Raw genomic sequence first — 56,654 nt, forward strand, 5'->3', positions numbered from 1 at the left:
ACTCTGGCGGCAAGACTGAGCGAGAACCGCGAGCACAAGGTGCTGCTGCTGGAAGGCGGCGCCAGCCACAAGGATCTGCTGGTGTCCATGCCCTCGGGCTGGGGCCAGATGATCAACAGCCCCAAGTATTCCTGGGGCCATGAGACAGAGCCCGAGCAGCACGCGGCCAATCGCCGCATCAGCCTGCCGCGCGGCAAGCGTCTGGGCGGATCTTCGTCCATCAACGGCATGATCTATGTGCGCGGCGACCGGGCGGATTTCGACAGCTGGGCTGCCCAGGGGGCGGCGGGCTGGAGCTATGAGCAGTTGCTGCCCTACTTTGTGCGCACCGAGGACCAGCAGCGCAGCGAGGCAGAGTTCACCCAGCCCTGGCATGGGCGGGGCGGGCCGCTGACCGCCAACAATCTGCACCATCCGCACCCGGTATCGCTGGCCATGGTGAGGGCCGCGATTCAGGCAGGCCTGCCCGCCTGCCGGGATTTCAACAACGGCCATCCGCAAGGCGCGGGGCTGTTTCAGGTCAATCTCAAGAACGGCCGGCGCTCGTCGGTGGCCCGCAATGCCATCGAGCCTGCCATGCAGCGGCGCAATCTGGATGTACGCATGCAGTTGCTGGTCACCGGCATCGGTCTGGACGGGCTGCGCGCCAGCACGGTGCACTGGAGGGACAGGGCGGGCGCAAGCCACGCTGCCCGCGCCCGCAAGGAAGTGCTGCTGTGTGCGGGCGCCCTGCAGTCGCCCCAGTTGCTGATGCTCTCGGGCATCGGCCCGGCCGCGCATCTGCAGGAGATGGGAATCGAGGTCAAGGTGGATCTGCCCGGAGTGGGCGCCAATCTGCAGGACCATGCGATTGTCCCCATGTCCTGGCGCATGAAGGCCGGCACGCCCAGCCTCAACCGCTCGCTGCGCGGCCTGGGCATTGGCGCTTCGCTGCTCCGCTACCTGCTGACCAGGCAGGGCGCCATGGCGATGCCGGCTTCGGAGTTTGCCGCCTGGTTCAGCAGCGATGCGCGTCTGCCCTACAACGACATCCAGATTCACGGCCTGCCCGTGACCGGCGATATCGAAGGCTATATGCAAAGCGGCAAGAACTACCGCTGCGAGGCCTTCCCCGGCATGACGATGGCGCCCTACCAGGTGCGACCTTACTCGCGCGGCCAGCTCCGGCTCAAGAGCCGCCATCCCGAGGAACTGGCCAGCATCCGCATGAACTTTCTGCACGACGAGCGTGACCGAAAGGCGCTGCTCCACGGTGTGCGCATGGCCCGCACGATTGCCTGTCAGCCCGCACTGGCCGGGCTGATCGAAACGCAGACCCGCCCGACGCCAGATCTGCAAAGCGATGACGAGCTGCTGGACTGGATCTCCATGTACCTGGGCTCGGGCCATCACGCCAGCGGCAGCTGCCGCATGGGCGATGCAGCCGACCCGCTGAGCGTGGTCACGCCCGACCTCAGGGTCAAGGGCGTGCAGGGTCTGCGCGTGATCGATGCCTCGGTCATGCCGCATCTGGTGTCGGGCAACACGAATGCGGCATCGGTGGTGATCGGCGACAAGGGGGCCGACCTGGTGCTGGGCCTGACGCCGCCTGCCGTCAGGGTATCGCATATGTCGGGCCCGGCGGCGGCTGCGCTGTCAGATGGCGCAAGAGCCGCCGCCGTGGCCTGAGCTTTGGAAGATTGGGTGGAGACAGAAGATGAACTTCGATTTCAGTGACGACCAGAATGCCTTGCGCAACGAAATACGAAAATTCCTGACCAGGGAATCGCCGCTGACGCAGGCGCGTGCATTGCTGGAGGGCGAGGGCGAGCATGCCCGGAGCGTTTGGAGCGGCATGGCCCAGCTGGGGGTGACCAGCCTGATGCTGCCCGAGGACTGCGGCGGCATAGGGCTTGGTGCCATGGAGATGTGCGTGGTGGCCGAGGAAGTGGGCCGCCAGCTCAGCCCCGTGCCCCTGGCTTCGACCATGTATCTGGCGGTGCAGGCCGTTTTGCTATCTACCCAGGAGCATTCCGCGCAGCGCCGGCAATGGCTGCTGCCGGTTTCAGGCGGAAGCATTGGCTGTCTGGCAGCGCCTGCGGACGGTCAGGGCCCTCCCTCCGGTTTGCCCCTGTTTGACGGCAAGACCCTGAAGGGCGACTGCCCGCTGGTGGCCGACGGCATGGCCGCGCAATGGGGCGTGGCGCTGGCGCGCAGCGCGACGGGGGCGCAGCTGCTGGTGGCCTTCAGGTTTGACGGCACGGTACGGCGCGAAAAGCTCAAGACGCTGGACCCCTCCAAACCCTATGCCTGCCTGAGTTTCGACAATACGCAGGCCGAGCTGCTGGACGGCAGCCGCAGCGCTGCCGAGGTCATGCGGCGAGTGCGCAATCGCGCGGCCGTGATGCTGGCCTTCGAGCAGCTGGGTGCGGCCGACGCCGCGCTGGAGATGGCCAGCAGCTATGCCAGGGAGCGCAAGGCCTTTGGCCGGCCCATCGGCTCCTACCAGGGCATCAAGCACAAGCTGGCCCATCTCTACACCGGCAACCAGCTGGCCCGTGCGCATTGCTACTACGGCGCCTGGGCCCTGACGGCGGACATGGCTGCGACCGAGGGCTCGCCCGAGCTGGCAGGCGCAGCTGCGGCAGCGCGTGTGAGCAGCACCCAGGCGCTGTCGGACGCTGCACAGGAAAACTTGCACACCCACGGCGGTATGGGCTATACCTGGGAGCTGGACTGCCATCTGTTCTATCGCCGCGCGCGTCAGCAGGCCGTGGAGCTGGGCAGTATCCATGCCTGGCGCGAGCAGGTCGCTGCCGAGTTGCAGCAGCGGCTGCTCGCTGCTGAACCCGAGGCGCCCGCAAAGAGCGCGAAGCAGGCCGACAGTCAGTCCATGGACTTCGAGGACACGCCCGAAGAGGCGGCCTTTCGCGCCGAATGCCGTGCCTGGCTGCAGGCCAATGCCGAGCCCAAGGCCAGCGCCGACGACTATTTCGGTCGCGACATGACGGCCGCGCAGCGCCTGGAGGCGGCCCGGGTCTGGCAAGGCCGCAAGGCGGCCGCCGGCTTTGGCGCCATCACCTGGCCCAAGGTGCTCGGCGGCCGTGGCGGCACCCCCATGCAGGAGCTGATCTGGCGTCAGGAGGAGGGCAAGGTCAAAGTGCCCACGGGCATGTTCAATGTGAGCCTGGGCATGGTGCTGCCATCGGTGATGGCACATGCCAGTCCCGAAGTGCTGGGCCAGCATGTGGCCCCGGCGCTGAGCGGCCAGAACCTCTGGTGCCAGCTGCTGAGCGAGCCAGGTGCGGGCTCCGACCTGGGCATGGTGCGCACACGTGCCGAGCGCGCGACCGATGGCCGCGAGGGCTGGATACTCAACGGCCAGAAGGTCTGGACCTCGCTCGCGCAGTTTGCCCAGTGGGGCCTGGTGCTGGTCCGTACCGATCCGCAGGCCAGCAAGTTTGAAGGGCTGAGCACCTTTTTTCTGGACATGCATTCGCCCGGCATTACCGTGCGCCCGATTCGCCAGGCCGGCGGCGAGTCCGAGTTCAACGAGGTCTTCTTCGAGGACGTGTTCGTGCCCGACCGCCAGCTGGTGGGGAAGCTCGGCGGAGGCTGGAAGGTCACGCTGACGGGACTGATGGCCGAGCGTCTGGCCATTGGCGGCGTGATGCCCGCCGAGCTGTGGCGCACCACGGCAGGCTTGCTGGCCGATCTTCGCTTCGAAGGCCGGCCCGCACTGGAGGACGGTCGACTGCGTGAGCGCTGGGCCGATCTCTATCTGAAGGAGCAGGCGCTATGGCTGCTGCAATGCCGTGCACTGACGGCGCTGAGCAAGGGGCGTCAGCCCGGCCCGGAAATGAGCGGCGCCAAGAACGTGGCCGCTGCCGCGCTGCAGTCCTTCAGCTACTTTGCGATCGACTTGCTGGGCCAGCGCGGCGTGCTGGTGGCCAGCGAACTGGCGGCCAGCGGATTGGGCGAGCGCTTTGCGATGGTGGAGCGTCTGTGGTTTGGCTCTGCCGGCATGCGCATTGCGGGTGGTACCGACGAGGTGGTGCTCAACAGCATTGGCGAACGCGTGCTGGGGCTGGCCGCCGAGCCGCGCAGCGACAGGGATGTTCCCTTCTGCGAACTGCTGGCCCGGTGATCCGGTGCGGCGCAGCACCATGTGCTGTGCCCTGGTGCCCAGCTCTTGCGGCGGGGAAGAAGCTTTCATTGACTCAACGTGGCGCAGATCACGTTCTTCAGGAGACAGGAAATGAGTGCATCTGCTGCGACCCGCGTGTCGCAAGCTGCTTCGGCCCATCGGCAACCGATTAGCAATGTGACGGGCTGGCGACGTCACTATCTGCTGCTGGTACTGCTGCTCGTCTATGGCGTGAGCATGATCGACCGCCAGATCATGGGGGTGCTGATTCAGCCCATCAAGCAGGAGATGGGCGTTTCGGACAGCGCCATGGGTTTGCTCACGGGTCTGGCCTTTGCGCTGTTCTACAGCATTCTGGCCGTGCCCTTCGGCCGGTTTGCCGACCGTTGCAACCGGCGCAACCTGATTGCCTGGTGCTGCGCCGGCTGGAGCATGGCCACGGGACTATGCGGCATGGCGGTGGGCTTCTGAAGCCTGACGGCCGCCCGTGTGGGCGTGGCGGTGGGAGAGGCGGGCAGCACGGCGGCATCGACCACCATGATCGCCGATGTCTATCCGCCCGAGCAGCGCAGCCGCGCCATGAGCGTGTTCAGCCTCGGGCCGCACCTGGGCTCACTGGTGGGGCTCGGCGTGGGCGCCTGGATTGCCCAGCACTACGGCTGGCGCTCGGCTTTCCTGTGGCTGGCCTTGCCTGGCGTGCTGGTGGCCCTGCTGCTGCGCCTGACCTGCCGTGAGCCCGTGCGGGGGGCTCAGGACGGGCGCCCGGCGGCACAGGTCGCCGCCGAGAAATTTGGCGATGTCATGGCCGCGCTGGCACGCAACAAGGCGTTTGTGGGCCTGGGTCTGGCCAGCATGCTGATGGCGTTCTCGGGCTATGCGATCGGCATGTGGAACACGGCGTTTCTGGTGCGATCGCACGGTCTGCAGCTCAAGGATGCTGGCGCCATCATGGGCTTCATCGGCGGGCCTGCAGCCATCGCTGGCGCTTTGCTCAGCGGCTGGCTGACGGACCTCATGGCCAGGCGCGACAAGCGCTGGCAGGTGGGCATGCCGATTCTGGGCACGCTGATCTCGGTGCCGCTGGGGCTGGCCTTCTATCTCAACACCTCGCCCCAGACCTGGCAGCTTGCGGGGCTGCAGATTCCCCAGGCCGTGGCCTTCTATGGCCTGTTTGCCATCTTCTCCAGCTTCTGGGCGGCGCCGGTGTTTGCGGCACTGACCAATGTGATCGCAGCGCATCGCCTGGCGACCTCGCTGTCCATCTACAACCTGCTGCTGACGGCTGTCGGCGGCGGTCTGGGGCCCTTGGCGGTGGGCCTGCTCAGCGACGCCTTCACTGCCGGTTACGGGCAGGAGTCGCTGCGCTGGGCGCTGGTCTGCATGCTGGCGTTCTATCTGCTGGCGGTGGGAATTTATGTCTGGGTCATCAGGCACTACGCGGCGCAGCTGGCCGCAGGAAAGCCGGCTTGAGCGGCATTGCAGGAAAGCGCAGGCAGCGCTTGCCTGCTGCCAGCCGGCAGGCGCACGCCCTAGGGTTGGCGCTCTTGGCAGCGCAGGCCGTTTGGTCCGAGCATTGGCGCGCCAGTGACCAAGGGTCTGTCCCAAGTTCAAGCGGACGATGAGTGCCGCAGGCCAGCCGCCGAGCATGAGAGCGATTGCAGACACAGTGAACTCAGAACAACTCAAGGACAGACGGAGACAGGAAGATGAAGCGGACCTTCAATTTGGCAGATATTTTTGAGCTGGTGGTACAGGCCGTGCCCGACCGCACGGCCTTCGGTTGCGGCGACCAGAAGCTCAGCTTCAAGCAGCTCGACGAGCGAGCCAATCAGCTGGGCAATGCGCTGCGCGCGCGTGGCATCGGGCGGGGCGACAACGTCGGCATCCAGCTCTACAACTGCGCCGAGTATCTGGAGGCCTTTTTTGCCTGCAGCAAGATCGGCGCCGTGCCGGTGAACGTGAACTACCGCTATGTGGCCGATGAGCTGCAGGGACTGTTCAACAGCCTGGATCTGCGAGCCCTGGTCTATGGCGCGGACTTCGATGCATCTGTGCTGGAAGTCATGCCCCGGGTGCCCACGCTGCGCCTGGCGCTGCGGGTTGGCACTGTGCGCGATGGCCTGCCCAGAAGCGTTCAGCCCTACGAGTCGGTGCTGGCCGAAGGCGCCCGGGAACTCACGGACGCCGAGCGCAGCGACGACGATATCTTCATGCTCTGCACCGGCGGCACCACGGGCTTGCCCAAGGGCGTGATGTGGCCGCACAAATCGCTGTTCATGGGGGCTCTGGGCGGTGGCGGCTATTACTTTCGCAGACCCCCCATCGAGACACCCGAGGAGCTGCTGCAACTGGTGCCCAACGGCCCGGCACTGGCCTATCTGGCGGCCGCTCCGCTCATGCATGGCGCGGCCATGTGGGCTACCCTGATCAGCCTGTTTTCCGGGCACCCCGTCTATGTGAACGAGCGCAAGAACTTCGACCCCGTGCATATGCTGGATCTGATCGAGCATCACCAGATCAATGTGATGGCCGTGGTGGGCGATGCCATGGCCCTGCCCATCATTCAGACACTGGAGAACAACCCCGGGCGCTGGCCTCTCAAGTCGCTGATGATTTTCGGCAACGGCGGTGCCGTGTTCTCGCGTCATCTGCAGGAACGGCTGCTGCTGCAGGTGCCGCATCTGGTGCTCAACAACGGCATGGCCAGCTCCGAATCCGGTGTTCTGGGCGGGGGAGAGAAGACGCCCGAGGGCGAAGGCTTCATGCGCATCGCGCCGCGTCCCGATCTCAGCGTGATCTCCGAGGACCTGCGCATTCTGAGGCAGCCCGGAGAGGAAGGCATTCTTTCGCGTCGTGGCCACATGCCCCTGGGCTATTACGGCGATCCCCAGAAAACGGCCGAGACCTTTGTCATGGTCGAGGGCAGCCGCTGGGTGTTGACGGGGGACAGGGCTCGCATCGACACCACGGGTGAATATGTGGTGCTGGGCCGCGGCTCGCAATGCATCAACACCGGGGGGGAGAAGGTCTACCCCGAGGAGGTGGAGGAAACCGCGCGCCGCTACCCGCCGGTTCAGGATGTGATGGTCGTAGGCCTTCCGGACGAGCGCTGGGGCAGCAAGGTGGTGGCCGTGGTGCAGGTGCAACCGGGTCACGAATTTGATCTGAAAGAGTTCGAGAAAGTCTGTCGCAGCAATCTGTCGGGCTACAAGCTGCCGCGCGCCGTGTATCTGGCCACTGAAGTCAGGCGCAGTCCGGCAGGCAAGGCAGATTACCGCTGGGCCAAGGCCTATGCGGCCGAGCATGAGCCGCTGACTGCCGTGACGGCCTGAGCGAGAAGAAGGAGTATTTGCACACGATAAAGGAATACCCTGTTCGTCGCGCCTGACGACGGGATTTAAAGGAGGCCCCGGCCTCCTTCTTTTTTTCTTCAGCGTGCCGCAGCGCAGATCCGGCGCGCCGTCTTCTCGGACTTCAGTGCCACAAAGGCCTTGGCCTGCGCGTCATAGCGGTGTGCAATCACATAGCGGCTGCAGCGATCCGAATAGCGCGCGCAGGTCTGCATGGCCACGCACAGATGAGGCCCGCTCCCCCAGACCTTGGCGGGCGGCCTGTCGTAGATGCCCTCATACAGTGTCTGCTCCTGCGCTCCACCGTCCTTCCATCTGGCTACGATTTCAGAAGAGAAATGGTCAAAGCCGGCGCTGCTGTAGCCGACCTCGTAATCAATCGTGCCCAGCCTGGTGATGGAAGTGCGGCCCGTGGCCTGCTTGTCCCAGGCGGCAGCCTCCTGCGCGCTGCAGGAGATCGCGAAACAGCTCAGCATGAGCGATGCTTGAAGCAGGACGGAGAGCTTGCGCAGGTACATGGCGTGTAGGCCCGGAAGTTGACGCAGCCACTATATCGCCGGACTCGGTCAGGAACGGCCAGGCGAGGACTGGCCGGCGACGGCTTAGCGATCCGGAATGCGAGATCGCCCGCAGATCGGTTGTTCGCCATGGCCGGCCATGGCCTTGCAGATGGCCCGGGATGCTGGCGGCTGCTCCGTTGCTCAGGTGCTTCAGGTATCTGGATGGCCTTGGACCCTGCGCACATAGTCGCGCAGCGAGAGCAGGTAGCAGAGCACGGCCAGCAGACAGCAGCCGACCATGGCCACCAGGCCATAGCGCAGGGCTTCCTTGCCGTAGCTGGCCGTCAGACCGTCGCTGATCAGGCCCACGACCAGGGGCCCCAGTCCTCCGCCCACGGCAGAGGCGCAGAGTCCGAAGATCGCCATCGCCGTGGCCATGCGTGTCGAGGCCACCACATTGGTCAGTGCCGCATAGGTGGGCGGAACCCAGAAGCTCATCAGCACGCCGAACACCAGATAGGCGGGAATGGCCCGCGGCACTTTCAGGCCCCAAAGCGGCCAGATGCCTTCGGCAGGCGCCAGGTAGAAATAGATGCCGAACGGGATGGAAAGCAGCACCCCGATGGCAGGCAGCCATAGCTGCCAGCGCGGATCGTGCCGGATCAGACGATCGGTCAGCCATGCGCTGAACAGGGCCCCGGTGACGGCGGCGCTGGCGCCCAGAACGCCAAAAATGGCACCCGCTTCCTTGAGGCTCAGGCCATAGGAGCGCACGAGAAAAGAGGTGTTCCAGATGCCGATGGCCTGACCGGCGAAGGTCAGTATCACGCCGGCTGTGGCAATGCCGACAAAGGCACGGTTGCGACGCAGCGACTGCAGGACCTGCAGAAATCCTTCCTGGGCTCGGGATATGTTGCCATCCGCAAGCGGCAAGGTCTTGCGCAGCGGCTCCATGCAGGTAAGACGCAGCAGCATGGCCACCACCATGCCGGGAATGGCCATCCAGATGAAGACATGGCGCCAGCCGTATTCCTGCGCAATCCAGGCGCCTGCGCCCAGGCCGAACAGCACGCCAAAATGCGCGCCCAGCATATAGATGCCCATGGCGCGGCTGCGCTGCTCTGGAGGGTAGGCATCGGCGATCATCGACACCGACGGCGCGCTGCCGCCCGCCTCGCCGATCGCCACCGCCACGCGGGCAACGGCCAGCGTCCAGAAGCCCACTGCCAGCCCGCACAGGGCCGTGGCAATGCTCCAGGCCAGACAGCACCAGGCAACCAGATTGCGTCGGTTGGAGCGGTCTGCATAGCGCCCGAACGGTATCGCCAGCACGCTGTAGAACAGCGCGAACGCGAGGCCGGTGAGCAGGCCCATGGCGCCGTCGGAGATATGGAACTCGGCCTGCACGGGCTGGATGAGAACGCCCATGATGTTGCGGTCGGCCATGGCCATGGTGTAGACGAAGAACAACACCAACAGCATGTAGTTGCGCTGCCTGTGGCTCAGGGAAGAGGGCTGCTCGTGAGCCGGGGGCGCGGTTCCGGAGGCGGATACGGGGATATGCAAGGAGTTCTCCTGTCGAATGAAAAGCGGGTGCGGGTCTCAGGCGCCGGACTGGCCTTGAGGCCGTGGATGCCCAGGCGCGCTCAGCCGGGCGTCAGCTCGCTGCGCTTGAGCAGGCGGCCCGGCAATGCCTCGGTGGCCCTGCCGTCGCGGTAGGTGATCTGGCCGGACTTGATGGTGTAGCGATAGCCCTGCGCGCCTTGTAGAAAGCGCTTGCCGCCGGCGGGAAGGTCTCTGGCGATATGCGGCGGCTCAATCTGGAGCGCCTGCAGATCGATGAGGTTGAGGTCCGCCAGCTTGCCCGGTTGCAGCACTCCCCGGTCGGCAAAGCCGTAGAGCGAGGCCGGCCGCTGCGTGAGCAGATGAATGGCCTGCTCGATGCCGAACAGGCCGCGCTCGCGCACCCATTCGGTGAGCAGAAACGTCGTGGCGCTGCCGTCGCAGATGGTGCCTACATGGGCGCCGCCATCGCCCAAGGCGGGTACGGTATGGGGATGTCCGAGCAGCTCGTGCAGAGCGCTGCAGTCATGGTCCGGATAGTTGGCCATGGGCAGATAGACCAGGGCCTGGCCTTCACGGCCCAGCATGAAGTCGTACATCCACTCCAGCGGCGGTACGCCGGCGGCATCGGCCAGCGCCTGAACCGAATCGCCGGCCTGCGGCAGATAGTTGGGCTCGTCGCCGCACCAGGGGTACATGCCCGCGAAGTTCTGGCCGAAATACTCCATGAACAGATGGGGATTGCGGTCCTTCTCGCCGAGGATGGCGCTGCGCGTGGCGGGCATTGCCAGCGCCCTGAGGCGTTCTGCTGGCTCGAGCGGCGCCAATGCTGCATAGCTGGGGCGGCAGGAGAAGGGGTTCAGGCTGCACTCGAACCCCATGAGCACGCCCACGGGGCGGTTCAGCACCTGGCCCATGATGCGCAGCCCGTCGGCGTTGGCTTTCTCGATCTGCTGCAGCAGTTCGCGGTGCAGCTGGGGGCGGTGCGGATACTGAAGCACGGTGAGGGTGGCGGCACGGCCCGTGCGCTGAGCGACGCGTGTGAGTATGCTGAACTCATCGCCGACGTGCTCGAAGTCCGAGATCATCTGGAACACGCTGTTCGGATAGCTCTTGAGCGCGAGTCCCAGCGCCAGCAGCTCCTCGCTCGCGGCCTGGTACATGGGGGTGAAGTCTCCCGACCTGGAGCGGTGGGCCATGGTGCGCGAGGTGGACAGTCCCATGGCACCGGCGGCCAGGCCTTGCCGGATCAGTTCCTGCATGGCTTTGATGTCTTCGGCGCTGGCCTGCTCGCGCCGTATGGCACGCTCGCCCATGGCGTGGACGCGCAGCGGCGCGTGAGGCAGCAGAGCGGCAATATCGATGTCGTAGCGCCGCGCTGCCAGGGCTTGCAGATATTCGGGGAAGCTTTCCCAGTTCCATGGCAGACCTTCATGCAGCGCGGTGTCGGGGATGTCCTCCACCCCCTCCATGAGCGCAATCAGCTGGTCCCTGTCTTCGGGCCGGCAGGGAGCAAAGCCCACGCCGCAGTTGCCCATTACCGCCGTGGTCACGCCCTGCTGCGAGCTGGGCCAAAGCCTCTCATCCCAGGTCGCCTGACCGTCGAAATGCGTGTGCACGTCCACAAAGCCCGGCGTCACCAGCAATCCGTCGGCATCGATCTGCTGCGCGGCGTCGCCCAGTTGCCGGCCGATGGCGGCGATGCGCCCGTTGCGCACTCCGAGGTCCGCGCGGTAAATCGGGGCCCCGGTGCCGTCCACGATGCGGCCGTTGCGGATCAGCAAGTCGAATTGCTGCATAGGTCGGTCTCCTTGAGGTTCTGGTGCGCGGCCGAGCCCGCAGCAGCATTCCATTAAGAGGCAATCCGCACGCAACGCCTATCAGGGTTAGGGAATCGTCCGTTGGGACGATGTGAGTGCGGCAGCTCATGCATCACGATGCTCAGGGCGGTGCTGCAGCCGGCGGCATATCGCCGCACCGCGAGGTGCGAGACGGGTCGAAAGACTGCCGCCGCGCCTGGCGTGCTGCGCACAGGGTGCGAGCAGCGGCCAGAGCTTCTGCGTGATGCCAAAAACCAAGAAAACAATGACCCAACCAAATCATCAGAACCCGTCGAGAGGGTACGTGCTGGCGCTGCTGACGGCCTTGTCCGCGCTGACCTTCATGGACCGGCAGATCCTGGCCGTGCTGCTGCAGCCCATCAAGCAGGAGTTCGGCTTCTCGGACCTGCAGATCGGCCTGATCACCGGACTCGGCTTTGCGCTGACCTTTGCTGCACTGGGCATACCTCTGGGGCGGCTGGCGGACCGCCATGAACGGCGCAGCCTGATTGCCTGGTGCCGTGGCATCGGCGGCGCGGTGGCGGCACTGGGCGCGCTGGCCACCGGTTCTGGCGGACTGACGGCATCGCGCGCCGGCGCTGCCCTGGGAGATGCCGGTGGCGGCGCGGCCTCCATGTCCATCCTGGCCGATCTCTACAAACCCCATGAGCGCTCGCGTGCAATGAGTGTCTTCGGCGTCGGCAATGCGATGGGCGCCCTGCTGGCCCTGCTGCTGGGGCCGCTGTTTGCCGAGCTGTGGGGCTGGCGCGTGACCATGGTCATCATCGGCGTGGCCATCATGCTCCTGTCCCTGGTGCTGCGCCTGAGTGTGCGCGAACCCGTTCGTACCGTCGGGCAGGCGGGTGCGGCTCCACAGGAAGGCCGGCAGCAGTCCCGCTCTGCGGTCGCCCTGATATGGCAGGAGCCCGTGACCCGCTATCTGATTCTGGGCGCAGCCTGCGTGCTGATCGCGGGAATCTCGATCGGCGCCTGGAATGTGGCCTTGCTGGCGCGTCGCTTCGATCTCAGCCTCAAGCAGGCGGGCTCGATTTCCGCAGGGGCTGCTGTTCTCTCGGTCTCTGGCAGTCTGTTCTCGGGCTGGTTGACGGACCGGCTGGCGCGCAGCGACGTGCGCTGGCAGATACGCATTCCCGTGATCGGCACCGCTTTAGCCATGGTGCTGGGTTTCGGCTATCTGCTGGTGGGCTCGGATCAATTCATGTTGTCCATGGCCTGCATGCTGGTCTATTCCTTCTTCACGGCCTGGTGGGCACCGGCCACCTATGCGGCCCTGAGCCTGGTCGTTGCTGCCGAGCGGCGCGCCACGGCCAGCGCCATGGTGCTGATGGCCGGGGCCTTGCTGGGCAATGGCGTGGGACCCATCGTGGCCGGCTGGCTCAGCGATGTGCTCAACAGCGTCGCACCCGGCGAAGGCCTGCGCTATGCCATGGCGATCATGATGTGCACGCTGGTGCCGGCGGTGTGGGCTTTCTACCGGGCCCTCCAGCATTACCCGGGGGCTTACCGCAGGGCCCACGCACCCGTGGCCGTTGCCGCATGAAGATGCAGGTGGCCAGCGAGCAGGGCGGCGCTGCCGTCTGGAAGATGATCTATCTGGCGCGGCGCACCCCCGCGCTGCGCCCGGAGGAGTTTGAACAGGCCTGGCGCGAGCATTCCGCGCTGGGCCGCCAATGCCGCAATGTGGGGCAGCGCGTCCAGGCCGTGGCGCAATGCGCGCGCATATTGAGCGTGCCGCCGTCGGCCGCAGCCCTGAGCCAGGACTATGACGGCGTCAATCTCATGGTGCTGGCCGAGCGCGAAGCGGGCTCGGTCATCTGGAACGACCCCGAGACCCTGGCCATCATGCGCCCCGATGAGCCTCGCGTGTTTGCCGACTATGTGCGCAATTTCTCGCTGCTGTGCCGCCAGCAGGTGCTGCGTGGCAGCGGGTCAGCAGATGTCCTGCCGCGCCAGGGGCAGCTCATCCTGATCGGTTTTGTGCAGCGCAGCGATGTGTGGCAGGGCGCTGCGGCTTTGCCGCAAGCCTGTCCGCCGCAGTGGCAAGGCGGTGCGCTGGCGCTGGCCAGCCGCATCGTCTGCAACACCGTCGACGCGCAGGCGCCAGACGGCTACGGCTATCGCCATGTGCTCGAGTGGTGGTTCGACACGCTGGAGCAGGCGCAGGCGGCAGCGGCTTCACTCGATGTCTCGCCTTCTGCGCAGCATGGCGAGTTCGGCTGGGGCGAGCATGTCTTCATGCTGACGCGGGTGACGCACGCCCGACCTTGAGAATGCAAAATAATAGCCTTTAGCGCCTTCTAAGGGGAGTTTTCAGCATGTTTTGTGTCTGATTTCTATGCCTGGAAGGCGCTGGAGGCTATGGTTTTTTGGTAAATGCCGTCACACGGTAAAAAGGCCCATGCAAGCGCATGGGCCTTTGGCCTTGGAGTCAATGGAGATCAGGCGGTCGCTTCCTCGGCTTCCTGGGTATAGGCCACCATGCCGCGTGGAATGTATCTGCCTTCGCACTGGTCCAGATATTCGGCAGTCTTGGTGCGCGGGTTGTAGAACTGCTTGTACCAGATGCGGGCCTTGAGGAAGGCACCGTCGCTGGGGATGAACAGCGGGTTCAGGCAGGGCGCCTTCTGCGACCAGACTTCGAAATCCTGGGCAAAGGCCAGGCGGCTGGCCTCCTGGTACTGTTTGGCGGCAATTTCGTCCGCCTTGGTGGGCAGGCCGCCATGCGCGGTCTTGACCAGCAGGTTGTGCCAGACCTTGATCCTGCCGTCCTCGATGGGGGTATGCATGATCATCATGAAGGAGTTGAACATGCCGCTGACCTTGGAGACCAGGATGGCTGGGCCGTGGTACCAGGTGTCGGTGTGCAGATCGGCGCTGGCACCGCCTTCGCCCACCAGGGTGCGGTGACCGCCGCACTGGCGCTGGATGGCGTTGTGGCCCTTGAACTCGTTCTCGAAGCGCGCCACGGTCGAGCCGTGGATGGGGCTCAGATGACCATAGTCGGCAATGTTGTCCACGACCTCCATGGGGTGCTGGTTCAGCTCGCCCAGGTAGTCCCATTGGCCGTTGACATAGGTCTCGTCATGCCAGTCGCCAAAAGTGGGCAGATCGTAGTCGGGCTCGCCGCCTTCGGGATCGAACCAGACCCAGATGGCGCCGTACTGCTCGACCACCTTCCAGCTCTTGACCGCGGCCGCAGCCGGAATGGCGCCGTCGTGATAGGGGATGTGGTTGCACTTGCCGTCCGCGCCGAAGCGCCAGCCGTGGTAGGGGCAGCGGATGCCGTCGCCTTCGACATTGCTGCCGCCACCGTCGATGACCACATAGCTGGTGGCGTTGGGCGCTGCCAGATGGGTCTTCATGTGGGGGCAGTATGCGTCCAGCAGCACGACCTTGCCGCTTTCGCGGCCACGGTACAGCGCGAAATCCTGGCCGAAGAAGCGCACGGCCACGGGCTTGTGGGTGTCGAGCGCACTGGCCTCGGAAATCATGAACCAGCCACGCGGGTAAGTAAATTCACCGAGGCGGTAGTCCTTCGTGGTTGCCATTGCAGAGGTCTCCGTATTTAGTTTTGGACGGATGCATCTTCTGGCAGGCGGCGCCGCCGCGCATACTCTGTTTGGACGAGTGCCGGGGCGCCTTTGATCTGGCGCAAACTGCCCAGGGTTTGCACTAGTCAGAGTGTGAGCGCCTGCTCAGCTGGTGATCGCAGCCGCTGCCACACGCTCCTGGTACAGAGGCTGCAGATCCAGCATGGTGTGGGACTTGGCCAGCGACAGGGCCTCGGGATCGGAGCCCAGCCAGAACAGGGCGGCCGCGATCTGTTCAGGCGTGGCCGCGCCATAGCGCTGGGCCAGCAAGCCGTCGTCGCCCAGCGTGGCCTTGACGGCCTCCGTCGTCACCACACCGGGGTTGACGCTGAAGGCGCGCACATTCTGCTGCTTGTACTCGGTGTTGATGCAGCCGGCCAGGCGCGCAATGGCGGCCTTGGAAGCCCCGTAGGCAAAGCCCCAGCCGCCTTGGTCGGCCGGCACGGGCGGGTTGTACTGACCGGCCGCCGAGCACACATTGATGATGCGGCCGCCGCCCTGTGCTGCCATGGAGGGAAGCAGGCGCTGGGCCAGATGGAACGGGGCGATGACATTGCCCAGGAGGCAGCGCTGCAGCGACCCTGCCGTGATTTCGGGGATCAGGTGGTTGATCTCGCGGTTCTGGTAGACGGCGTTGTTGATCAGCAGATCGACACGGCCAAAGCGCTGTAGCACGGCGTCGGCGGCCTTGTCCAGGCTGGTCAGATCCATCAGGTCCATGACATGGGCAAATACTTCGCCGCCTGCGGCCTCTATGGCCCGGGCGGTGGACTCCAGACTGCCGGACAGCAACTGGCCGTTGGGCAGACGCAGCTGGTTGTCCAGCTGCGCGCCTTCGGTCAGCGTGCGCGCGGTGATGGCCACGCGCCAGCCCCGCAGGGCAAAGAAGACGGCGGTTGCCGCGCCGATGCCGCGGCTGGCACCGGTGATGAGAACGACGGGCTGGCTCATGAGAGTCTCCGGTTTTTTGGGGGGATCAGGCGGCAGCCGTCTGCAGCTGCTGCAGGCGCTGACGGTAGGGGCGAATGGCCAGTGCGAAGAAGATCGAGGTGATGAGCAGCAGCGAGGTCACGCCCATCAGCGCCCAGCGCAGGCCTTCGGAGCCATGGGTTTGGGCAAAGTAGTCCGACAGGATGCCGGTGACCAGCGGGCCCAGGCCCACACCCAGCAAGGTCATGAACAGGTTGAGCAGGGCCGAGGCCACGCTGCGCTCGGCGGCCGTCACCATCTGGCTCACGGCGCTGTATGAGAGCGTGGCGAACCAGCTTGCGAAAAATCCGAACAACAGCGCAAAGGCCATGGCGTAGGGGACCTTGATACCGGCAACTGTCCAGAAGTCGGAGACGGGCCAGAAGAAAACGGCCACGCCGGCCGGCACGGCGCAGAGCGTGCCCATGGCGGCCAGACGCAGCTGCCAGCGCGCATCGCGCTGCGTCAGCCTGTCGCTGAGCCAGCCACAGAACATGGCGCCGAACACGGCCCCCAGGCCGCTGGCCAGGCCGAACACCAGGCCGGCGTGAGAGATGCTCATGCCGTGAATGCGCATGAAAAAGCTCGGTGCCCAGACGCCGTAGCCATAGCCCGCAATACCGGCCACGCCGCAGGCGATGCAGATATTGCGCAGCGGCGCCATACCCAGCAGACGCCTGAGCTGGCGGAACATGGATTCGCGCGGGGCACTGTCTGGCGCGGCGGCTCGGGCGGTTTCATAGGCGCCGCGTGCGGGTTCCCTGACAAAGAAATACACCAGCAGGGCCAGAATCACGCCCGGAATGCCGAAGGCCAGAAACACGGAGCGCCAACCGTAGTGCTGGGCCACCATGCCGCCGATGACCAGACCCAGCAGCGTGCCCAGGTTGGGGCCCATCATGAACAGGCTGATGGCAAACGAGCGCATCTTGGGTGGGTAGAGGTCAGAGACTATGGACACCGACGGCGCCATGCCGCCCGCTTCGCCCACGGCCACGCTCATGCGGGCCAGCAGCATATGCCAGTACTGGGTGGCGACGCCGCAGGCTGCGGTGGCCAGGCTCCAGATGCCGCAGCACAGGGCCACGATGTTGCGGCGGTTGCGGGTGTCGGCCAGACGCCCCACGGGCACACCCAGCATCGCATAGATCAGACCGAAGGCCAGCCCCGTGAGCAGACCCATCTCGGTGTCGGAGGCACCGAATTCCTGCTTGACGGGTTCCAGCAAAATAGACAGAACCTGCCGGTCAATGAAGGAGAAAATATAGACCAGCGCCAGCAGGGCGAGGCTGAGATGAGTGCGCCAGCTGACGGCGGGAGGCGGGTTTTGAGGGGTGTGCATGCGCAGCATCGTGCGAGGGGCTCAGGGTTATGCCATCGTCTTTTTGGACGACGACCGGGAAATCTTCAGGTCCGAGCATGTGCCTTCCCGTTCATGGCTTTCAAGAGAAATATTCAGGAGACAAAATGACCCAGACGAATTCGTCCATCGGCATCCGCCAGCTGCTGGACATGCAAAAGCAGGCCTTTATCGAAGAAGGTGCAGTCAGCGCCGAAGTGCGCATGCAGCGCCTGCAGCAGCTCATCGACATGCTGGTGGAGCACAAGAATGCCCTGTGCCAGGCCATGGGTGAAGACTTCGGCGGCCGCCCTGCGGTATTTTCGCTGGCCAACGACATCCTGGGCTCGCTGGCCTCGCTCAAGCATGCGCGCGACCATCTCAAGGACTGGCTGGGCGACTCGGCGCGTCCCAGCGTCAAACCCTTCGACATGTTCGGTGCCACGGCCTGGGTCAAGTACCAGCCCAAGGGCGTGATCGGCATCATCGGCACCTGGAATGCGCCGCTGTTCACCTTGCTGTCGCCGCTGGCCTGCGCGTTCGCGGCGGGCAACCGGGCCGTGCTGAAGCCTTCCGAAATCGCACCGCGCACGGCCCAGGTGCTGGCCGAGGCCGTGGCCAAGCGCTTTGATCCCCAGGTACTGGCCGTGGTGCAGGGCGGCCCCGAGGTGGCGGCAGCATTTGCCGAGCAGCCCTGGAACCACCTGGTCTTCACGGGCTCTACCAGCGTGGGCAAGCTCATCATGGCTGCCGCCGCGAGGAATCTGGTGCCCGTGACGCTGGAGCTGGGCGGCAAGTCTCCGGTGCTGGTCAGCGACACGGCCGATATCGCCCATGCGGCCGAACGCATTGCCGTGGGCAAGTCGCTGAACTCCGGCCAGCTGTGCGTGTCGCCTGACGAGGTCTGGGTCCATGAGTCGCGGCTGCAGGCGCTGGCCGAAGGGATTGCCGCGCAATACCAGTCGCTGTATCCCTCGGTGAGTGGCAATGCGGATATGACGCCCGTGATCAACGAGCGACACCATGTCCGTGTGAAAGCCTATGTGGACGATGCCAAGGCGCGTGGCCTGAGCGTGCTGGAAGTCGGTGCCGCGCAAGCCGGATCGGACCGTCGTTTGCCGCTGGCGCTGGTCATCAACCCGCCTGCCGACGCCGAGATCTCCCGGCATGAAATCTTCGGCCCGGCCATGGTGCTGCGCAGTTTCCACAACATCCGCGATGCGGTTGCGGCGATCAATGCCGGTGAGCGCCCGCTGGCGCTGTACTACTTCGGCAATGACGAGACGGAGCAGGGCTGGGTGCTGGACAACACGCTGTCCGGCGGTGTCTCCATCAACGACGTGGTCATGCATCCGGCGCTGGAAGACGCCCCGTTCGGCGGCGTGGGAGCTTCGGGCATGGGTCACTACCATGGCCGAGAGGGCTTTCTCGAGTTCAGTCATGCGCGCTCCGTCTACAAGGCCGGCAGCCACGACCCGCGTCGAGAGTGGGGCATGCTGCCGCCATATAACGAGCAGTTCGCACAGATGCTGCAGGCCGCAGTCACCCCCTGAGCCGAAGCGCGGCTTGCCCCTCTGTGCTTCGCGGAGGGGAACGACAGCTTCGCTGCGGGGCAGCGGAGCATCCTGGGTCCTTGCCCGCTGTCTCTGATCCGGAATCAGCCTGATTCGCGGCTCTGCCCCCGGTGCTGCGCTATCCATTTTTGGGGCTCATTTCTTGCGTGTTGACACAAGCTGCAGGGGCCGACCATGGGACTTGTCACATGGTCCGTTTGGCTGATGTTTCAAAAGCGTTTCGTGCAGAGCATGGCAGGGTTGGAACGCAATCAGAGGAAGAGACATGAACGAGATTTTTCGCCAGTTTTCGCTGGAGGGTCAGGTTGCTGTAGTGACCGGTGCGGGCAAGGGAATTGGCCGTGCTTGTGCGATCACGCTGGCCAGGGCGGGCGCCGATGTGGCGCTGTTTGCGCGAACCGAGGCGGATCTGCAGGCCGTCAAGGCCGAGATCGAAGTGCTGGGGCGCCGCGCCATCATCGTGCCTGGCGATGTGAACCGGGAAGAGGACCTGCAGGCCCTGATCGACCGCACCGTGGCCGAGCTGGGCAAGATCAATGTGCTCATCAACAATGTGGGCGGCGGCGGCCCCAACGACCCACGCAAGGTCACGGGCAAGGCCGTGGGCGACATGCTGGCCTTCAATGTGGTGCCTGCCTATACGCTGATCCAGAAGGTGGCCGCCGCCATGGACGCCGCAGGCGGCGGCGCGGTGGTCAATATCTCGTCCACGGCGGCGCGCTACTCGCAAAAGTACTTCAGCGCTTATGCGGCTTCCAAGGCCGCGCTCAACCAGCTCACGCGCTGCCTGGCGCAGGACTTTGGCCCGAGGGTGCGTATCAACGCCATCGAGCCCGGCACCATCATGACCGATGCGCTGGCACCGTTTCTCACGCCCGAGCGCAAGGAACGCATGGAAAAAACCACGCCCATGGCACGCATGGGCCAGCCCGAAGACATTGCCAACGCCGCGCTGTTTCTGGCCAGTCCCGCATCCAGCTGGGTGACCGGCAAGGTGCTGGGAGTGGACGGAGGCGTGGAAGCGCCGAACTTCTGAGTCTGAAGGCATCGCTCAGGCGGGGCCGACCGCTTCGCGCAGAAAAAGGGAGCTTGGGCTCCCTTTTTCCATGCACTCTTGATGATGTCGCTTGAGCCAGGTCATGGCTTGAATCGAGCCTTTGCGGTCCTGGTCAAGCGCAATGGCAACGTCTGCAAGCTGCAGCCCCGCGATGACGCGGCCGTTGTGCGATGGCGCTCTGGTGTGGCTTCAGCATGTCTTCGGCTGAGCCACTTGTCTGGCGCCTGATGGCCGGCCTTGGTCATGCCTTGGGCCGGATGTGCTCCTGCATCAGGTCCACAAAGGCTTTCACCTTTGCAGGCCGAAAGCGTGCCGTCGGGAACACGGCATGAATGCCCCCCGAGGGCAGCGACCATCTGGGCAGTACCTGTATCAGCGTGCCGTTCTTCAAATCATCGGCCACCGCGAAGTCGGGCAGTACCGACAGGCCCGCGCCCTGGCGCACGGCCTCGCGCACGCCCAGCGTCGCATCCAGCGAGATTATCGGATGCACGGTCACGCTCTGCTGCTCCAGCTCGCCGCGCGAGAAGCGCCAGCTGCAGGGGTCACGCAAGGCAGTGTTCGCCACGAAAGGCAGCTCGCCGATATGCTGCGGCTGCTTGAGCTGCCCCACTTGCCGGCGCATCGAGGGCGCAGCGACCAGCAGTTGCCGGAAGCTCCCGATCTGACGGGCCTGCACGTTGAGGTCGGAAAGCCAGCCCACGCGGATTGCCAGCTCCACCTGCCCCGACATCAGGTCGAGCGACTGGTCGCTGAACACGGCATCCACCTTGCATTGGGGGTAGCGCCGGGTGAACTCGGTGATGGCAGGCACCACCGCCGTGATGCCATAGTCCAGCGGAGCGGTCAGGCGCAGGATGCCCGAAGGCTCGGCCGCCACTTCCCCGAGCTCGTCGAAGGCATCGCCTGCCTCCTTGAGGATGGATGCACAGCGCTGGTAGAAGAGCCGGCCTGCGTCGGTGGGTACGACCTTGCGGGTAGTGCGGGTCAGCAGCGTGGTGCGGAACTCGCGTTCGAGTCTGGCGACCTGCTGGCTGACCACGGCCTTGGTGATTCCCAGCCGGTCTGCGGCGGCCGTGAAGCTGCCGGTCTCCACCACGGCCGCGAAGTAGGCCAGGCGCTTGAGATTGGCAAGCCTGCCGGCGATGGATTCTTCTGGATTGTTTGCCATTGACATACGGTTTATCTATTCGATCGGGGTTTTTCTGTCAATGCTTTGTTTCTACGATCACGGTATTCAAGCCATGGAGCCCTTTTGTGACCAAGACCCTGCATTACGTATTCGACCCTCTGTGCGGCTGGTGCTACGGTGCCGCCACCGCAGTGGCGGCTCTGGGCAAAGCGCCCGAGGTCGAGCTGCGCCTGTTGCCCAGCGGCCTCTTCGCCGGCTCCGGTGCACGTCCCATGGACGACGACTTTGCGGCCTATGCCTGGAGCAACGACCAGCGTATTGAGCGCCTGACGGGCCAGCGCTTCAGCGAGATCTACCGCAGCCAGGTGCTGTCGGACCGCCAGCAGCGGTTCGATAGCGGCCCCGCCACCCTGGCACTGAGCGCCGTCAGCCTGACCGCTCCCGAGCGAGAGTCAGAGGCCCTTGAAGCCATCCAGCATGCGCGATATGTCAACGGCGAGGACATCACCCGGTTGGAGCCGCTGGCGGCCGTGCTGCAGGCCCAGGGGCTGGAGCAGGCGGCTGCATGCCTGCTGCGGTCTGATGGCGAACTGCTGGCAGCCAATCGCGCCCGCATCGCCGCTGCGCAGGCCTTGCTGGGCCAGTTCGGCGCGCGTGGCGTTCCCTGCTTCATCCTGGAAACCCATGGCCAGCGTCAGTTGCTGAATTCCAGTGCCGCTTACGCCAATCCGCAGGCCTTTGCCGAGCAAATCGCCAAGGCCTGAGGCTTTCGCCTTTCAACCCGCCATCCCGAAATTCACCGGAGAACCATCATGCTGAATCGCCGAGACTTTGTTCAAACCGCCGCCGTCGCCGGAATCGCCACAGGCCTGGCAGGTTGCGCCGCTGCCGTGACCGGCCAATCCAGGCTGCAATGGCAGCACTTCCCTGCAGACGACAAAGGATTTTTCCGTGCGCCCGTGCTGCTTTCGGGCGACCAGGAGGCCGTTCTTATCGACGGCGGCTTTTCCCTGCCCGATGGCCGCGCCGTGGCCGAAGCCATCAAGGCTTCGGGCAAGCAGCTCAGCGCCATCTATATCAGCCAGAGCGACCCGGACTATTACTTCAGCCTGGGGCCGATCAAGGCCGCCTTTCCCGCTGCCAGGGTGATCGCAGCCTCCGACACCATTGCCGCCATCCGCGCCAATGTGCAAAAGAAGATTGATACCTGGGCGCCCCAGCTCAAGGAGAACGGTCCGCAGAAGCTCGCCGATATTGTCTTTCCCGAAGCCTATGACGGACCTGCGCTGACGCTGGAAGGCCACCGCATCGAAATCGTCAAGGCGCAGGGGCTGGAGAACCGCCGCTACCTGTGGGTTCCTTCGCTGAATGCGGTCTTCGGCGGCGTGCTGGTGTTCTCGGGCCTGCATGTGTGGACGGCCGATACCCCGACGCCAGCCTCTCGCGCCGCCTGGATCAGGAATCTGGAGGCCATCGCCGCACGCAAGCCGGCCGTGGTCGTGCCGGGCCACCTGGGCGCCCACGGCGCGCTGGACGTTTCGGCCGTGAACTACACCCGCGAATACCTGCTGGCCTTCGAGCAGGAGCTGGCCAAGGCCGCCAATGGCGATGCCTTGATCGCCGCCATGAACAAGCGCTATCCTGACGCCGGCCTGGCCGCCGCGCTGCAGATCGGCGCCAAGGTGGCCAAGGGCGAGATGAAATGGGGCTGAAGCCCGGGAGGCACACCATGACCACCAATCTGGACATCATCCGCTCGACCTACGAAGGTCTGCCCGAGGAGAACGGCAGGAATCTGCTGGCCGCACTGGCGCCCGACGCGCGGTGGACAGAGGCCGCCGGCTTTCCCTATGCCGGAACCTACGTCGGCCCGCAGCAAATCGTCGCGGGCGTGTTCCAGCGGCTGGCAACGGAGTGGGACGGCTACAGTGCCAAGGTCCACACCTACCTGGCCGACGGCGACCGCGTGGCCGCCTTCGGCGTCTACTCGGGCACCTATCGCAAGACGGGCAAGGCGATGACGGCTGGCTTCGCCCATCTGTACCGGCTCAACGAGGGCAGGATCACGAGCATGGAGCAATATGTGGACAGCCACCTCGTGCAGCAGGCGCTGCTGGCCTGAGCACAAGCGCGCCCTGTCATGAGCGATGTCAACGCACAGTTGGAAGCCATCGTGCTGCAGATGCGGGCTGGGCAATGGAATGCCGCGCACGATGCCGTGCAGCAGCATGAAGGCCTGCTCGCAGCCTGGCTGCATGGGCTGCTGCATCTGCAGGAGGGCGATCTCGAGGACGCAGAGAACTGGTACGAGCGCGCCGGCCAGCGTTTCAGGCAGCGCGGCACGCTGCAGCAGGAGCTGGACCGGTTCGAGGCCGCGCTGCGCTCTCGGCACGGTGCGTGAGCTTCAGGCCGGCTCGCTGTCCGGTATCCGGCGGGGGCTGGCCGGTATTGACCGCCCTCTCTGCGAGCAGGCTCTTCAGGTCCGCGCAGAGCCGAGCCGGGCCAGGGCCCGTCCTAGCTCAGTCCTCGCTGAAACGCGGGTAGCCTGCGTCTGCCCAGCGCTGCGCGGAGGCGCGGTTGAGACCATGGTCGGGCCGGACTCGTACCTTGGCCAGCTCGCTGCCATCGGCCGCGGTGGCCGTGAGAGTCGCCGTGGGGTTGTCCTCATCGGGCTCGATATCGAGCGCCACCGTCACGCGCGTTCCGCGAACGTCGATCTGTATGGCTTTGTGCAACAGCGCCGCCTGGTGCTGCTCATGCCGGCGTATGACTTCGCTGGCGGTCTTCACCAGGGTGTTGAAGGCCGATACATCCAGAGGCTTGGGGTTCTTCTTGTCGCGCCCCATGGTCCATGGGCCGACCAGAGCGGGCTCCGCCTGGCCGTCCCGGGTCATGGAGATGGCCCAGCCATCGTCGTCTTCATTCTTGATGACGCGGGCTTCCCAGCCCTTGTGATGCCAAAGGCGGTCTTCGAAGATGGAGAGGTCTTCTTGTTCGAGTTCTACTGACATGTCTGGACCTTGGTCGGGGAGCTATCAAGTCCAAAGTCTACTGTTTCTTTATACAGTTTGCGGGATTGGGTCTATAGAGGCCAGGGTGTCCAGGCGCAGTCATCGGCTTTTTGAAATCACGTCGCTCATGTATTTGTTCAGGTCGCGAAAATCCTGCACCGTCCAGGGATGCGGGGCGAGCTTGACCCCATTCTCCCGCAGGGTTCTGGGAATCAGGTCCCCGTTCGGTCGGAGTATGACCGAGGAAACAATGACGCCCGGATATTCCTGGAGCCGCTTCCTGAAGGCTGCGCTGGTCAGATCCGGCGTGGGAGGATTGCTTTTCCTGGCCAAGGGGCCGGTGCCCTTGATATCTGCACCGTGGCAGACGGCACATCTCTGGGTGAAGAGATTTTTTCCATTGTTGCTCTGTGCAGAAGCCGGTGCTGTCTGGGTGAGCAGCAGGGCTCCCAGCAAAGCGATGAAGCATTCCCTTGCGTGCATTGGGTCTTGTCGGTCGTGAGGTTTGCGGGCGCTAAAAGTATAGGGCTGCTGGCCTGGATCGGTGGCTTGCTGCTGTACGCAGCCCGGTGACTGTTTCCTGCTTTCTGTTGCTCGGGGCAGACCAACTGGCGACCAGGGGCAAAAGGCCGACACTGCCTGCCGTAGTGTTTAGGAAGAACCGCCTGCGGGCCCAGGCCTGCAGGCGGTCTCGGCTCTTCGGTCAATGGCTTCAGACTTCGCGCCCGGCCTGATGGCCCGAATGCATGGCCCCCTCGATATAGCCCAGGTCCTGGCAGTCCCCGATGCGGCGCACGGGAGTCCGGGTAAGGGCTTGCAGCTGCTCGGCGACGGTGGAATCGGCTTCGGCGCCGATGGCCAGCACCACGGAGTCGGCGGGCGTGCGGTATTCCTCGCCTTTCTTGTCCGTCCAGATGACTTCCTTGCGCTCGATGCGCGTGACGCTGGACTGCATCAGCAGCTTGCCGTGGTTCTTCACGGCGTCATACACGCGCCAGCGGCGCACGATGGCCAGCTCGGTGCCGGGGTGGGTGCCGGGGTCCAGCACCGTGACTTCGCGGCCGCGATCGAGCAGGAACTCGGCCAGCTCCAGGCCGACCAGACCTGCACCGATGATGGTCACGCGCTTGCCCAGGGGCATCCACAGCTTGGACAGATTCTGGATCGCTGCCGTGCTGTCCGTCACCTTGAGCATGCCGCCGGCCTTGAACAGCGCGCGCTCGGCCAGGTTCAGCTTGGCCTTGGCAATCTCGTCAGCCCGGTCGCCCGTCATCAGACGGCGCAGCTCGTCGCCGCTCCAGACATGGCTTTGCTGAGCACCCTCGATGGCGGGGGCAGCACGCCTGGCGCCGGTGCCCACCAGAATCTCGTCGGGCTGCAGCTCGGCCAGCAGTTCGGCATCGACCGTGGTGTTCAAGCGCAGCTGGATGTTCGGGTGGTCCATCTGCCGCACCAGATAGTCGAGCAGGCGACCGTTTTCGGGATAGGCCAGGGCGGCAAAGAACAGGGTGCCGCCGAGGCGGTCGCTGCGCTCGACCAGCGTCACGCGGTGGCCGCGCAGGGCGGCAACGCGGGCCGCCTCCATGCCCGAGGGGCCGCCGCCGACGATCAGCACATGCCTGGGCCTGGCCGCAAAGGCAATGGTCTTGACGGCTTCATGGCCGGTCAGCGCATTGACGGCGCACTTGATGCCGCGATTGACGAAGATTTCGCTCACGCAGGCGTAGCAGTAGATGCAGGGGCGCACGTCGCCGGCCGCATTGGCCTGCAACTTGTTGGCCATGTCGGGCTCGGCCAGCAGCTTGCGGCCCATGGCCACGAAGTCGATCTCCCCCCTGGTCACGGCATCGGCGGCATCGTCAAGCTCCCAGCGCCCGGCCGAGATGATGGGAAGGCTCACGGTCTGCTTGAACTGCCGCGCAAATTCGTGGTAGGCGTTCTCCTTCTGCGGAATCGGGGCGTCGGTGAACGCCGAGCCGGTGGGCATGCGGGCATAGGCCGAGACGCTGATGGCGTCCATGCCCAGTTCCTCGCAGAGCCTGGCGGTCTTGAGTGCCTCGTCCATGGTAATGCCGCCGGGCGTGTGCATCTCTTGCGCGTCCAGGCGCACCCAGACCGGATAGTCGGAGCCCACGCGCCTGCGCACTTCGGTCAGCACCTCGCGCAGCAGGCGGCTGCGGTTCTCGTAGCTGCCGCCGTACTCGTCGGTGCGGCTGTTGAAGAAGGGCGAGAGAAAATTGGCGATCATGTAGTTGTGCGCGCAATGCACTTCCACCGCGTCGAAGTTGGCCTGCTTGGCACGCAGGGCCGCGGCGGCAAACCATTCCACCATTTGCGCGATATCGGCCTTGTCCATGATGCGGTAGCGCTCCGGGAAGGGGCCGACGCCGACAAAGGTCGAGAACTCCTTGGGCGTGATGGTGCGCATGCCATCGTGAACCGGACCGGCGGGCGGCATGGAGGACACCCACATTTCGCGGCCGCAGGCGCGGTCGTGGGCTGCGACCTTGCCGCTGTGATTGATCTGCACCGCGATCTTGCCGCCATGGGCATGGACGCGGCGAGTGACTTCGGCCAGGCCGGGGATGAAGCTGTCGTTGGAGATGCCCAGCTGGTGCGGCTCGCTGGTGCCCGAAGGCCAGGAAATGGCCGTCGTTCCCATGATGATGAGACCGGTGCCGCCCTGGGCCCTGGCTTCGTAGTAGGCCTGGGTGCGTTCGCCGCAGCAGCCGTCGTCGCCGCCGAAGTTCTCGCCCATGGGGGCCATGGCGATGCGGTTCTTCAGCTCCATGGAGCCGATACGCCCTGTCTGCAGCAGGGATGCGTGGGGATTGTTCATTTTTCTCGCTGTCTCCTATAGTTTGCGGCCGAGTTCGGCACCTTCTTCGATGGCTCTCGCAGCATCAATCTTGTGGGCATTGCGCGCACCGCCAATCACGGTATGCGCAATGCCGTGGACCAGAAGCCTGGGCGACCAGGGGTCGTGCGACTCCTGACCGGCGCAGACCACGATGTGGTCCACGCTCAGGCAGCGCTGCTCGCCGCGTATGCGCAGGTGCAGGCCGTTGTCGTCGATATGGATGTATTCCACGTCGTTGAACATGCGTGCGCTCTTGTTCTTGAGCCGGGCGCGGCGAATCCAGCCCGTGGTGGTGGGCAGGCCGCTGCCCATGGCCGCCTTGCTGCGCTGAAGCAGCCATATCTGGCGCGGCGAATCGGCCCTCTCGCTGGCCTTGATGCCGCCGCGCAGCTCGCGCTCGGGATCGATGCCCCATTCGCGGTCGAAGGCGGCCACGCTGCCGTCGTCGGCCTTGTGATGGGTCAGCAGCTCGGCCATGTCAAAGCCCAGCGGTCCCGCGCCCACGATGGCCACGCGCTCGCCGACAAAGCGGGGGCTGCGCAATGCCTCGATATAGTCCACCACCTTGGAGCTGTTCTCGCCTTCGATGCCGCTGCGCCGCGGTGTCACTCCCGTGGCCACGACCACATGATCAAAACCGCTCAGGGTGTCGATGTCCGGTGTGGTGTTGAGCCGCAGCTCTATGCCCAGGCGCTGGATTTCATGCTCGAAATAGCGCAGCGTCTCGCCCAGCTCCTGCTTGCCGGGCACTTTCTGCGCCAGAAAGAACTGGCCGCCGATGCGGATGCCGGGCTCGAACAGCGTCACCTTGTGGCCCCGGTCGGCCGCCTCGCGCGCGCAGGCCAGTCCCGAGGGGCCCGCGCCCAGAACGGCGATCTTGCGTGCTGCTGCGGCTTTCTCCTGCGGCCATTCCCATTCGCGGCAGGCTCTGGGGTTGACCAGACAGCTGACCTGCTGGCGCGTGAAGATGCGATCCAGGCAGGACTGGTTGCAGGCAATGCAGGTGTTGATGGCGCTGTTCTGGCCTGCCTGTGCCTTGCGCACAAAGGCCGGGTCGGCCAGAAACGGGCGGGCCATGGCCACCATGTCGGCATGTCCCTGGGCAATCAGGTCATCGGCCACTTCGGGGGTGTTGATGCGGTTGCTGGCCGCCACGGGAACGCTGACCGCATGCTTGAGCTGCTCGGCAGCCCAGCTGAAGGCCGCGCGCGGCACCATCATGGCGATGGTGGGAATGCGCGCCTCATGCCAGCCCACGCTGGTGTTGAACAGGTCCACGCCAGCGGCTTCCAGCTGGCGTGCCAGGTCCAGCACTTCCTTCCAGTGGCTGCCATGCTCGACCAGATCCATCAGGGACAGGCGAAAGCTGATGACGAAGTTCTCGGGCACTGCCGCGCGTATGCCCTGCACGATGCGCAGCGCAAAGCGACTGCGGCCGGCGGCATCGCCACCCCATTCGTCGGTGCGGAAGTTGGTCAGCGGCGCCAGGAACTGGTTGATCAGATAGCCCTCGCCGCCCATGACTTCCACGCCGTCATAGCCGGCTTCGCGGGCCAGGCAGGCGCAGCGTACATAGTCGGCAATGATCTGCTCGATCTGGGCCGCGCTGAGTTCGCGCGAGCTGCGGCTGCTGAGCTTGGAGAGCACGCTGCTGGGCGAGACACCGCCGCTGCCGTGGTCGTAGCGGCCCACATGCAGCACCTGCATGAGGATATGGCAGCCCTCGGCATGCACGGCGTCCGTGATGAGGCGATGCCGGGCCGCCTGCTCGGGCGTGCAAAGTGTCGAGAACTCGGCATGCTCGGGCATGCCCAGTGCGTATTCGTTGACGCCGAAGCCGCCGGTGACGATGAGCTGCAACCCCTCCCGGGCACGCTCGGTGTAGAAGAGGGCCAGCTTCTCGAAACCCTGAGCCTGATCCTCCAGCCCGGTATGCATGGAGCCCATCAGAATCCGGTTCTTGAGGGTGATATGGCCGATGGTGATGGGCTGGAAGAGATGGGGGTACATGGCTGGTTTCCTCACACGCAAACGTTGCGCCAGTGTAGGAATGGCCACGGTAAATTCTCCCTAGGGGAATCACATCGTCCGTTTGCATGTAGTCTGACTTTTCGTGATGGGCTTTGATGTGCGCCATCACAACCCAGACCCAAGGAAACAAGACATGTCCATCATCGTGATGAGCGGCTGCGCCACCGGCATCGGCGCCGCCACGCGCAAGGCCCTGGAGGCGGCCGGCCACCAGATCGTCGGAATCGATGTCCGCGATGCAGAAGTGATCGCCGACCTCTCGACCGCCCACGGCCGCAGCCAGGCGGTCGCCGATGTGCAGGCCCGGTGCGGCAAGAGCATGGACGGCCTGGTGCTGTGCGCCGGCCTGGGGCCGCAGACCAAGGTGGTTGGCAATGTGGTTTCGGTCAATTACTTTGGCGCGACCGAGCTGCTGGACGCTTTTCTGCCGCTGCTGAAACAGGGCCGGCAGCCCGCAGCCGTCGTCATCTCGTCCGTGGCTTCCGCGCATCTGACGCACGACAGGAACCCGCTGGCACCGGCACTGGAGGCCGGCGAGGAAGCCAAGGCCCGCGCCATTGTCGAACAGGCGGGAGAGCAGGGCGGCAATCTGGCCTATGCAGGCAGCAAGAACGCTCTCACGGTGGCCGTGCGCAAGCGCGCCGCGGCATGGGGCGAGGCCGGCGTGCGCCTGAACACCATCGCCCCCGGAGCGACCGAGACGCCTTTGCTGCAGGCGGGCCTGCAGGACCCGCGCTATGGCGAATCCATTGCCAAGTTCGTGCCTCCGCTGGGCCGCCGCGCCGAGCCCGCCGAAATGGCATCCGTCATCGCCTTTCTCATGAGTGAGGCCGCCAGCTATGTGCATGGCGCGCAGATCGTGATCGACGGCGGTATCGATGCGGTGATGCGCCCGACGGGATTCTGATTCCCCCTGAGCCGCCTTGTGGCTTGCTCCCGGGAGGCAGGAGCCTGGCTGCCTCTTACCTGGGGCCGTCTTGCTCGGGAGCGCCTTGTTCTGGAATTCTGGAGCTGAGATGAACTCTGTTGAACATATGACCGCGGTTGTGCAGCGCTATGTGGCTGCGCTGAACGCTGGCGATCTGGACGGCATCGTCGCGCTGTTTGCCGATGACGCCACGGTGGAAGACCCCGTGGGCTCCGAGCCCCGGCGCGGCAGGGAGGCGATTCGCGCGTTCTATGCCAACTCGCTCAAGCTGCCCTTGGCGGTGGAGCTGACGCAGGAGGTGCGCGCGGTTGCCGACGAAGCGGCCTTCGCCTTCACCGTCAGTTTCGAGTATCAGGGCCGCAAGACCGTGATTGCGCCCATCGATCACTTTCGCTTCAACGACGCAGGCAAGGTGGTGAGCATGCGCGCCTTGTTTGGCGAGAAGAATATTCACGCCGGCGTCTGAGCAAGCTCTTCATGGCCAAGGCGCAGGCCATGACGGTTCTCTCGACACAGGCGCCGATACAGAATCTGCAGCGCAGGCGCAGCGCCGATCTCGCATCGCTTCGTTCGTCCATGGCGAGCTTTCCCGGAGCAGGAGAAGCCATGGCGCAGGCGCTGCCGAGCCGCCGCGGCCCACGCCTGCAATGTTCTGTATTCAGAAGCTGCTTGCGCTTGACTGCATTCAAATTTCTTATGTTTTATAGCTGAAATCAATAAGATGCATGCGATAGATGCTCTTGTTTAAATAGCTGTTGAGGCACTGAATGCAGTGAATCGGGCTGGATCGGCGCCTGGTCCAGTCAGGCCGGCCCTTCAGGGATTGGCGTATTTCAGATGGACGATGGGGTAGGCGCGGCCTTGCCCATCGAGCGCAGAGCGGCCCGTGCGCCTGAAGCCCAGGCGTTCGTAAAAGCCCACTGCCTGCGCATTCTGCTCGTTCACGTCGGTGCTCATTTCGGGGTGCAGCGTCAGGCCGTGGCGCACCAGCGCCGCACCGAGGCCACGGTGCCGGAAGGCAGGGTCCACAAACAGCGCTTCCATGTGGCCCTGGTCCAAGAGCATGAAGGCCAGGGGATGGTCCTGCGCGTCGACAGCGAACCACAGCGGGGCGTGTGGCAGAAAGCCGCACACCATCTCGTCAATCTCGGCGCGATCCTGCGGACTCAGAAAGTCATGCGTGGCATCAACGGCATGGCGCCAGATCTCTATCGCTCGTGCCCCTTCGTCGGGGCGGGAAGCTCGAATGGAAGTCATTGCCGGATTATGTACACCAAGAATGCTTGCCCCGGGGCCGGGCATCAGGAGCGGTCCATGCCTGTCAGATGGGGCTCCAGCACCTCGGTGATCCAGTTCAGGAAAGCGGTGACCCGCGGCGCAATATGTCTGCGATGCGGGTAGAGCAGGGACACCGGCATGGGCGCGGCCTTGAAGTCGGGCATGACCTCGACCAGCAGACCCTGATCGAGCAGGTGGCGCGCACCCCGGACGGGCGCCTGAATCAGGCCCAGACCGGCAAGACAGGCGGCCTGGTAGGCATCCGTGCCGTTGACCACCAGTGCGCAGCGCATGGGCTGCAGGGCGGTCTCCCTGCCGCGCTGATACTCCCAGCCCGCGCCATGCCGTCCGAGCTGGTTTGCATAGTGAATGATCCGGTGGCGTGACAGATCGGCCAGTGTTGCGGGTGTGCCGTGGCGCTCCAGATAGGCGGGGCTGGCCAGATTGCACATCTCCAGCGCGCCGAGCGTGCGGGCGATCAAGTCGGTATCTGCCAGCGGGCCGATGCGCACCACGCAGTCAAAGCCCTCCTGCACCACATCCACGCGGCGGTCGCTGGTGCTGATGCCTACTTCCAGCAAAGGGTGGGCCGAGAGGAACTCGGGCAGTTTCGGAAGGACGACGTCCCGGGCCAGGGTGTTGGGCATATCGATGCGCAGACTGCCACGCAGTCCGCTGGTGGCGGGCTGGAACATGGCTTGCAGCTGTTCCAGGTCGGCCATCAACTCCTTGCTGCGTTCGAGGAACTGCTCGCCATCGGCGGTCAGCCGCACATGTCTGGTGGTGCGTTGCAGCAGACGGGTTCCGAGCTGCCTTTCCAGCTGCTGGACCACGGTCGACACACGGCTTTTGGTCAGCCCGAGCTGGTCTGCGGCCAGCGTGAAGCTGGAGAGCTCGGCAACGCGGGTGAACACATGAAGCGCATTGAAGTCCATGGCTTGATTGTATTTTCAAAGTGAACAGTGAGATCTTTAATGAGGTGTTTATTCATGGATTGAGAACACCTACAGTCCTGGCTTGTTGACATCCTCCATGAGACCGACATGCAAGCATCTACACCCCGTATCGCATTGATCACTGGCGCAAGCCGTGGCCTGGGCCGTAGCGAAGCCCTCAAACTGGCCGAACTCGGCGTTCATCTGATCGTCACTTACAAGGACCGCGAAAGCGATGCGCAGGAGCTGGTCTCCCGCATCGAGGCGCTGGGCAGCCGTGCCGTGGCGCTGCGCCTGGACGTGGGCGACAGCAAGAGCTTTGCTGCGTTTGCCGACCGTGTCAGGGGCGTGCTGGCCGACACCTGGCAGCGCGAGCAGTTCGACTATCTGGTGAACAATGCCGGCATCGGCTTGATGGCGCCGTTTGCCGAGACCACGGAAGAGCAATTCGATCTGCTCGTCGATATTCACCTCAAGGGCACGTTCTTTCTGACGCAAAAACTGCTGCCCCTGATCAGGGACGGCGGACGCATCGTCAATACCTCCTCCGGGCTGGCACGTTTCAGCTTCCCCGGCTATGCCGCCTATGCGGTGATGAAGGGCGGTATCGAAGTGATGACGCGCTATCTGGCCAAGGAGCTGGGGGCACGCGGCATCGCCGTGAACACCATTGCTCCCGGCGCCATAGAAACGGATTTCGGTGGTGGCGTGGTGCGCGACAATGCACAGGTCAATGCCCATATCAGCGGCCTGACCGCCATGGGTCGGGTGGGGCGTCCCGACGATGTGGGCGCTGCGGTTGCCGCATTGCTGGCCGATGGCAACAACTGGGTCACGGGCCAGCGCATTGAAGTGTCTGGCGGCATGATGCTCTGAGCAGGCTTCGATCCGGAGGAATCCATCCGGATTTCTCGGGGTGAGCGGTATCGGGCATGCAGGCATGCAGGCATGCAGGCACGCAGGCACGCAGCGGCAGAGGTGAGGCCTGCGGCCTCGTTTTTGAATAGAGGATTTGGAGACCGAGTCGTGCCCGAGAACTACCTGGGAAGCTGTTTATGTGCAAGAGTCGGCTATCGGCTGCTGTCGCCGCCCAGGGCCGTGACTCACTGCCATTGCGGGCAGTGCCGCAAAAGCCATGGCTCCGCGTTCGCAAGCTATGGCGCCGTGCCGCGCAAGGACCTGTGCATAGTCTCCGGGCAGAGCGATATCAAGTCCTATGCTTCTTCGGCATCCGTGCACAGGCAGTTCTGCCAGCACTGCGGCTCGTCGCTGTTCTGGTCCAGGCAGGCCGGCGACTGGGCCGACTGGATATGCATTGCACTGGGCACGCTGGACTCGGCTTTCACGGCATCACAGCAAAAGCATGTGCACCTGGACTCCCGGCCCTTGTGGTCGGACTTTGCCGATGGCTGCATGTCGCATGACTGAGAGATAGTCCTCTGCCAGTGCTCCCGGATCCGGGGCAAAAAAGCACTCATTCCCCCTTGAATTCCGGCTGGCGTTTCTCGATGAAGGCATGCATGCCTTCCTTCTGGTCCCGGGTCGCAAACAGAATCTGGTTGGCCTTGCGCTCCAGCATCAGGGCGGCATCCAGCGAGGCATCCATGCCGGCAATCACCACTTCCTTGATCTGCTCCACGGCCAGCGGCGGCATGGCGGCGATGAGTTTTGCCATTTTCAGAGCCTCAGGGATTACCTGATCGTCTGCACAGACTAGGCTGACCAGACCCATGGCGCAGGCCTCGTCGGCGCTGACGGGTTTGCCGGTCAACAGGATGCGCATGGCCTGGAACTTGCCCACGGCACGCACCAGACGCTGGGTGCCGCCGATGCCGGGCATGATGCCGATGCGAATTTCGGGCTGGGCAAAGCTGGCACCCCGGCCGGCAATGATGATGTCGCAATGCATGGCCAGCTCGGCCCCGCCTCCAAAGGCATAGCCGCAGACCGCCGCGATGATGGGCTTGGGGCATTTCTCGATCGGCGCCCAGACCCGCTCCGTGTGGCGCTTCATGATCTCTATGGGGCCGCAGGAGTCCATGCTCCGGATGTCGCCACCCGCTGCGAACACCTTGTCGCCACCGGTCAGAACAATGCAGCGCACGCTGGCGTCTGCGCTCAGCGCGGCGAAGGTTCTGGACAGTGCGGCCTGCAGGGACAGGCTCAGTGCATTCGTGGCCTGAGGGCGGTTGAGCTGCACCACCGCCACGCCGTTGTCCTGCTGCCGAACCAGCAGTTCCTCCTGCGCGGCGTTCGTCATTTCAATAGCAGTAGGCGTTGCTGACATAAGGTTTCCCAAGGAGTTGAACAGGGTCGATGGTCGTTTTCAGGCAAGAGACCAACATCGTCCTTTTGGACGTATCTGCTGCCGGTGCCGAAATCTAAATTGGCAGCCATGGATACGAACAACGACTTTCAAAACAAGGTGGTGCTGGTCACCGGCGGCACCAAGGGCATAGGCAAGGCCATTGCGCAGGGGTTTCTCGCCGCAGGCGCCACGGTGGTGGTCTGCGGGCGCCAGCAACCCGAAGCGCTGCCCGATGCGGCCGGTCGCAGCGCGGACTTCATGGCCTGCGATGTGCGCGAGGCCCAGGCCGTCAAGGACATGGTCGACGAGGTGCAGCGCCGCCATGGTCGCCTGGACGTTCTTGTCAACAACGCCGGCGGCGCTCCCCATGTGGATGCGGCCACGGTATCGCCGCGCTTTCACGAAAGCGTGCTGCGCCTGAATCTCTTCTCGACCCTGCACGCCTCTCAGGCCGCCAATGCCGTGATGCAGCAGCAGGACGGCGGCGGCGTGATTGTCTGCATCGGCAGCATCAGCGCGCTGCGTCCTTCGCCCGGTACGGCGGCCTACGGCGCAGCCAAGGCTGCGGTGCTGAGCCTGGTCAGCTCTCTGGCGGTGGAGTGGGCGCCCAAGGTGCGGGTGGTGGCCGTCAGCCCCGGCCTGGTGCGCACCGAGCAGTCGCATCTGCACTTCGGGGACGAGGCCGGTATCGCCTCGGTCGCTCAGACCATTCCTGCAGGCCGGCTGGCCGAACCCGAGGACATTGCCAACGCCTGCCTGTATGTGGCCTCGCAGAGCGCTTCCTACATGAGCGGCACCAATCTGCTGCTGCACGGCGGCGGCGAGCGTCCCGCATTCCTGAGTGCCTCGAACTCGGAATCCGTGCCGCAGAAACACTGAATTTCAAAGGAGACAATCTTGACCGATCAAGACTGGATGGCAGAAGTCCGCAGCTATGTGGGCAAGCAATACGGGCGTGTCTATGCCTGGGACAAGGTCAACAGCCCCATGATTCGTCAGTGGTGCGAGCTGATGGGTGTGGCCGTCAAGACCGACAAGGAGGGTAAGACCGTTGCGCCTCCTGCCATGCTGCAGGTCTGGTGCATGGAAGGGCCGGTGCAGAACAACTACCCGCCCGGCTCCACGACCGAGAATCCGTATGAGGTTCTGAAGCTGATCGAGGCGCAGGGCTTTCCTTCCACCGTGGCGGTGAACTCGGAGCTGAGTTTCGAGCGCGATGTGCTCGAGGGCGAGGATCTGTACTACACGACACGCCTGGAAGCCATCAGCGAAGAGAAGACCACGGCCCTGGGAACAGGCTACTTCGTGACGCAGATCATGGAGTATTTCTCGATCAAGACCCCGGGCGGCGAAGACGAGAAGGTCGGCCAGTTGATGTTCCGCGTCTTCAAGTTCCGTCCCGCCAATGTGCAAAAGGCCGAACCCGCGCCGGCGGCGGCCGCGAAGATCAAGCGGCCCGCTCCCGGTGTGAGCGATGACAACCGCTTCTTCTGGGAAGGCCTGAAGGAAGGAAAGCTCCTGATTCAGCGCTGCAAGAGCTGCGGCGATCTGCACCATCCCCCGGGTCCCGTCTGCCCCCAATGCCATTCCTTCGACTGGGACACGGTCGAGGCCAGCGGCCAGGGCACGGTGTACTCCTTCGTGGTCATGCATTACCCCGAAGTTCCGCCTTTCGACCACCCCAATCCCATCGGCCTGGTGGAGCTGCAGGAGGGCGTGCGCGTGATCGCCCAGCTGGTCGGCGTCAAGCCCGGCGAGGTACAGATCGGCCAGAAGGTGCAGGTGGAGTTCAACACCTTTGATGGTGATCTGACTCTGGCCCAGTTCCGCCCCGTGGCCTGATGCGAGGAGGCCATCATGGATTTTCAACTCAGTGAAGACCAGCGTGCGTTTGCCGACATGGCGCAAAGCCTGTTCGCCGACTATTGCACGGACGACAAGCTGCGCGAGCACGATGCCTCGGGTCAGCCCTTTATGCAGGAGCTGTGGCAGCAGTGCGTGGCTGCAGGCCTGCACAGCATTCTGGTGCCGGAAGCCGCAGGTGGTCTGGGTCTGGGCATGAGCGAGATGCTGGCCGTGCTGGAGCAGCAGGGCCGTGCGCTGGCGCAGGTGCCGCTGTGGCAGCAGCAGGTCGCCGCAGCCGCGATTGCCAAGTTTGCCGAGGGACAGGACGCAGTCGTTCAGTCAGCCATGCAGGGCGAGCTGCTGGCTTTGTCGCTGCAGGCTGCCGTGGCCACACGCGGGCCGGCGCTTCAGTTGCAGGGTGACCGGCTCAAAGGCCAGTTGCAAGCCGTGCCGTTGGGCGAGCAGGCTCAGATGGCTCTGGTGGCAGCGGCGGCGGGTGACGAGATCAGGCTGGTGCTGGTGAGTCTGCAGGCCGATGGCGTCAGCCGCGTGGCCGGCATGCGCGAGGACTATTGCGCGGTGGCAGACATCAGCTTTCGCAACACGCCGGTGCTGGCCGTGCTGGGCGGTCGCGCGCTGGACTGGGTCCATGAGGCCGCCATCGCCTGCCTGGCCAGCCTGCAGCAGGGCGTGACGCAGGAGCAGCTGCGCCGCACGGTGGAGTACGTGAGCGAGCGCAAGCAGTTCGACCGACCCATCGGCACTTTCCAGCTGGTCCAGGGCCAGATGGCCGACGGCTACATCCTCATGCAGGCCCAGCGCAGCGCGCTGAGCCAGCTGGTCTGGCGCCTGGATGCAGGCCTGCCCTGCGTGCCGCAGGCCCACGCAGTGCGTGCCCAGTCCAACGAGTTGGGCCTGAAGGTGGGCCGCGTTGCACAGCACGTGCATGGCGGCATGGGCGTGGATGTGACCTATCACATCCACCGCTTCATGTTCTGGTGCCGTGCGCTGGCTGCCGAGCTCGGCAGCGCCGAACAACACCTGGAAGCGCTGGGCCAGTGGCTCGCAGACAACGACACGCTCGGCTGGAAGTACGACCTGCCCGAAGACCGCTAAGGAGACAACAACATGGCCAATCAATCTATTCGTTTCGAGTCGGTGAACGTGGGCGACGAGCTGCAACCCGTGAGCGTTCCCATCACCGTGCCGCTGATTGCCGGCGGTGCCATCGCCACGCGTGACTACTTCCCTGGTCACCACGACCGCGACGCCGCGCGCGAGCTGGGCTCGCCCCATATCTTCATGAACATCCTGACCACCAACGGTCTGGTGCAGAGCTTTGTCGAGAGCTGGGCTGGCGACGAGGCACGCCTCATGGATCTGAAGATTCGCCTGGGTGCGCCCAACTATCCCGGCGACACCATGAAGTTCACGGGCTCCGTGACCGAGAAGAACGAGGCCACGCGCAGCGTTCAGATCGCACTCAAGGGCAGCAATTCCATGGGCTCTCACGTCAGCGGCACCGTGCAAGTGGCCCTGGCCTAAGAACAACAAGCGGAGACATTCCTGTGAACGATATGAATATTTCCGGTCGCGCCGCCATTGTGGGTCTGGGCGCAACAGAATTTTCCAAGAGCTCGGGCCGTACCGAGCTGCGTCTGGCCATGGAGGCCACGCTGGCTGCGCTGAGCGATGCCGGCATCGATCCCAAGGAGGTGGATGGCTTTTCCTCGTACTCCGTGGACAAGGTTCCCGAGTATGAAATCGCCCGTCTGCTCGGGGCTCGCAACGTGAGCTTTTTCTCGCAGGTGCCGCATGGCGGCGGTGCTGCCTGCGGCCCCGTGCTGCATGCGGCCATGGCCGTGGCCACCGGCATTGCCAAGACGGTGGTGGTCTACCGCGCCATGAATGAGCGCAGCTGGTACCGCTTCGGCACCGGCAGCTATGGCTTCGGCAGCACGCCGTTCTTCGACAATGTGAACTATGGCTGGTACATGCCCCACGGTTTTCACACGCCGGCCTCCTGGGTGGGCATGTTTGCGCGCCGTTATATGCACAGCTTCGGCGCCACCAGCGAGGACTTCGGCCGCGTGGCCGTGGCCGTGCGCGACTTTGCCGCCACCAATCCCAACGCATTCTTTTACGGTAAGCCCATCACGCTGGAGGAGCACCAGGCCAGCCGCTGGATCTGCGAGCCGCTGCACCTGCTGGACTGCTGCCAGGAGTCCGACGGCGCCGTGGCCATGGTCATCACATCAAGCGACCGTGCGCGCGAGATGAAGACCAAGCCGGTCTATATCAAGGCCGCAGCCCAGGGCATCTCCGACGGCCAGCAGTCCATGACTTCCTTCTACCGCGAAGACATCACCGGTCTGCCCGAGATGGGCCATGTGGCCAGACAGCTGTGGCAGCAAAGCCGCCTGACGCCCAAGGACGTGCAAAGCGCGGTGCTGTATGACCATTTCTCGCCCTTTGTGCTGCCCCAGCTTGAGGAGTTCGGTTTCGTCAAGCGCGGCGAGGCCAAGGATTTCATTCGCGGCGGCGAGCATGCGCGCGGGGGCTCCATGCCCATCAACACCCATGGCGGCCAGCTGGGCGAGGCCTATATCCACGGCATGAACGGCATTGCCGAAGCCGTGCGCCAGATTCGCGGCAGCTCCGTCAACCAGGTCAAGGACGTGCACAACATGGTGGTTACCGCCGGTACCGGTGTGCCCACCAGTGGCCTGATCCTGGGCGACGAGGCCTGATGGCAAGGAGACATTCATGTTCATTGACCTGACTCCCGAGCAGCATGCGCTGCGCCTGAAGTGCCGTGACTACTTCCAGGCGCTGATGACGCCAGAGCTCAAGGCCCGCATGCGCGGTGCCGAGGGCGGCGACGAGTACCGCGAACTGATCCGCAAGATGGGACGCGATGGCTGGCTGGCCATAGGCTGGCCCAAGGAGTTCGGCGGCCAGGGCCTGTCGGCCACCGAGCAGCTGATCTTCTTTGAGGAGGCGAACATCGCCGGGGCTCCGCTGCCTTTCGTCACCATCAGCACCGTCGGCCCCGCACTGATGGAGCATGGCACCGAGGCGCAGAAGAAGGAGTTTTTGCCGGGCATGGCCAGCGGCGACATCATCTTCGCCATTGGCTACTCCGAGCCCGGTGCGGGCTCGGACCTTGCCATGCTCAAGACGCAGGCGCAGCTGCAGGGCGATCTGCAGACCGGGCGCTTTATGGTGAACGGCCAGAAGCTGTGGACTTCAGGCATCGAGTCGGCCGACTACGTGTGGCTGGCCGCTCGCACCGACCAGGAGCTGGCCCGTCACAAAGGTATTTCCATCATGGTGGTCGATACCCGGGACAAGGGCTTCTCGCACACGCTGATTCAGACTGTGGGCAATTACACGGCGGCCACGTATTTCGACAATGTTGAAGTGCCCGCAGCGCGTCTGATCGGTGAGCTCAATGGCGGCTGGAAACTGATCACCGCCCAGCTCAACCACGAGCGCCTGGGTCTGGGGGCCTGGTCGGACAAGGTGTTCGGCCCCTTCGCCAAGGTGCTGCAGTGGGCCAAGGCCTGGGACGAGCAGGGGCGTCGCGCGGTCGATCAGGCCTGGGTCAGGCGCAGCCTGGCCGAGTGCTATGCCCGCCTGGAGGCCATGCGGCTGACCAATTTCCGCATCGCGGCCAGCCTGGAAGCAGGCGCCATGGATGTGAGCCTGGCATCCGCCACCAAGGTCTATGGCTCGGAAGGCGTGGTCGAGGTGCTGCATCGATTGATGGACATCGTGGGCAGCAGCGCGCTGGTGCGCGGAGGCTCGGCGGCCTCCTATCTGATGGGCGAGCTGGAGTATGAGCTGCGCGCCTCCACCATCAACACTTTCGGTGGCGGCACGAACGAGATCCAGCGCGAGCTGATTGCCCAGTTCGGCCTCGGCATGCCGCGTCCTCAGCGCTGATCGAAGACAAAAATACCAAGGAGACATGTGATGAGCGACACGACTGTGGTGTCGCGCGAGCAGACCCAGCTCAAGCTGGATCGTCGCGCGCCCATTGCGGCCAAGTACATGGCCGATACGCCCTACACCATGGCCGATCGCCTGGAGGACTGTGCGCGAGATTTCGGCGAGCGCATCTTTCTGACAGAGGGCGATGTGCGCTACACCTACGCGCAGTTCAATCAGCGCGCCGATCAGGTGGCTCGCGCGCTGCACGGGCAGGGGGTGAGAAAAGGCGATGTGGTGGCCATGGCCATCGAGAACCGCCCCGCATTTTTCTTTGCCTGGTTCGGCGTTGCCAAGCTGGGGGCCGTGGTGGCCTTCATCAACACCCATGTCACGGGCAAGCCGCTGACACATGCACTGGAGGTGACCAGGGCCGGCCATGTGATCGTGGGCGAGGAATGCGCGGAGCGTTTTGCGCAGACCGAAGGTCTGAACACCGCACTGACCTACTGGCACTGGCCGGATGAGGACAGGCCCGCGGCAGCGGAGGTTTTGTCGCAGTTCGGGCCGGATCTGCAGGCGCTGGCCGCGAGCCAGGACGACTCCCCCGTGCCGCTTGCTTGGCGCGAGGGCGTGCTGGCCGGCGATACGGCGCAGTACATCTTCACCTCCGGCACCACGGGCCTGCCTAAGGCTGCGGTCATCAGCCATGCACGCTGGTTGATGGCGGGGGACTCCATGCAGCTGCTCTGGGAAATCACCCGGGACGACTGCTTTTACTGCTTTCTGCCGCTCTATCATGGCGCGGCTTCCATGTCGCTGACCGCAACCGCCATGGCCGCAGGCGCGCGCATCGTGGTGCGTCGCAAGTTCAGCCGCAGCGAGTTCTGGCGCGATATCCGCACTCACGGCATCAGCTTTTGCCAGTATGTGGGGGAGATCTGCCGCTTTCTGCTCAGCGTGCCTGCGACCGACAAGGACCGGGAGCACAGCTTGCGCAAGATGGCCGGAACCGGTCTCACGCCCGAGATCTGGCAGCAATGGACCTCGCGCTTCGGCGCCGTGTTCCAGATTTACGAAGGCTGGGGCGGGACGGAGTCCAACACCAACACCATCAATCTGGACAATCGGATCGGCTCCTGCGGCCGCGTGCCCTTCTGGGAGAAAACCAATCTGCGCCTGGTTCGCTACGACCAGGAAAAAGGCGATTACATCCGCGACGAGAAAGGATTTCTGCAGCTTGCCGGTGTGAACGAACCGGGCGAAGCCATAGGCATGGTCATTCAGTATCCGGGCGTGGTCGCTGGGCGCTTCGAAGGCTATACCAGCGAGGAGGCCTCCGAAAAGAAGCTGCTGCGCAATGTCTTCCAGTCGGGCGATGTCTGGTGGACCTCGGGCGATCTGCTGCGTTGCGACGAAGACGGTTATTGCTGGTTTGTGGACCGCATCGGCGATACCTTCCGCTGGAAGAGCGAGAACGTCTCGACCATGGAGGTCGGCGATGCGCTGGGGGACTTCAAGGGCCTGGATGCGATTACCGTCTATGGCGTGCAGGTTCCCGGCCATGGCGGTCGTGCAGGCATGGTCGCCCTGGTGATGCATGAGGGTGCCAGCTTCGACCCCGGGGCCTTCTGGGAGCTGGCCATCTCCCGCCTGCCACGCTATGCAGCACCGCTGTTCGTGCGACTGATGGATACGCCGGACATGACCGGCAATTACAAGCTGCGCAAGGTGGATCTGCAGAAGCAGGGCTATGACGGCGTACCCGGTGCCGATCCACTGTTTGTGCGCAACGACAAGCTGCAGACCTATGTGCCGCTGACTGCCGCCGCACTTGAAGAGGCTCTGCGTGGCTAGCGCCGTCGCGCAGGAGCGCGTACGGGCCAAGCCCGCAGAGGTGCTGCGCTACCCTTTCGAGCCGCCGGCAGCCGATGGCAGCCATGTGGAGATCGTGCCAGGCCTGCTGTGGCTGCGCATGCCCATGCCCATGGCCCTGGATCACATCAATGTCTATCTGCTCAGGGACGGCGACGGCTGGGCGCTGGTGGACACGGGGCTGGGAATCCCTGCCACCTTCGAGCTGTGGGAGAAGATCTTTGCGCAGAAGCTGGCCGGACAGCCGCTGACCCGCGTGATCTGCACCCACTGCCACTATGACCATGCGGGAGCGGCATGGTGGTTGCAGCAACGCTTTGGCGTGCCGCTGCTCATGACCTATGGAGAGTTCATGATGCTGCGCTCGCTGATGGGGCCGCCGCCCGATCCGCTGCCCGAGGCGCATCGCGATTTCTATGAGCGTGCAGGCGTGAGCAGCGAGGAGCTGGACAGCATGCTGACTGCCATGCGCAAGGACCCGTTCATGCCCAGGCAGCCCAGCCATTACCAGCGCATTAATCCGGGCGAGCTGCTGCAGATCGGGGAGCGCCAGTGGCGCATTGTGCTGGGCGAGGGGCACTCGCCCGAGCATGCCTGTCTGTATTGCGAGGACGAGGGCATTTTGCTGGCCGGTGATCAGGTGCTGCCGCGCATCACTTCGAACGTGATGGTCAGCCCCATCGAGCCGGAGGGCAATCCGCTCAAGCTCTGGATCGATTCGCTGCATCGACTGCGCGAGCTGCCGGCCGACACCCTGGTGCTGCCATCGCATCAGGGCGTGTTCTACGGCCTGCACGAGCGTCTGGTCCAGGTACATGAGCACCATGCCGAGCAGTTTGCGCTGCTGACCGGGCATCTGGGCCAGGTGGGGCGCGCAACGGCGGCCGAACTGGTGCCGGTGCTCTTTCCACGGCTGCGCAGCCCCGTGGATCGCCTGATGGCACTAGGGGAAACGATAGCCCATTTGAACCTGCTTCACCACGATGGAGTGCTGTTGCGCACCACGGGTGAAGGCAAGATTGCATATTTCTCGTTGGCCGAGGTGAGGAAGCCATGACGGAACTGGAAACATTCAAACAAGACGTGGCGCAGTGGCTGGAGGAGAACTGTCCTGCGAGCATGCGCCGGCCCATTGTCTCTGAGGAGATGGTCTGGGGCAGCTCCAGGCTGCAGTTCGTGAACGAGGATCAGAAGCTGTGGTTCGAACGCATGCGCGACCGCGGCTGGTTCGCTCCGTCCTGGCCGCGTGAATACGGCGGTGGCGGTCTCTCTCCCAAGCAAGCCCGCATCCTGGACACGGAGATGGCCCGTCTCGGTTGCCGCCAGCCCCAGTACAACCTGGGCGTGTGGATGCTGGGGCCGGTCCTGGTGGAGGTGGGGACGCACGAGCAAAAGCTCGAGCATCTGCTGCCCATGATGCGTGGCGAGCAGCGCTGGTGCCAGGGATTTTCTGAGCCCAATGCCGGCTCGGATCTGGCCAGCCTCAAGACCTCGGCCAGGCGCGTGACGGATGAGCAGGGCGAGGCCTACATCGTCAACGGGGGAAAGATCTGGACCTCGGACGGAGACAAGGGCGACTGGATGTACGCGCTGGTCCGCACCAGCAGCGAAGGCAAGAAGCAGGACGGCATCAGCTTCCTGCTGATCGACATGAAGAGCCCGGGCGTCACGGTCAAGCCCATAGAGCTGATCAGTGGCAAGTCCAGCTTCTGCCAGGTCTTCTTTGACGACGTGCGGGTGCCTGTGCGCCAGCTGGTGGGCAGGGAGGGCGAAGGCTGGTCTCTGGCCAAGAAACTGCTGCAGCACGAGCGTGCGGCCATGTCCAAGTTCACGGAAGGCGGCGCGCCCTCGCACGATGCTCTCAGGACCGCATTGCCCTATATGGTGGATGAGCAGGGGCAGGTCCGCGATGGCGCACTGCGCGACAAGCTGGCTGGACTGCTCATGGATGCACAGTCTTTCGCCCTGACCCATCGCCGGGTGACCGAAAAGGCGCTGGCGCGCCAGGATGTTTCCGGCCCCTCCAGCATCATGAAGCTGGTGCAGACCGAGCAGGAGGTTGCCAAGTACGAGCTGCTGCAGCAGGCACTGGGCCTGCGTGGCCTGGGCTGGGACGCCGGCGATGACTTCACGGCCGACGAGATAGAGGTAGGCCGTGCCTGGCTGCGCTCCAAGAGCTACACGATTGCCGGCGGCAGCTCGGAGGTGCAGCTCAACATCATTGCCAAGCGGGTGCTGGAACTGCCTTGACCATTGGGCTGCAATGCGGCTTGGCACCCCGCTGCGGGGCGGCGGATAACGAATTGAAATGGAGACAAGAATATGACCATGCTTTTGTCGCAAGAGCAGGAGCTGCTCAAGGACAGTGCTGCAGCCTTTCTCGCGCAGGAAGCGCCTGTGGCACAGCAGCGTCGCCTGCGCGATGCAAAGGTGGAACAGGGCTTTGATACGTCGCTGTGGCAGCAGATGGTGGAGATGGGCTGGCCCGTGGCGGTGCTGCCTGAGTCGCACGAGGGACTGGCTGCAGGCTATCTGGGCATGGGTGCCGTGTTTGAAGCCATTGGCCGCAACCTGTCGGCCCAGCCGTTGCTGAGCCAGGCCGTGCTGGCACCGGAGCTGCTGATTCGCGCGGGCTCTGCCGCCCAGCAGGCGCAGTGGCTGCCCCTGCTCGCCAGTGGGCAGGCCAGGCTGGCGCTGGCCCTGGAGGAAAAATCCGGCCAGCATCTGGCCGCCGCAGCTGCTGCGGTGGCCGAGCAGACCGGCACGGGCTGGAGCCTGAGCGGCGAAAAGGCCTTTGTGCTGGATGGCGTGGGCGCCAATGGCTTTGTGGTGTTGGCTGTCTCCGGCGAAGGTGCTCCCGGCCTGTGGCTGGTGCCTGCCGATGCCCAGGGTGTCAGCGTCAGTCCCATGAGCATGATAGACAGCCGCAACATGGCGTGCGTGCGGTTTGACAAGGTGGCTCTGAGTGCCGAGATGGCACTGGTGGCCAGGCCGGCGGCTCAGGCGCTGGAGGAAGTGCTGGACCGGGCCAGAGCCTGTCTTGCCGCAGAGTCTCTGGGCCTGCTGCGTGAAGTGTTCCAGCGCACGGTAAGCTATCTGAAGGAGCGCGTTCAGTTCGATGTGCAGATCGGCTCATTCCAGGCATTGCAGCACCGTGCGGCACGCCTGTATGTGGAGCTTGAGCTGCTGGAGAGCTGCGTGCTGGCGGCCCTCGAAGCCATCGACTCCGGTCGCGAAGACAAGGTGCCCGAGCTGGTCAGCATGGCCAAGGCCAGGGCATCCGACCTCTGCGAGAAGCTCTGCAACGAGTCCATACAGCTGCATGGCGGCATCGGGGTGACGGACGAACTGGACATCGGTCTGTTCTTCAAGCGGGCACGTGTCTTGCAACGCCTGCTGGGCGACGGTAGCTATCACCGCAACCGCTTTGCACAACTGAAAGGTTTCTGAGATGAGCGATGCCTTGGTTTCCATAGGTGAAAAGATCAGCAGCGTTCGCGCGCAGCTGACGGCGCCGGGTGCACCTTTTGAAGTGCAGCAGATCACGCTGCCCGATGGGCGCAGCGTGGCCGCCTATCGCAATGCGTTTCAGACTCTGGCCCAGCTGATCGACGCAGGCCGGGTCCACGGCGCGGCCGAGTTCATGGTCTATGGCGATGATCGCTGGACTTTCGACCGTTTCTTTGCCGCAGCCGACGCACTGGCCAGCCGCTTGCAAAAGCAGCAGGGCCTCAAGGCCGGCGACCGGGTGGGCATTGCCATGCGCAACCGCCCCGAGTGGGCGGTTGCCTTTGCCGCCACGGCCTTGCTGGGCGCTGTGCCGGTGCCTCTGAACAGCTTTGGTCTGAGCAACGAGCTGATGGCCAATCTGGAAGACACCAGCCCGGTGATGCTGATCTGCGATGCCGACCGCCACGCTCGCATCAGCCAGGCCATTGCGCAGACCGCCATCAAGACGGTGGTGGTGGATGGCGAGGCTGGCGATATCAGTTGGCAGGCGCTGACTGCAGGAGGTCATGATGGCTTTGTGTCGCCGCAGCTGAGTGCCGATGAAGCTGCGCTGATCCTGTTCACATCGGGTGCCACCAGCCGTGCCAAGGGTGTGGAGTCCACGCACCGCGCCGTGTGCCAGGCCATCTTCAATATCGACTTCATCGGTGCAGTGGCAGCCATGACCTCGCCGGACGCGATTGCCGCCATCATGGCGCGCCAGCTGCAGCCGACCACCTTGTCGGCCGTTCCGCTGTTCCACGTCAGCGGCCTGCATGCCCAGTTGCTGGTCAGCCTGCGCCATGGCCGTCGCCTGATCTTTGTGCACCGCTGGGAGCCCGAGAAGGCTGCCGAGCTGATCCGCAAGGAGAAAGTCACGCAGTTCAATGGTGCGCCCAGCATGGTGCAGCAGCTGATCGGCCTGCCCGGATTCGAGCAGCCGCATAGCTCGGGCAATCTCTCCGGCGTGGGCTTTGGCGGGGCGGGACTGCACACGCGTCTGATCGATGAGGTGCTGACCAAGTTCAAGGGGCGCATGTCCGGCATAGGATTTGGACTGACCGAGTCCAACGGCGTCTGTGCAGGCAGCTCGGGGCGCATGTTCGAGGAGCATCCTCGTAGCTCGGGGGTGCTGTCGCCCATCATCGAGGTGCGCATTGCCGATCTGGATGGCGCAGCCCTGCCTGTGGGGCAGAGCGGCGAGATCTGGCTGCGGGGCGTGACCCTGATGGAGCGCTATTGCGGCGACGAGGAGGCCACCGCCAAGGCCATGCAGGGGGGCTGGTTCCACACCGGAGACATAGGCTTTCTGAACGATGAGGGCTTCCTGACCATCGTCGACCGCATCAAGGACGTGATCAACCGCAGCGGTGAAAAGATTGCCGCAGCCGAGGTCGAGGCCTGCCTGCTGCAGCATGAATCGCTGGAGGAGGCCGCCGTGTTCTCCATGCCGCACGAGGTCACGGGCGAGCAGGTCGTAGCCGTGGTGGTCGGGAAATCGTGGAGTCAGGTCACTCCCGAGCTTCTTCGCGAGTTCGTGGCTCAGCGGCTGGCGAGCTACAAGGTGCCCAGCCACATCGTTGTACGTGCCGAGCCTTTGCCGCGCAATCCCGCCGGCAAGATGCTCAAGGCATCGATTCGCAAGGAATGCGCTCATCTGCTGAGTTGATGCCCGGATCGGGGTGGTTCTAGGACTTTCCCGATCTGCTTTCCAAAGCCTGCTGCTGCCTCGCGCACCAGCAGGCTTTTTCATTGGGCAAAACGCTTTGAGTTACCCATGTGGACTAGGTCTCTAGGGTCTGTCAGTAGTCAACTCAGACGATGGTTGAACAGACCTGCTGACGCAGTATGCAACTGCCTGCAAACGGCAAAACCACTGGGACTGCGCGAGGCGATGTACTTCGTTTGTAGCACCCACCAAAAATAAGTTCTAGAACCTAGGAGACAGAGATGAAGTTTGTGACAGCCAGGACTCCGCTCGCAGTGGCAGTTGGCCTGATGGTTGCATCGTCGGCATGGGCGAAGGTGCCGGCTAGCGAAGCAGAGCAGTTGGGCAAGGAATTGACTTGCGTGGGAGCCATCAAGGCCGGCAACAAGGAAGGCACGATTCCCGAATTCACTGGCAAATGGGCTGGCGCGCCCACCGGCGTGGCCCATGCGCAATCCAGCGGCAAGCATCCCGTGGATATCTATGCCGATGAAAAGCCGCTGTTCGTGATCACGGCGGAGAACATGGACAAGTATGGCGACAAGCTCAGCGCCGGCCAGAAAGCCATGTTCCAGAAGTACCCCAAGACCATGCAGATTCCGGTCTACAAGGGGCATCGTGACTTCCGCTATGCGGATGAAGTCTGTGCCGTGCTGAAGAAAAATGCACTGGAGTCCGAGGTCGTCGACAACGGCATGGGCATCAAGGGCAGCTTCGGAGCGATCAACTTCCCGATTCCCAAGACCGGACAGGAAGTGATCTGGAACAACCTGCTGCCCACGCGTGCCTACACCGAGTCCATCACGCGCGACATGGCAAACGTGCTGTCGGACGGCAGCATGAGCTTCGGCCGCATGCAGAACCTGAATCTGGACATGGTCAACAAGCCGGAGATGCTGGGCAAGCCGGTTGAAGGCGTGATGGCCTATACGCGCACCAGAACGCTGGCTCCCGAGCGCGAGAAGGGCGGCGTGACCCACTCCGTGGAACCCGTCAACTTCGCCAAGGACAAGCGCCTGGCCTGGAGCTACGACCCCGGTACACGCCGTGTGCGCCAGGTGCCCGAGTATGGCTTCGACCAGCCCATGGCCGGAACCGGCGGCAAGATGACCATCGACTCGGACCGTCTCTTCAACGGCTCGCCCGAGCGCTACAGCTGGAAGTTGCTGGGCAAGAAGGAGATGTACATCCCCGCCAACAACTACAAGATCCACCAGCCTACGGTGAAGTACGCCGACCTGCTCAAGCCCGGGCATGCCAACCCCGATTTCATGCGCTATGAGCTGCGCCGCGTCTGGGCCGTGGAAGGCACCCTGAAGGACGGCTTCCGGCATGTCTACGGCAAGCGTGTGCTGTTCGTCGACGAGGACACCGGCCAGGCCGTGGCCGCGGACATGTATGACGCGCGCGGCCAGCTGTGGCAGCACGCCTTCATCAACTACTACTACTCCTTCGACATCAAGGCCTGGCATGCAGGCACGTCCTTCTATCACGACCTGAACTCTGGCGGGTACATGGGCTACAACCTTTTTCAGGAACGCGCCCAGGGTCCCGTCCTGAACAAGGGTGATCTCGTGCCCGCCATGTTCACGCCAGAAGCCGCTCGCAACGCGGGCAACTAAGTTTTATCAACGAGCGACTCACTATGAAAAACAATATGAAGAAACTCACTCCCATCGCAGTGGCGGCGCTGCTGTCCCTGGGCATGGGAGCGGTTCAAGCGGGGGAGACTGTCGAGCTGGGCGATGGTCTGAAGTTCGACTGGCGTCTCAACGTGAGCTATGGCCTGGGTGTTCGTCTGGACAACCCATCGCCGGTGCTGAACACGGACGGCAACAACAACTTCAAGAAGGGGGCGCTGACGGCCAACCGTTTGGGCGCAGTCTGGGAGAGCAAGCTGTCGAAGGGCGACAGCGGCTTTGTGCTGAACGCCAGCACCTTCTATGACGACGTCTACCACCAGCGCAACGACAACAAGGGTCCGATCAGCACGGCCGGTCCCGTGGACGAGTTCAACTCTGCTGCCAAGCGCTATGGCGGCGGCTATTCGCGTCTTCTCGACACCTATGCCTACACCAGCTTCAACATGGGCGAGACCCGTGCCACGGTGCGTCTGGGCAAGCAGGTGGTGAACTGGGGCGAGTCCATGTATTTTGCCAATATCGCTGCGGCCCAGGGCCCCAGCGATGCGGCAAAGGCTGCCTCGCCCGGCGCCGAAGTCAAGGAAATCCTGCTGCCTGAAGACCAGATCTCGGCCTCGCTGGAAGTGAGTCCCAAGCTCTCGCTGCTGGGTCACTACCAGTTCGGCTTCCACGAGACGCTGCTGCCTGCTCCCGGCATGTACACCAGCACCAGCAATGCCCTGGGTCCCGGCGCCTCCTGTCTGGGTGTCTACAACGGCGCGACCTGCCGAGGCCTGCGACGCGGCAACGACATCCGCCCCAGCAGCTCGGGTCAATGGGGTATCGGCGGTCGCTATCGCGTGACCGACGAGACGGAAGTCGGCCTCTACTACCTGAACTACAACGACCGCACTCCCTCGCTGGTCGTGAACATGAACGGCGCGATACCGACGGGCTACCAGGTTCGCTATTTTGACGATATCAAGATGCTGGGAACCACGGTCAGCACGACCTTCGGCAAGTTCTCGGCCTTTGGCGAAGCCAGCTACCGCAAGGGTACGCCCGTGCTCAACGGCAACGGTGTGGCGGTGCGCGGGGACGTGGTGCAGGGCAACGTCGGCGGTATCTTCAATATCGGCCGCACCGGTATCGCGGACGACATGTCCCTGGCCGCCGAAGTCTCCGGCTCTCGCGTGATCAGCGTGGCCGATGGCAGCTCCACCGACAACCTGAGCTTCAAGACCCGCAACTCCCTGGTGGCCGGTGCGACCCTGACGCTGGGCTATCCCGGCATCTTCGAGGGCTGGGATCTGAGCATTCCCATCAGCTACCAGTCGCAACTGCGCGGTCGTTCCCTGGTCGGCACCTTCGGCGGTGGCCAGAGCGACAGCCGGCTGAGCATTGGCGCGACGTTTGTGCGCAAGAGCAATTTCTCGATCAACGTGGCCTATATCAACTACCTGGGCAATCCTTCGGCCGACTCCCTGCGCGCACGCCCTCTGGCCGACCGCGACCAGCTGTCGGTTACCGCCAAGTACTCGTTCTGAAGCGCAGCAACGAGCCAGCACCACAAAAGCCCGGCTCTCCGGGCTTTTGTGTTTGAAAGAGGTCTGAGTACATGCAAATAACGACCGGAAAATGGATCACCCCCTTGAGGGCCATGGCGCTGGGATTGATGAGCAGTGCCGCATCGGGGCAGTATCTGCTGGATGCCTTGCCTCCTTTGCCCAAGGTGGCTCCCTTGATGGCACCCACCGAGCTGCACGGCGATACGCAGGGCGACATCCGTTTCAGGTCCAGCAGCCCGTATGACCTCGATGTGCTGCTGGGTCAGCCGGCCAGGGCCGAGGCAACCATGGGCATGGGCAAGCTGTTCCTGCCCAGGGGGGCCAGCGAGAAGAAGCAGGTGCCGGCCATGGTGGTCCTGCCGGGCGGTGCCGGTGCCATTCCCGGGCGCGAGAGCGAAATGGCACAGATGCTGGCCGACAACGGCGTTGCTGCGTTGCTGGTCGATAACTTCAAGCCACGCGGCATCAGCGAAGACATGCCTTACGCGCTCAAGATCATGGGCTCCTCCGAGTTCGACGCCGTGGCCGATGCCTATGCCGCACTCAAGGCCTTGAACAAGCATCCGGCCATCGATGGCTGGCGTATCGGGGTGATGGGGTTCTCCAAGGGCGGAATCGCGGCGCGCATGAGCCTGGATGCACGCATCCGCGACAAGCTGGCGCCTTTCATCCAGCCCTTTGCCTTGCATGTGGACTTCTACGGGCCTTGCTACGCGCTGCTGCAGTCACGCAAGACCACAGGCTCGCCCTTGCTTAGCTTCAGAGCGGGGGAGGATGCCTCGAATGATCTCGTGGCCTGTGCGCAGCAGGAAAAGATCCTGCGTGAGGCGGGCTCCGAAGTCAGCACCGTGGTCTATGCCAGGGCCGGCCATGACTGGGAAAGCGACAAGCCGCGCGAGATGACGAATCGTCCCTACCTCGCCGGCTGCACCATCGAGTTCAACGACAAGGACTTTCCCGTCTTCAATGGCCAGTCTCTGATTCCCGCCGGGGCTCAGACCGATCGCCAGACGCGCTACAGGATCCGGGTGCAAAGCGGCAAAGCGCTGGGAGACTGCGTCAAGGTGGGCTATATCGCCGGGCGCGACGAAACTGCACGCAGTCTGGCCGGCAAGCAGTTGCTGCAGTTTCTCAAGGTAAAGTTCGAGCAGTAGACTAGGTTCTGCTGAAAGCAAGGAGGCCAGCGATCGCTGGCCTTTTTCATGTCTTGAATCTGCCTGGGGTGACTTTCCATGAAGGGTAAGGAGCTATCGCCAGAGTGGCGTTTCAATGAAAAGGCCGCGCAGCATGGCTGCGCGGCCTGGTGAAGCGCTGGGGCTCAGGCGCCGGGTTGCAGCACGCTGCGATCACCGATCTCCAGCAGCATCGTCATGCTGCGCTTCTGAATGCGCCAGCCCGCCGGCAGCCGCACCCATGCGTCTTCATAGAAACCGATGGCGTCGTAGCGCAGATGACTGCGCGGCCCCAGTCCCTGATGCACGGCGCGCACCTGAATCCTGCTGCGTGGATGGACCGGGTCGCCGGCATCGACCTCCAGATTGCCCAGCAGGTGCTGGGTGGGACCGCAGCCGTCAAGGTGTGTGCTGATCATGCGACGGACCTTGGCGACTCCTTCGCAGATGTAGCTGCCACCATAGACCGTGGTGCAGTCGGGTGCGAACACCTGCTGCAGCAGGTCCCAGTTGCGAGTGTCGCAGGCCGTGGCGTAGCGGATCAGGGTCTGGGCCAGAGCATGCTCGAGAAGAAGCTGCTCCAGCGTGCTTGCTGCGGTCTGCATCACAGTTTGCCGTTCAAGGAGGACTGGGGTTCGGGTTTGAGCATGCCGCCTGCGTGACCCATACCGCCTGCGCTGCCTGCGGCATGGGCATGCCTGGGCTGCCGGTGCAGGCGCTTGACACGTGCCTTGGTCTCGGCTGCGCCCACATTCAGCCAGTAGGCCATGGCGGGCAGCAGGAAGATGGCGCCCAGCATGTTCACCAGGAACATGAAGGCCAGCAGGATGCCCATGTCGGCCTGGAACTTCAGCGCCGAGAAAGCCCAGGTGCCCACGCCTATGGACATGGTCAGCGCCGTGAAGATGGCGGCATTGCCGCGCTGGCGCATGGCTTCATAGAAAGCCTCGCGCAGCGAGATGTCGCGCTCGCGCAGCTCATGCTGCATGCTCTCGAACAGATAGATGCCGTAGTCCACGCCCACGCCCACGCCCAGGGCCACCACGGGTAGCGTGGGAACCTTGAGGCCTATGCCCAGCATGGCCATCAGTGCATTGCAGAGTATGGAAACGATGGCCAGGGGCACGACAATGCACAGCACGGCGCGCCAGCTGCGGAAGGTCAGCCAGCACAGCAGCGTGATGGCACCGAAGATGGAGCCCAGCATCTGCACTTCGGCATGTTCCACGGCTTCGTTGGTGGCGACCGCGACACCGGCATTGCCGCCGGCCAGCAGGAACTTGACGTTGGGCGTCTTGTCCGCAGCGATGAAGTGGCGCACCTCGTCCACCACATGGGTCAGCGTGGCGCCTTCGTGGTCCTTGAGGAAGACCTGCAGATTGATGACCTTGCAGCCCTCGGTGTTCAGGCCCAGATCGGGAGACAGTGCCTTGGCGCCCGAGCGCAATGCGGCTTCGGTGCGCTGCAGCGCTGCCCAGCGAGGGTTGCCCTCGTTGTTGCTGGACGCTGCAATCTTGGCCAGACCGGAGACGCTGGAGACCGATTGCACCCCGTCGACCCGGCGCATGCGCGATTCGAAGCGTTCCACGGCGTTCATCACCTGCCAGTTTAGGCAGCCTTCGTCGAGATTGGAGGTTTCGACGAAGACGGACAGTACATCCATGCCGATCGAGTAGCTGCCGATGATGTTGTCGTTGTCGCGGTTATAGCGCGATTCGGCGCGCAGCTCGGGAGCGCCCGTGCCCACGTCGCCGGTCAGCAGCTTGCGCGACTCGTAGGTGCCCGCGGCCAGCAGCAGCAGCGACACCACCAGCGTCAGCATGGCGGAGCGGGACTCGGCCAGTGCCGACAGCTTCCACCAGAGAGGGTTGCGGCCGTTGGCGGTGGAAGAGGGTGCCTGCATGGCCTTTTTCTCCAGGCGCAGATTGGCCAGTACCGCAGGCAGAAAGACCTTGTTGGTGATGATCATCAGCAGCACGCCCATGCAGGCGGTCACACCCAGCTCGTGCACGATGGGGATGTCGATCAGCATGATGACCATGAAGCCCAGGGCATTGGTCAGCAGTGCCAGAGCGCCGGGAATGGCCAGCTTGCGAATCGCGTTCTCGGCGGCCAGCCCGGAGCTGAGGCCGGCGCGCACGTCATGCTTCCAGGCACCCGTCATCTGCACGGCGTGGGATACGCCGATGGAGAAGATCAGAAAGGGCACCAGGATGGACATGGGATCGATGCCATAGCCGATCAGCGGCAGGATGCCCAGCAGCCAGATCACAGGCAGCAAGGCCACAGCCAGGCCGACCACCGTGATGTTGGTGGACCGGGTGTAGAGGCGCAGCATGATGGCCGTGATGACAAAGGCGATGGCGAAAAAAGTCATGACCGTGGTCAGTCCGTCCATCACATCGCCAAGCACCTTGGAAAAGCCAATGATGTGAATCGAGATGTCCTTGTTCTCGAACTTGCTGCGGATCTCTTCCAGGCGCTGCGCAACCTGGTGATAGTCGAGCTTTTCGCCGCTCTTGGGGTCGACCTCGAGCAGATCGGCGCGCACCATGGCGGACTTCAGATCGTTGCTGACCAGAGAGCCGATCTGGCCGGACTTGGCCACGTTGGAGCGCACCTGGGCCAGGCCTTGCTCGTTGGCCTCGAAGCGGGATGGAATCAGCACCTCGCCCACGTAGCCGTCTTCGGTGATCTCGATGTATTTCACGTTCGGTGTGAACAGCGAATACACCTGGCCGCGATTGACGCCGGGGGTGAAGAAGACTTCGTCCGTCACGCCGCGCAGCGTATCGAGAAATTCCTTGTTGTAGATGTCGCCTTGCTGGCCCTTCCATTCCACGCTCACCAGAATTCGGTTGGCGCCCGAGAAGGTGGCTGCATGCTTGAGAAACGCCGTCATGTACTCATGGCGCATGGGGATCAGCTTGTTGAAGCCGGGGTCCAGATGCGTGCGCATGGCCGAGACAGCCAGCAGTGCCGTGGCAATCAGCGTCAGCACGACGATGGACTTGCTCCAGGAGATCAGCCAGCGTGCCGTGGATGCAATGAACCGGTCCAGCCGGCTGATGGGTTCGCTCAGAGTCATGGAGTCGCTCCTGGGTCAGCCTGAGTGGCTGCCTTGGCTTGTTGTGAAGGAGGGAAGGGCTGGAGACCCGCATCGCTGGACATCCAGCCGCTGTCGGGGCCGGTCAGAACGATGTCGGTCAGGGTGGCGCGGCCCTTGGCGCGTTGTAGACTGAAGCTCTTGCCGCCGTCCTTGCTCAGGCCCAGCATGCTGCCCTGTCCCACCAGGATGAGAGTTCCGTCCTTTTCCTGGGCATGGCCGAAAAAGGAAACCGGAGCCGGTATCGCCGACTTGAGCCATGGCGTGCCGGGCGCAGCCTGCATGAAGGCGTTGCCGCGCATGCCGTAGATCAGCCAGCCGCCCTCGCGCGTGGCCATGGCGTTGTAGAAAGAGCCCTTGTAGAACTCGGGCTCGATCTGCCAGCTGGCGCCGGAGTCCTCGGATCTGATGACCAGGCCGCGCTCGCCCACGATCAGCCAGTGCTTGCCGTCCTCGGTGCCGGCAATGCGGTTCATGTGCTTGTCCTCGACCTCTGCGGGCAGGGCCAGCGGCTCCCAGGTCTGACCGTTGTCCCTGGAGGTGATGGCACGGCCGAAGGCGCCGACGCTGATCCAGTCTCCCGAGGGAAGGCGTGCGATCGACATCAGAGGCTCACCGTTTTCCTTGGAGAAGGCGACCTCCTCCCAGGTGCTGCCGCCGTCCCTGCTGCGCAGGATCCAGCCCTCGTGACCCACGGCAAAGCCGGTTTTTCTGTCGGGCGCAAAAGCCATGCTGATGAGCAGTGCCTGGCGCTGCTCCTTGATCCGTGCCTGCAGCCAGTGTGCGCCCTTGTCGTCCGAGTACAGGATCTCGCCCAGTGCGCCAGCGGCCAGCAGACGTTCACCCACCTGTGTGACGGTGTTGAAATGGCTGCGCTCGACGCCAATGGTGGTGGGCGCCAGCGGGGGCGGTGTGCGGGGCGCAAAGGCGAGCGCTGAGGCAAAGGCCACCAATGCTGCTGCTCCTATACCGACGGCTGTTTTCACGTTGTCTCCTTGTTGATTCGTACACGCTGTGCATGTATTGCAAACACGGGTGCAGGTTCTTGATTTGGAGCTTCAGCAACATCGTCCGAATGGACGTTTGCCCGGAGAATTACGGGTATGTACGGGGCCGGCTTTTTAGTCTCTACAGACGATGGATTCGGTCTGCTTCATTTACACAATGAATGCACACTTTCTTGGTAAGGGAGACATATGGGTTTGCAAGGAAAGGCGGCGCTGGTTGGCGTCGCGCAGTACAAGCCGCAGAAGTACGCAACGGCGCCGCGCATGTTCCATCTGGAGCAGATGGCCGACCTGACGCTGCAGGCTCTGGAGGACGCCGGCATGGAGCTGTCCGAGGTGGACGGCCTGATCACCAGCGCCCCGCACTTTCATGAAGCCAGCTGTTTTGTGCCGGCCATGGCCGGCGAGTACCTGGGCGTACGCCTGAACTTTGCCGAAGTGGTCGACCTGGGTGGGGCCAGCTCCGTGGCCATGGTCTGGCGCGCGGCGGCGGCGATAGAGCTGGGGCTGTGCAACACCGTGGTCTGCGTGCTGCCGTCGCGCATGGCACCGATCTCCGAACATGACGACCACATCAAGGAAGTCATGAAGGCCAGCCGCTTCGGCGGGCACAGCACCCGCTTTGGCGCACCCGAGGCCGAGATGGATCTGCCCTATGGTCATATGGCGCAGAACACCGGTTACGCCATGATTGCCCAGCGTTACGGCGCGGTCCATGGCTACGACGCGGCCGCTCTGGCGCGCATTTGCGTGGATCAGCGCTTCAATGCCTGCCATAACCCCGATGCCATGTTCTACGGCCAGCCCATCACCGTCGATGACGTGCTGAACTCGCGCATGGTGGCCGACCCCCTGCATGTGCTGGAAATCGTGCTGCCGGCTGCGGGCGGCGGCGCCATGATCGTCACCCGTGCCGACCGCGCCAGGACCACCAGAC

The 56,654-nt window shown here is 64.0% G+C and carries 48 protein-coding genes and 1 pseudogene (2 of these 49 running past the window's edge); 32 read left to right on the top strand and 17 right to left on the bottom strand.

The window, feature by feature from the left end:
* The 4 genes and pseudogenes from DJFAAGMI_RS00535 to DJFAAGMI_RS00550 form a co-directional block, all read left to right on the top strand.
* Window positions 1–1,668: the 3' portion of a GMC family oxidoreductase gene (locus DJFAAGMI_RS00535; protein WP_211455545.1), read on the top strand. The gene continues 51 nt to the left of window position 1, outside the view; the window shows 1,668 of its 1,719 coding nt (coding positions 52–1,719); its start codon lies off the left edge, out of view; the stop codon is at window positions 1,666–1,668.
* 28 nt (window positions 1,669–1,696) lie between these two features.
* Window positions 1,697–4,126, top strand: a complete 2,430-nt coding sequence (locus tag DJFAAGMI_RS00540; protein WP_211455546.1) for an acyl-CoA dehydrogenase family protein — start codon at window positions 1,697–1,699, stop codon at window positions 4,124–4,126.
* Between the two features lie 111 nt (window positions 4,127–4,237).
* Window positions 4,238–5,596, top strand: a pseudogene (locus tag DJFAAGMI_RS00545) (spinster family MFS transporter).
* A gap of 254 nt (window positions 5,597–5,850) precedes the next feature.
* Window positions 5,851–7,458: an AMP-binding protein gene (locus DJFAAGMI_RS00550; protein WP_249333661.1), complete on the top strand. Its 1,608-nt coding sequence runs from the start codon at window positions 5,851–5,853 to the stop codon at window positions 7,456–7,458.
* Between the two features lie 98 nt (window positions 7,459–7,556).
* Here the strand turns inward: DJFAAGMI_RS00550 and DJFAAGMI_RS00555 are convergent, their stop codons facing one another.
* The 3 genes from DJFAAGMI_RS00555 to DJFAAGMI_RS00565 form a co-directional block, all read right to left on the bottom strand.
* Window positions 7,557–7,952 (bottom strand): hypothetical protein, encoded by a 396-nt coding sequence (locus tag DJFAAGMI_RS00555; protein ID WP_249333663.1) that lies wholly within the window; start codon window positions 7,950–7,952, stop codon window positions 7,557–7,559.
* 234 nt (window positions 7,953–8,186) lie between these two features.
* The gene (locus DJFAAGMI_RS00560) at window positions 8,187–9,542 is read right to left on the bottom strand and encodes a spinster family MFS transporter (protein ID WP_211455549.1); all 1,356 of its coding nucleotides are present in this window, start codon (window positions 9,540–9,542) and stop codon (window positions 8,187–8,189) included.
* An 80-nt stretch (window positions 9,543–9,622) separates the two neighbouring features.
* Window positions 9,623–11,338, bottom strand: a complete 1,716-nt coding sequence (locus tag DJFAAGMI_RS00565; RefSeq protein WP_211455550.1) for an N-acyl-D-amino-acid deacylase family protein — start codon at window positions 11,336–11,338, stop codon at window positions 9,623–9,625.
* A 286-nt stretch (window positions 11,339–11,624) separates the two neighbouring features.
* Here DJFAAGMI_RS00565 and DJFAAGMI_RS00570 point away from each other — a divergent pair, with 286 nt between their 5' ends.
* Complete coding sequence (locus DJFAAGMI_RS00570) at window positions 11,625–12,920, top strand: MFS transporter (RefSeq protein ID WP_249333667.1); 1,296 nt, start codon at window positions 11,625–11,627, stop codon at window positions 12,918–12,920.
* A complete protein-coding gene (locus DJFAAGMI_RS00575) occupies window positions 12,917–13,648 on the top strand; it encodes an EthD domain-containing protein (protein WP_211455551.1) in 732 nt (243 codons plus the stop codon). The genes DJFAAGMI_RS00570 and DJFAAGMI_RS00575 overlap by 4 nt, the downstream gene beginning before the upstream one ends.
* A 170-nt stretch (window positions 13,649–13,818) precedes the next feature.
* Here DJFAAGMI_RS00575 and DJFAAGMI_RS00580 read toward each other — a convergent pair whose 3' ends face one another.
* The 3 genes from DJFAAGMI_RS00580 to DJFAAGMI_RS00590 all read right to left on the bottom strand — a co-directional run bounded on the left by DJFAAGMI_RS00580 (window position 13,819) and on the right by DJFAAGMI_RS00590 (window position 17,281).
* Window positions 13,819–14,928 carry an aromatic ring-hydroxylating dioxygenase subunit alpha gene (locus DJFAAGMI_RS00580; RefSeq protein ID WP_043005815.1) on the bottom strand — a complete coding sequence of 370 codons (1,110 nt, stop codon included), beginning with the start codon at window positions 14,926–14,928 and terminating at the stop codon, window positions 13,819–13,821.
* 147 nt (window positions 14,929–15,075) lie between these two features.
* The gene (locus tag DJFAAGMI_RS00585; RefSeq protein ID WP_211455552.1) at window positions 15,076–15,921 is read right to left on the bottom strand and encodes an SDR family NAD(P)-dependent oxidoreductase; all 846 of its coding nucleotides are present in this window, start codon (window positions 15,919–15,921) and stop codon (window positions 15,076–15,078) included.
* Between the two features lie 25 nt (window positions 15,922–15,946).
* Entirely contained in the window at window positions 15,947–17,281 is a 1,335-nt protein-coding gene (locus DJFAAGMI_RS00590; RefSeq protein ID WP_249333668.1) for a spinster family MFS transporter, read from the bottom strand.
* A gap of 125 nt (window positions 17,282–17,406) precedes the next feature.
* Between DJFAAGMI_RS00590 and DJFAAGMI_RS00595 the strand changes: the two genes are divergently transcribed.
* Window positions 17,407–18,831: a coniferyl aldehyde dehydrogenase gene (locus DJFAAGMI_RS00595; RefSeq protein ID WP_211455554.1), complete on the top strand. Its 1,425-nt coding sequence runs from the start codon at window positions 17,407–17,409 to the stop codon at window positions 18,829–18,831.
* 286 nt (window positions 18,832–19,117) lie between these two features.
* Window positions 19,118–19,888 carry an SDR family NAD(P)-dependent oxidoreductase gene (locus DJFAAGMI_RS00600; RefSeq protein WP_043005811.1) on the top strand — a complete coding sequence of 257 codons (771 nt, stop codon included), beginning with the start codon at window positions 19,118–19,120 and terminating at the stop codon, window positions 19,886–19,888.
* A 262-nt stretch (window positions 19,889–20,150) separates the two neighbouring features.
* Here DJFAAGMI_RS00600 and DJFAAGMI_RS00605 read toward each other — a convergent pair whose 3' ends face one another.
* On the bottom strand, window positions 20,151–21,086 hold the full coding sequence (locus tag DJFAAGMI_RS00605) for a LysR family transcriptional regulator (RefSeq protein ID WP_211455555.1): 936 nt from the start codon (window positions 21,084–21,086) through the stop codon (window positions 20,151–20,153).
* 80 nt (window positions 21,087–21,166) lie between these two features.
* Here DJFAAGMI_RS00605 and DJFAAGMI_RS00610 point away from each other — a divergent pair, with 80 nt between their 5' ends.
* From DJFAAGMI_RS00610 to DJFAAGMI_RS00625, 4 genes are read left to right on the top strand one after another with little or no spacing between them, the layout of a single operon-like run.
* On the top strand, window positions 21,167–21,805 hold the full coding sequence (locus tag DJFAAGMI_RS00610; protein WP_211455556.1) for a DsbA family protein: 639 nt from the start codon (window positions 21,167–21,169) through the stop codon (window positions 21,803–21,805).
* A 48-nt stretch (window positions 21,806–21,853) separates the two neighbouring features.
* Complete coding sequence (locus DJFAAGMI_RS00615) at window positions 21,854–22,753, top strand: twin-arginine translocation signal domain-containing protein (protein WP_211455557.1); 900 nt, start codon at window positions 21,854–21,856, stop codon at window positions 22,751–22,753.
* Window positions 22,754–22,770: 17 nt separating this feature from the next.
* Complete coding sequence (locus tag DJFAAGMI_RS00620) at window positions 22,771–23,163, top strand: nuclear transport factor 2 family protein (protein ID WP_211455558.1); 393 nt, start codon at window positions 22,771–22,773, stop codon at window positions 23,161–23,163.
* 18 nt (window positions 23,164–23,181) lie between these two features.
* On the top strand, window positions 23,182–23,442 hold the full coding sequence (locus DJFAAGMI_RS00625; protein WP_043005803.1) for a hypothetical protein: 261 nt from the start codon (window positions 23,182–23,184) through the stop codon (window positions 23,440–23,442).
* Between the two features lie 118 nt (window positions 23,443–23,560).
* Here the strand turns inward: DJFAAGMI_RS00625 and DJFAAGMI_RS00630 are convergent, their stop codons facing one another.
* From DJFAAGMI_RS00630 to DJFAAGMI_RS00645, 4 genes are all read right to left on the bottom strand, one after another.
* A complete protein-coding gene (locus DJFAAGMI_RS00630; RefSeq protein ID WP_211455559.1) occupies window positions 23,561–24,052 on the bottom strand; it encodes a hypothetical protein in 492 nt (163 codons plus the stop codon).
* A 99-nt stretch (window positions 24,053–24,151) separates the two neighbouring features.
* Entirely contained in the window at window positions 24,152–24,535 is a 384-nt protein-coding gene (locus DJFAAGMI_RS00635) for a c-type cytochrome (protein ID WP_211455560.1), read from the bottom strand.
* A 229-nt stretch (window positions 24,536–24,764) separates the two neighbouring features.
* Window positions 24,765–26,891, bottom strand: coding sequence for an oxidoreductase (locus tag DJFAAGMI_RS00640; protein ID WP_211455561.1), 2,127 nt, complete (start codon window positions 26,889–26,891; stop codon window positions 24,765–24,767).
* Between the two features lie 15 nt (window positions 26,892–26,906).
* Window positions 26,907–28,922 carry an NADPH-dependent 2,4-dienoyl-CoA reductase gene (locus tag DJFAAGMI_RS00645; protein ID WP_211455562.1) on the bottom strand — a complete coding sequence of 672 codons (2,016 nt, stop codon included), beginning with the start codon at window positions 28,920–28,922 and terminating at the stop codon, window positions 26,907–26,909.
* A gap of 154 nt (window positions 28,923–29,076) precedes the next feature.
* Here DJFAAGMI_RS00645 and DJFAAGMI_RS00650 point away from each other — a divergent pair, with 154 nt between their 5' ends.
* From DJFAAGMI_RS00650 to DJFAAGMI_RS00660, 3 genes are all read left to right on the top strand, one after another.
* Window positions 29,077–29,850, top strand: coding sequence for a 3-alpha-hydroxysteroid 3-dehydrogenase (locus tag DJFAAGMI_RS00650; protein WP_211455563.1), 774 nt, complete (start codon window positions 29,077–29,079; stop codon window positions 29,848–29,850).
* A gap of 109 nt (window positions 29,851–29,959) precedes the next feature.
* Entirely contained in the window at window positions 29,960–30,337 is a 378-nt protein-coding gene (locus DJFAAGMI_RS00655; protein ID WP_043005790.1) for a steroid Delta-isomerase, read from the top strand.
* Between the two features lie 11 nt (window positions 30,338–30,348).
* Window positions 30,349–30,582, top strand: coding sequence for a hypothetical protein (locus DJFAAGMI_RS00660; protein ID WP_211455564.1), 234 nt, complete (start codon window positions 30,349–30,351; stop codon window positions 30,580–30,582).
* Between the two features lie 105 nt (window positions 30,583–30,687).
* On the opposite strand, the gene DJFAAGMI_RS00665 is transcribed toward DJFAAGMI_RS00660, so the two are convergent.
* Window positions 30,688–31,128 carry an acetyltransferase gene (locus DJFAAGMI_RS00665; RefSeq protein ID WP_211455565.1) on the bottom strand — a complete coding sequence of 147 codons (441 nt, stop codon included), beginning with the start codon at window positions 31,126–31,128 and terminating at the stop codon, window positions 30,688–30,690.
* A 44-nt stretch (window positions 31,129–31,172) separates the two neighbouring features.
* Window positions 31,173–32,084, bottom strand: a complete 912-nt coding sequence (locus tag DJFAAGMI_RS00670; RefSeq protein WP_211455566.1) for a LysR family transcriptional regulator — start codon at window positions 32,082–32,084, stop codon at window positions 31,173–31,175.
* Window positions 32,085–32,192: 108 nt separating this feature from the next.
* Here DJFAAGMI_RS00670 and DJFAAGMI_RS00675 point away from each other — a divergent pair, with 108 nt between their 5' ends.
* Window positions 32,193–32,960 carry an SDR family NAD(P)-dependent oxidoreductase gene (locus DJFAAGMI_RS00675; protein ID WP_211455567.1) on the top strand — a complete coding sequence of 256 codons (768 nt, stop codon included), beginning with the start codon at window positions 32,193–32,195 and terminating at the stop codon, window positions 32,958–32,960.
* 150 nt (window positions 32,961–33,110) lie between these two features.
* Window positions 33,111–33,512, top strand: coding sequence for a GFA family protein (locus DJFAAGMI_RS00680; protein ID WP_211455568.1), 402 nt, complete (start codon window positions 33,111–33,113; stop codon window positions 33,510–33,512).
* A gap of 46 nt (window positions 33,513–33,558) precedes the next feature.
* Here the strand turns inward: DJFAAGMI_RS00680 and DJFAAGMI_RS00685 are convergent, their stop codons facing one another.
* Complete coding sequence (locus DJFAAGMI_RS00685) at window positions 33,559–34,371, bottom strand: enoyl-CoA hydratase (protein WP_211455569.1); 813 nt, start codon at window positions 34,369–34,371, stop codon at window positions 33,559–33,561.
* Window positions 34,372–34,479: 108 nt separating this feature from the next.
* Between DJFAAGMI_RS00685 and DJFAAGMI_RS00690 the strand changes: the two genes are divergently transcribed.
* From DJFAAGMI_RS00690 to DJFAAGMI_RS00755, 14 genes are all read left to right on the top strand, one after another.
* Window positions 34,480–35,271, top strand: a complete 792-nt coding sequence (locus tag DJFAAGMI_RS00690) for an SDR family oxidoreductase (protein ID WP_211455570.1) — start codon at window positions 34,480–34,482, stop codon at window positions 35,269–35,271.
* A gap of 18 nt (window positions 35,272–35,289) precedes the next feature.
* The gene (locus tag DJFAAGMI_RS00695; protein ID WP_211455571.1) at window positions 35,290–36,234 is read left to right on the top strand and encodes a Zn-ribbon domain-containing OB-fold protein; all 945 of its coding nucleotides are present in this window, start codon (window positions 35,290–35,292) and stop codon (window positions 36,232–36,234) included.
* 15 nt (window positions 36,235–36,249) lie between these two features.
* Window positions 36,250–37,353 (top strand): acyl-CoA dehydrogenase family protein, encoded by a 1,104-nt coding sequence (locus DJFAAGMI_RS00700; RefSeq protein WP_211455572.1) that lies wholly within the window; start codon window positions 36,250–36,252, stop codon window positions 37,351–37,353.
* 12 nt (window positions 37,354–37,365) lie between these two features.
* Window positions 37,366–37,782 carry a MaoC family dehydratase gene (locus tag DJFAAGMI_RS00705; protein ID WP_211455573.1) on the top strand — a complete coding sequence of 139 codons (417 nt, stop codon included), beginning with the start codon at window positions 37,366–37,368 and terminating at the stop codon, window positions 37,780–37,782.
* A gap of 32 nt (window positions 37,783–37,814) precedes the next feature.
* A complete protein-coding gene (locus DJFAAGMI_RS00710; protein WP_211456676.1) occupies window positions 37,815–38,987 on the top strand; it encodes a lipid-transfer protein in 1,173 nt (390 codons plus the stop codon).
* A 16-nt stretch (window positions 38,988–39,003) separates the two neighbouring features.
* On the top strand, window positions 39,004–40,185 hold the full coding sequence (locus DJFAAGMI_RS00715; protein WP_211455574.1) for an acyl-CoA dehydrogenase family protein: 1,182 nt from the start codon (window positions 39,004–39,006) through the stop codon (window positions 40,183–40,185).
* A gap of 30 nt (window positions 40,186–40,215) precedes the next feature.
* Window positions 40,216–42,027 (top strand): long-chain-acyl-CoA synthetase, encoded by a 1,812-nt coding sequence (locus DJFAAGMI_RS00720; protein ID WP_211455575.1) that lies wholly within the window; start codon window positions 40,216–40,218, stop codon window positions 42,025–42,027.
* Window positions 42,020–43,102, top strand: coding sequence for an MBL fold metallo-hydrolase (locus tag DJFAAGMI_RS00725; protein ID WP_211455576.1), 1,083 nt, complete (start codon window positions 42,020–42,022; stop codon window positions 43,100–43,102). The genes DJFAAGMI_RS00720 and DJFAAGMI_RS00725 overlap by 8 nt, the downstream gene beginning before the upstream one ends.
* Complete coding sequence (locus DJFAAGMI_RS00730) at window positions 43,099–44,295, top strand: acyl-CoA dehydrogenase family protein (RefSeq protein WP_211455577.1); 1,197 nt, start codon at window positions 43,099–43,101, stop codon at window positions 44,293–44,295. The genes DJFAAGMI_RS00725 and DJFAAGMI_RS00730 overlap by 4 nt, the downstream gene beginning before the upstream one ends.
* 72 nt (window positions 44,296–44,367) lie before the next feature.
* Window positions 44,368–45,495: an acyl-CoA dehydrogenase family protein gene (locus tag DJFAAGMI_RS00735; RefSeq protein ID WP_211455578.1), complete on the top strand. Its 1,128-nt coding sequence runs from the start codon at window positions 44,368–44,370 to the stop codon at window positions 45,493–45,495.
* Window position 45,496: 1 nt separating this feature from the next.
* Entirely contained in the window at window positions 45,497–47,203 is a 1,707-nt protein-coding gene (locus DJFAAGMI_RS00740) for a class I adenylate-forming enzyme family protein (RefSeq protein ID WP_211455579.1), read from the top strand.
* 281 nt (window positions 47,204–47,484) lie between these two features.
* Entirely contained in the window at window positions 47,485–48,864 is a 1,380-nt protein-coding gene (locus DJFAAGMI_RS00745; RefSeq protein ID WP_211455580.1) for a DUF1329 domain-containing protein, read from the top strand.
* 35 nt (window positions 48,865–48,899) lie between these two features.
* Window positions 48,900–50,411 (top strand): DUF1302 domain-containing protein, encoded by a 1,512-nt coding sequence (locus tag DJFAAGMI_RS00750; protein WP_249333674.1) that lies wholly within the window; start codon window positions 48,900–48,902, stop codon window positions 50,409–50,411.
* 71 nt (window positions 50,412–50,482) lie between these two features.
* Window positions 50,483–51,586, top strand: coding sequence for a dienelactone hydrolase family protein (locus tag DJFAAGMI_RS00755; RefSeq protein ID WP_249333676.1), 1,104 nt, complete (start codon window positions 50,483–50,485; stop codon window positions 51,584–51,586).
* Window positions 51,587–51,750: 164 nt separating this feature from the next.
* Here DJFAAGMI_RS00755 and DJFAAGMI_RS00760 read toward each other — a convergent pair whose 3' ends face one another.
* Genes DJFAAGMI_RS00760 through DJFAAGMI_RS00770 form a run of 3 tightly spaced genes read right to left on the bottom strand, consistent with a single transcriptional unit; the run spans window position 51,751 to window position 55,696 of the window.
* On the bottom strand, window positions 51,751–52,209 hold the full coding sequence (locus tag DJFAAGMI_RS00760; protein WP_211455582.1) for a nuclear transport factor 2 family protein: 459 nt from the start codon (window positions 52,207–52,209) through the stop codon (window positions 51,751–51,753).
* The gene (locus DJFAAGMI_RS00765; RefSeq protein WP_211455583.1) at window positions 52,209–54,692 is read right to left on the bottom strand and encodes an efflux RND transporter permease subunit; all 2,484 of its coding nucleotides are present in this window, start codon (window positions 54,690–54,692) and stop codon (window positions 52,209–52,211) included. The genes DJFAAGMI_RS00760 and DJFAAGMI_RS00765 overlap by 1 nt, the downstream gene beginning before the upstream one ends.
* Window positions 54,689–55,696 (bottom strand): WD40/YVTN/BNR-like repeat-containing protein, encoded by a 1,008-nt coding sequence (locus DJFAAGMI_RS00770; protein ID WP_211455584.1) that lies wholly within the window; start codon window positions 55,694–55,696, stop codon window positions 54,689–54,691. The genes DJFAAGMI_RS00765 and DJFAAGMI_RS00770 overlap by 4 nt, the downstream gene beginning before the upstream one ends.
* Before the next feature lie 210 nt (window positions 55,697–55,906).
* On the opposite strand from DJFAAGMI_RS00770, the gene DJFAAGMI_RS00775 reads away from it, so the two are divergent.
* A protein-coding gene (locus tag DJFAAGMI_RS00775; protein ID WP_211455585.1) for a thiolase family protein crosses the window boundary here: on the top strand, window positions 55,907–56,654 show its 5' portion. It continues 467 nt past the right edge of the window; the window shows 748 of its 1,215 coding nt (coding positions 1–748); the start codon lies at window positions 55,907–55,909; its stop codon lies beyond the right edge, outside the window.

This window comes from Comamonas brasiliensis, from assembly GCF_018292285.1.
Lineage (GTDB): Bacteria > Pseudomonadota > Gammaproteobacteria > Burkholderiales > Burkholderiaceae_C > Comamonas > Comamonas brasiliensis.

Excerpts from the sequence above, each read along its gene's own strand:
- DJFAAGMI_RS00540 (WP_211455546.1), top strand. The coding sequence starts at position 1,697 with ATGAACTTCGATTTCAGTGACGACCAGAATGCCTTGCGCAACGAAATA.
- DJFAAGMI_RS00555 (WP_249333663.1), bottom strand. The coding sequence starts at position 7,952 with ATGCTGAGCTGTTTCGCGATCTCCTGCAGCGCGCAGGAGGCTGCCGCC.
- DJFAAGMI_RS00565 (WP_211455550.1), bottom strand. The coding sequence starts at position 11,338 with ATGCAGCAATTCGACTTGCTGATCCGCAACGGCCGCATCGTGGACGGC.
- DJFAAGMI_RS00570 (WP_249333667.1), top strand. The coding sequence starts at position 11,625 with ATGACCCAACCAAATCATCAGAACCCGTCGAGAGGGTACGTGCTGGCG.
- DJFAAGMI_RS00575 (WP_211455551.1), top strand. The coding sequence starts at position 12,917 with ATGAAGATGCAGGTGGCCAGCGAGCAGGGCGGCGCTGCCGTCTGGAAG.
- DJFAAGMI_RS00580 (WP_043005815.1), bottom strand. The coding sequence starts at position 14,928 with ATGGCAACCACGAAGGACTACCGCCTCGGTGAATTTACTTACCCGCGT.
- DJFAAGMI_RS00585 (WP_211455552.1), bottom strand. The coding sequence starts at position 15,921 with ATGAGCCAGCCCGTCGTTCTCATCACCGGTGCCAGCCGCGGCATCGGC.
- DJFAAGMI_RS00590 (WP_249333668.1), bottom strand. The coding sequence starts at position 17,281 with ATGCACACCCCTCAAAACCCGCCTCCCGCCGTCAGCTGGCGCACTCAT.
- DJFAAGMI_RS00595 (WP_211455554.1), top strand. The coding sequence starts at position 17,407 with ATGACCCAGACGAATTCGTCCATCGGCATCCGCCAGCTGCTGGACATG.
- DJFAAGMI_RS00600 (WP_043005811.1), top strand. The coding sequence starts at position 19,118 with ATGAACGAGATTTTTCGCCAGTTTTCGCTGGAGGGTCAGGTTGCTGTA.
- DJFAAGMI_RS00605 (WP_211455555.1), bottom strand. The coding sequence starts at position 21,086 with ATGTCAATGGCAAACAATCCAGAAGAATCCATCGCCGGCAGGCTTGCC.
- DJFAAGMI_RS00615 (WP_211455557.1), top strand. The coding sequence starts at position 21,854 with ATGCTGAATCGCCGAGACTTTGTTCAAACCGCCGCCGTCGCCGGAATC.
- DJFAAGMI_RS00620 (WP_211455558.1), top strand. The coding sequence starts at position 22,771 with ATGACCACCAATCTGGACATCATCCGCTCGACCTACGAAGGTCTGCCC.
- DJFAAGMI_RS00625 (WP_043005803.1), top strand. The coding sequence starts at position 23,182 with ATGAGCGATGTCAACGCACAGTTGGAAGCCATCGTGCTGCAGATGCGG.
- DJFAAGMI_RS00630 (WP_211455559.1), bottom strand. The coding sequence starts at position 24,052 with ATGTCAGTAGAACTCGAACAAGAAGACCTCTCCATCTTCGAAGACCGC.
- DJFAAGMI_RS00635 (WP_211455560.1), bottom strand. The coding sequence starts at position 24,535 with ATGCACGCAAGGGAATGCTTCATCGCTTTGCTGGGAGCCCTGCTGCTC.
- DJFAAGMI_RS00640 (WP_211455561.1), bottom strand. The coding sequence starts at position 26,891 with ATGAACAATCCCCACGCATCCCTGCTGCAGACAGGGCGTATCGGCTCC.
- DJFAAGMI_RS00645 (WP_211455562.1), bottom strand. The coding sequence starts at position 28,922 with ATGTACCCCCATCTCTTCCAGCCCATCACCATCGGCCATATCACCCTC.
- DJFAAGMI_RS00650 (WP_211455563.1), top strand. The coding sequence starts at position 29,077 with ATGTCCATCATCGTGATGAGCGGCTGCGCCACCGGCATCGGCGCCGCC.
- DJFAAGMI_RS00655 (WP_043005790.1), top strand. The coding sequence starts at position 29,960 with ATGAACTCTGTTGAACATATGACCGCGGTTGTGCAGCGCTATGTGGCT.
- DJFAAGMI_RS00660 (WP_211455564.1), top strand. The coding sequence starts at position 30,349 with ATGGCCAAGGCGCAGGCCATGACGGTTCTCTCGACACAGGCGCCGATA.
- DJFAAGMI_RS00665 (WP_211455565.1), bottom strand. The coding sequence starts at position 31,128 with ATGACTTCCATTCGAGCTTCCCGCCCCGACGAAGGGGCACGAGCGATA.
- DJFAAGMI_RS00670 (WP_211455566.1), bottom strand. The coding sequence starts at position 32,084 with ATGGACTTCAATGCGCTTCATGTGTTCACCCGCGTTGCCGAGCTCTCC.
- DJFAAGMI_RS00675 (WP_211455567.1), top strand. The coding sequence starts at position 32,193 with ATGCAAGCATCTACACCCCGTATCGCATTGATCACTGGCGCAAGCCGT.
- DJFAAGMI_RS00685 (WP_211455569.1), bottom strand. The coding sequence starts at position 34,371 with ATGTCAGCAACGCCTACTGCTATTGAAATGACGAACGCCGCGCAGGAG.
- DJFAAGMI_RS00690 (WP_211455570.1), top strand. The coding sequence starts at position 34,480 with ATGGATACGAACAACGACTTTCAAAACAAGGTGGTGCTGGTCACCGGC.
- DJFAAGMI_RS00700 (WP_211455572.1), top strand. The coding sequence starts at position 36,250 with ATGGATTTTCAACTCAGTGAAGACCAGCGTGCGTTTGCCGACATGGCG.
- DJFAAGMI_RS00705 (WP_211455573.1), top strand. The coding sequence starts at position 37,366 with ATGGCCAATCAATCTATTCGTTTCGAGTCGGTGAACGTGGGCGACGAG.
- DJFAAGMI_RS00710 (WP_211456676.1), top strand. The coding sequence starts at position 37,815 with ATGAATATTTCCGGTCGCGCCGCCATTGTGGGTCTGGGCGCAACAGAA.
- DJFAAGMI_RS00715 (WP_211455574.1), top strand. The coding sequence starts at position 39,004 with ATGTTCATTGACCTGACTCCCGAGCAGCATGCGCTGCGCCTGAAGTGC.
- DJFAAGMI_RS00720 (WP_211455575.1), top strand. The coding sequence starts at position 40,216 with ATGAGCGACACGACTGTGGTGTCGCGCGAGCAGACCCAGCTCAAGCTG.
- DJFAAGMI_RS00730 (WP_211455577.1), top strand. The coding sequence starts at position 43,099 with ATGACGGAACTGGAAACATTCAAACAAGACGTGGCGCAGTGGCTGGAG.
- DJFAAGMI_RS00735 (WP_211455578.1), top strand. The coding sequence starts at position 44,368 with ATGACCATGCTTTTGTCGCAAGAGCAGGAGCTGCTCAAGGACAGTGCT.
- DJFAAGMI_RS00740 (WP_211455579.1), top strand. The coding sequence starts at position 45,497 with ATGAGCGATGCCTTGGTTTCCATAGGTGAAAAGATCAGCAGCGTTCGC.
- DJFAAGMI_RS00745 (WP_211455580.1), top strand. The coding sequence starts at position 47,485 with ATGAAGTTTGTGACAGCCAGGACTCCGCTCGCAGTGGCAGTTGGCCTG.
- DJFAAGMI_RS00750 (WP_249333674.1), top strand. The coding sequence starts at position 48,900 with ATGAAGAAACTCACTCCCATCGCAGTGGCGGCGCTGCTGTCCCTGGGC.
- DJFAAGMI_RS00755 (WP_249333676.1), top strand. The coding sequence starts at position 50,483 with ATGCAAATAACGACCGGAAAATGGATCACCCCCTTGAGGGCCATGGCG.
- DJFAAGMI_RS00760 (WP_211455582.1), bottom strand. The coding sequence starts at position 52,209 with ATGCAGACCGCAGCAAGCACGCTGGAGCAGCTTCTTCTCGAGCATGCT.
- DJFAAGMI_RS00765 (WP_211455583.1), bottom strand. The coding sequence starts at position 54,692 with ATGACTCTGAGCGAACCCATCAGCCGGCTGGACCGGTTCATTGCATCC.